The 57671-nt window shown below is 48.8% G+C and carries 46 protein-coding genes (1 of these 46 running past the window's edge); 37 read left to right on the top strand and 9 right to left on the bottom strand.

Translation table 11 applies throughout. The features are described 5' to 3' along the window. From GPL15_RS12595 to GPL15_RS12570, 6 genes are all read left to right on the top strand, one after another. Window positions 1–426, top strand: the 3' end of a protein-coding gene (locus tag GPL15_RS12595; protein WP_215699022.1) for an oligopeptide/dipeptide ABC transporter ATP-binding protein. Its footprint begins 525 nt before the window's first position; only the last 426 of its 951 coding nucleotides appear in the window; its start codon lies off the left edge, out of view; it ends in the stop codon at window positions 424–426. Window positions 427–615: 189 nt separating this feature from the next. Further along, window positions 616–1839, top strand: a complete 1224-nt coding sequence (locus GPL15_RS12590; protein WP_215699021.1) for an ROK family transcriptional regulator — start codon at window positions 616–618, stop codon at window positions 1837–1839. A 254-nt stretch (window positions 1840–2093) separates the two neighbouring features. Continuing rightward, window positions 2094–3005 carry a sugar phosphate isomerase/epimerase gene (locus tag GPL15_RS12585; protein ID WP_215699020.1) on the top strand — a complete coding sequence of 304 codons (912 nt, stop codon included), beginning with the start codon at window positions 2094–2096 and terminating at the stop codon, window positions 3003–3005. A gap of 162 nt (window positions 3006–3167) precedes the next feature. After that, window positions 3168–4262, top strand: a complete 1095-nt coding sequence (locus GPL15_RS12580) for a Gfo/Idh/MocA family oxidoreductase (RefSeq protein WP_215699019.1) — start codon at window positions 3168–3170, stop codon at window positions 4260–4262. Between the two features lie 12 nt (window positions 4263–4274). After that, the gene (locus GPL15_RS12575) at window positions 4275–5153 is read left to right on the top strand and encodes a sugar phosphate isomerase/epimerase (RefSeq protein ID WP_215699018.1); all 879 of its coding nucleotides are present in this window, start codon (window positions 4275–4277) and stop codon (window positions 5151–5153) included. Further along, window positions 5137–6210, top strand: a complete 1074-nt coding sequence (locus GPL15_RS12570; RefSeq protein ID WP_252198365.1) for a Gfo/Idh/MocA family oxidoreductase — start codon at window positions 5137–5139, stop codon at window positions 6208–6210. Before GPL15_RS12575 ends, GPL15_RS12570 begins: the two co-directional genes overlap by 17 nt. A gap of 36 nt (window positions 6211–6246) precedes the next feature. On the opposite strand, the gene GPL15_RS12565 is transcribed toward GPL15_RS12570, so the two are convergent. Beyond that, window positions 6247–6735, bottom strand: coding sequence for a hypothetical protein (locus tag GPL15_RS12565; protein ID WP_215699017.1), 489 nt, complete (start codon window positions 6733–6735; stop codon window positions 6247–6249). 36 nt (window positions 6736–6771) lie between these two features. Continuing rightward, the gene (locus GPL15_RS12560; protein ID WP_215699016.1) at window positions 6772–8001 is read right to left on the bottom strand and encodes an ROK family transcriptional regulator; all 1230 of its coding nucleotides are present in this window, start codon (window positions 7999–8001) and stop codon (window positions 6772–6774) included. Window positions 8002–8120: 119 nt separating this feature from the next. Between GPL15_RS12560 and GPL15_RS12555 the strand changes: the two genes are divergently transcribed. From GPL15_RS12555 to GPL15_RS27740, 10 genes are all read left to right on the top strand, one after another. Beyond that, a complete protein-coding gene (locus tag GPL15_RS12555) occupies window positions 8121–9386 on the top strand; it encodes a glucose-6-phosphate isomerase (protein ID WP_215699015.1) in 1266 nt (421 codons plus the stop codon). A 38-nt stretch (window positions 9387–9424) separates the two neighbouring features. Further along, the gene (locus tag GPL15_RS12550) at window positions 9425–11053 is read left to right on the top strand and encodes a sulfatase-like hydrolase/transferase (protein ID WP_215699014.1); all 1629 of its coding nucleotides are present in this window, start codon (window positions 9425–9427) and stop codon (window positions 11051–11053) included. Between the two features lie 11 nt (window positions 11054–11064). Further along, a complete protein-coding gene (locus tag GPL15_RS12545; protein WP_215699013.1) occupies window positions 11065–13509 on the top strand; it encodes a glycoside hydrolase family 3 N-terminal domain-containing protein in 2445 nt (814 codons plus the stop codon). Between the two features lie 110 nt (window positions 13510–13619). Further along, window positions 13620–15128, top strand: coding sequence for a sulfatase (locus tag GPL15_RS12540; RefSeq protein ID WP_215699012.1), 1509 nt, complete (start codon window positions 13620–13622; stop codon window positions 15126–15128). A gap of 18 nt (window positions 15129–15146) precedes the next feature. Beyond that, window positions 15147–16844: a glycoside hydrolase family 3 N-terminal domain-containing protein gene (locus tag GPL15_RS12535; protein WP_215699011.1), complete on the top strand. Its 1698-nt coding sequence runs from the start codon at window positions 15147–15149 to the stop codon at window positions 16842–16844. 16 nt (window positions 16845–16860) lie between these two features. After that, window positions 16861–17526 (top strand): beta-phosphoglucomutase, encoded by a 666-nt coding sequence (pgmB, locus tag GPL15_RS12530; RefSeq protein WP_215699010.1) that lies wholly within the window; start codon window positions 16861–16863, stop codon window positions 17524–17526. Window positions 17527–18010: 484 nt separating this feature from the next. Further along, on the top strand, window positions 18011–19321 hold the full coding sequence (locus GPL15_RS12525; protein WP_215699009.1) for an O-acetylhomoserine aminocarboxypropyltransferase/cysteine synthase family protein: 1311 nt from the start codon (window positions 18011–18013) through the stop codon (window positions 19319–19321). 106 nt (window positions 19322–19427) lie between these two features. Beyond that, complete coding sequence (locus tag GPL15_RS12520; RefSeq protein ID WP_252198363.1) at window positions 19428–21266, top strand: L,D-transpeptidase family protein; 1839 nt, start codon at window positions 19428–19430, stop codon at window positions 21264–21266. A 7-nt stretch (window positions 21267–21273) separates the two neighbouring features. Next, window positions 21274–22011: a DUF6577 family protein gene (locus GPL15_RS12515; RefSeq protein WP_215699008.1), complete on the top strand. Its 738-nt coding sequence runs from the start codon at window positions 21274–21276 to the stop codon at window positions 22009–22011. Between the two features lie 151 nt (window positions 22012–22162). Then, on the top strand, window positions 22163–22288 hold the full coding sequence (locus GPL15_RS27740) for a hypothetical protein (RefSeq protein ID WP_275950480.1): 126 nt from the start codon (window positions 22163–22165) through the stop codon (window positions 22286–22288). A 741-nt stretch (window positions 22289–23029) separates the two neighbouring features. Here GPL15_RS27740 and GPL15_RS12510 read toward each other — a convergent pair. The 6 genes from GPL15_RS12510 to GPL15_RS12485 form a co-directional block, all read right to left on the bottom strand. Further along, the gene (locus tag GPL15_RS12510) at window positions 23030–23230 is read right to left on the bottom strand and encodes a hypothetical protein (RefSeq protein ID WP_215699007.1); all 201 of its coding nucleotides are present in this window, start codon (window positions 23228–23230) and stop codon (window positions 23030–23032) included. A gap of 60 nt (window positions 23231–23290) precedes the next feature. Then, entirely contained in the window at window positions 23291–24355 is a 1065-nt protein-coding gene (locus GPL15_RS12505; RefSeq protein ID WP_215699006.1) for an aminopeptidase P family protein, read from the bottom strand. A gap of 358 nt (window positions 24356–24713) precedes the next feature. Beyond that, window positions 24714–25232, bottom strand: a complete 519-nt coding sequence (locus GPL15_RS12500; RefSeq protein ID WP_252198361.1) for a 4Fe-4S dicluster domain-containing protein — start codon at window positions 25230–25232, stop codon at window positions 24714–24716. Continuing rightward, on the bottom strand, window positions 25207–27366 hold the full coding sequence (locus GPL15_RS12495; protein ID WP_215699005.1) for a molybdopterin-dependent oxidoreductase: 2160 nt from the start codon (window positions 27364–27366) through the stop codon (window positions 25207–25209). The genes GPL15_RS12500 and GPL15_RS12495 overlap by 26 nt, the downstream gene beginning before the upstream one ends. Continuing rightward, window positions 27353–28633 (bottom strand): FAD-dependent oxidoreductase, encoded by a 1281-nt coding sequence (locus GPL15_RS12490; protein ID WP_215699004.1) that lies wholly within the window; start codon window positions 28631–28633, stop codon window positions 27353–27355. The genes GPL15_RS12495 and GPL15_RS12490 overlap by 14 nt, the downstream gene beginning before the upstream one ends. A gap of 46 nt (window positions 28634–28679) precedes the next feature. Further along, window positions 28680–29870 carry a MalY/PatB family protein gene (locus GPL15_RS12485; protein WP_215699003.1) on the bottom strand — a complete coding sequence of 397 codons (1191 nt, stop codon included), beginning with the start codon at window positions 29868–29870 and terminating at the stop codon, window positions 28680–28682. A 235-nt stretch (window positions 29871–30105) separates the two neighbouring features. Between GPL15_RS12485 and GPL15_RS12480 the strand changes: the two genes are divergently transcribed. The 10 genes from GPL15_RS12480 to glp all read left to right on the top strand — a co-directional run bounded on the left by GPL15_RS12480 (window position 30106) and on the right by glp (window position 43581). Next, complete coding sequence (locus GPL15_RS12480; RefSeq protein WP_215699002.1) at window positions 30106–31011, top strand: LysR family transcriptional regulator; 906 nt, start codon at window positions 30106–30108, stop codon at window positions 31009–31011. Between the two features lie 352 nt (window positions 31012–31363). After that, window positions 31364–32782 (top strand): ABC transporter permease subunit, encoded by a 1419-nt coding sequence (locus tag GPL15_RS12475; RefSeq protein WP_215699001.1) that lies wholly within the window; start codon window positions 31364–31366, stop codon window positions 32780–32782. Between the two features lie 14 nt (window positions 32783–32796). After that, entirely contained in the window at window positions 32797–34308 is a 1512-nt protein-coding gene (locus GPL15_RS27465; protein WP_252198360.1) for an ABC transporter permease, read from the top strand. A gap of 14 nt (window positions 34309–34322) precedes the next feature. Further along, complete coding sequence (locus tag GPL15_RS12465) at window positions 34323–35318, top strand: ABC transporter ATP-binding protein (protein ID WP_215699000.1); 996 nt, start codon at window positions 34323–34325, stop codon at window positions 35316–35318. Beyond that, window positions 35299–36300 carry an oligopeptide/dipeptide ABC transporter ATP-binding protein gene (locus GPL15_RS12460; RefSeq protein WP_275950479.1) on the top strand — a complete coding sequence of 334 codons (1002 nt, stop codon included), beginning with the start codon at window positions 35299–35301 and terminating at the stop codon, window positions 36298–36300. Before GPL15_RS12465 ends, GPL15_RS12460 begins: the two co-directional genes overlap by 20 nt. A gap of 42 nt (window positions 36301–36342) precedes the next feature. Next, a complete protein-coding gene (locus tag GPL15_RS12455) occupies window positions 36343–38193 on the top strand; it encodes an ABC transporter substrate-binding protein (protein ID WP_215698999.1) in 1851 nt (616 codons plus the stop codon). A gap of 14 nt (window positions 38194–38207) precedes the next feature. Then, window positions 38208–39668 (top strand): Sapep family Mn(2+)-dependent dipeptidase, encoded by a 1461-nt coding sequence (locus tag GPL15_RS12450; protein ID WP_215698998.1) that lies wholly within the window; start codon window positions 38208–38210, stop codon window positions 39666–39668. Then, window positions 39665–40996, top strand: a complete 1332-nt coding sequence (locus GPL15_RS12445; protein WP_252198358.1) for a C1 family peptidase — start codon at window positions 39665–39667, stop codon at window positions 40994–40996. The genes GPL15_RS12450 and GPL15_RS12445 overlap by 4 nt, the downstream gene beginning before the upstream one ends. Before the next feature lie 446 nt (window positions 40997–41442). Continuing rightward, window positions 41443–42342: an alpha/beta hydrolase gene (locus GPL15_RS12440; protein ID WP_215698997.1), complete on the top strand. Its 900-nt coding sequence runs from the start codon at window positions 41443–41445 to the stop codon at window positions 42340–42342. 36 nt (window positions 42343–42378) lie between these two features. Then, window positions 42379–43581 carry a gephyrin-like molybdotransferase Glp gene (gene glp, locus GPL15_RS12435; RefSeq protein ID WP_215698996.1) on the top strand — a complete coding sequence of 401 codons (1203 nt, stop codon included), beginning with the start codon at window positions 42379–42381 and terminating at the stop codon, window positions 43579–43581. Here glp and GPL15_RS12430 read toward each other — a convergent pair. Beyond that, window positions 43578–43925, bottom strand: a complete 348-nt coding sequence (locus GPL15_RS12430; protein ID WP_215698995.1) for a NusG domain II-containing protein — start codon at window positions 43923–43925, stop codon at window positions 43578–43580. The two genes, glp and GPL15_RS12430, sit on opposite strands and share 4 nt — an antisense overlap. Window positions 43926–44779: 854 nt before the next feature. Here GPL15_RS12430 and GPL15_RS12425 point away from each other — a divergent pair. The 11 genes from GPL15_RS12425 to GPL15_RS12375 all read left to right on the top strand — a co-directional run bounded on the left by GPL15_RS12425 (window position 44780) and on the right by GPL15_RS12375 (window position 57403). Continuing rightward, window positions 44780–45295, top strand: coding sequence for a Gx transporter family protein (locus GPL15_RS12425; RefSeq protein ID WP_346344958.1), 516 nt, complete (start codon window positions 44780–44782; stop codon window positions 45293–45295). A gap of 272 nt (window positions 45296–45567) precedes the next feature. Next, window positions 45568–47070, top strand: a complete 1503-nt coding sequence (gene galT / locus GPL15_RS12420; protein WP_215698994.1) for a UDP-glucose--hexose-1-phosphate uridylyltransferase — start codon at window positions 45568–45570, stop codon at window positions 47068–47070. A gap of 433 nt (window positions 47071–47503) precedes the next feature. Beyond that, the gene (locus GPL15_RS12415; RefSeq protein WP_215698993.1) at window positions 47504–48367 is read left to right on the top strand and encodes a YitT family protein; all 864 of its coding nucleotides are present in this window, start codon (window positions 47504–47506) and stop codon (window positions 48365–48367) included. A gap of 151 nt (window positions 48368–48518) precedes the next feature. Beyond that, window positions 48519–49448, top strand: coding sequence for a DMT family transporter (locus GPL15_RS12410; protein ID WP_215698992.1), 930 nt, complete (start codon window positions 48519–48521; stop codon window positions 49446–49448). 81 nt (window positions 49449–49529) lie between these two features. Further along, entirely contained in the window at window positions 49530–49937 is a 408-nt protein-coding gene (locus GPL15_RS12405; protein WP_215698991.1) for an AAA family ATPase, read from the top strand. Window positions 49938–50032: 95 nt separating this feature from the next. Continuing rightward, window positions 50033–51154, top strand: coding sequence for a sugar diacid recognition domain-containing protein (locus tag GPL15_RS12400; protein ID WP_215698990.1), 1122 nt, complete (start codon window positions 50033–50035; stop codon window positions 51152–51154). 293 nt (window positions 51155–51447) lie between these two features. Continuing rightward, window positions 51448–53181 (top strand): GH32 C-terminal domain-containing protein, encoded by a 1734-nt coding sequence (locus GPL15_RS12395; protein ID WP_215698989.1) that lies wholly within the window; start codon window positions 51448–51450, stop codon window positions 53179–53181. A gap of 2 nt (window positions 53182–53183) precedes the next feature. Then, window positions 53184–54614, top strand: coding sequence for an extracellular solute-binding protein (locus GPL15_RS12390; RefSeq protein ID WP_215698988.1), 1431 nt, complete (start codon window positions 53184–53186; stop codon window positions 54612–54614). Between the two features lie 26 nt (window positions 54615–54640). Next, window positions 54641–55540: a sugar ABC transporter permease gene (locus tag GPL15_RS12385; RefSeq protein ID WP_215698987.1), complete on the top strand. Its 900-nt coding sequence runs from the start codon at window positions 54641–54643 to the stop codon at window positions 55538–55540. 48 nt (window positions 55541–55588) lie between these two features. Then, complete coding sequence (locus GPL15_RS12380; protein ID WP_215698986.1) at window positions 55589–56431, top strand: carbohydrate ABC transporter permease; 843 nt, start codon at window positions 55589–55591, stop codon at window positions 56429–56431. A gap of 12 nt (window positions 56432–56443) precedes the next feature. Beyond that, window positions 56444–57403 (top strand): D-2-hydroxyacid dehydrogenase, encoded by a 960-nt coding sequence (locus GPL15_RS12375; protein WP_215698985.1) that lies wholly within the window; start codon window positions 56444–56446, stop codon window positions 57401–57403. The last annotated feature ends 268 nt before the right edge of the window (window positions 57404–57671 follow it).

Raw genomic sequence — 57671 nt, 5'->3', positions numbered from 1 at the left:
TCGGCTCTGGACGTTTCCATCCAGGCCCAGGTATTGAACCTGTTAAAGAAGCTGCAGATGGATCACGGCCTCACCTATATGTTTGTAACCCATGATATGTCGGTGGTGCGCCATATTTCCGACGATATCTGCGTGATGTATCTGGGACAGGTGGTGGAGAAATGTTCTTCGAAAGAGCTTTTCAAATCCCCTCTTCATCCATATACCAAAGCTCTGCTTTCTGCCATTCCGTCTGTGGATATCCATCACCCCACAAAACGGGAGATTTTAAAGGGAGAGATCACATCCCCCATTAATCCGAAACCGGGATGCCGGTTTGCGGCCCGCTGTCCTTTTGCGACAGAAGCATGTCATGAGCAGCAGAAGCAGGAAGAGGTATCAAAGGGACATTTTGTAACCTGCTGCAGGGTACATGAGGTAAACTGATCCAGAACCTATTTATATAGAAGGAACAAAGCCGGACGGCGCAGGAATCTGACGCGTTGTCCGGCCTTTTGGATTCATTCTGTTATGAACGGTCAGGAGCCAGTCAGGAACTAATATCATGTTAGGCTGGAAAAACCTAATAAATACGTTTATAATAGTTTTTAAATAAGTACAGTCGAGGAGGTAGACATGAACGTAAAATCGGGGCTGAATCAGACGAGAATGAAAGCAGATAATTACGCGGCCATTTTGGGGACGATTTATAAAGAGGGTCCAATTACCAGGACCGAAATTGCCAGACAGTTGGAAGTGGCGCTGCCAACGGTAACGACTACCATAAAGTCATTGCTGGATACAGGAATTTTAAAGGAGGTGCCGTTAAAGGAGCAGAACAATGCGCTGGGCAGAAGGGCGGCGGCCATTGATTTTGAAGAGACGGCAGGATATGCGCTGGGGATTGAATGGGGGCCGATCGGCATTATCTTATACATCTCCGATTTGAGAGGAAAGCAGATTGCCGTTAAAAAACACAAAATGAAGGTGATTGGCTGCAGTTATGATACTATGCTTTCGGAAACAAAACAGTGTGTGGATGAAATTCTGAGTGAAAATGAGATAAATGAAGAATCCATAATTGGAATCGGATGGGCAACGCCTGGAATGGTGGATTCCCAGAGCGGCATGCTGGTCTGCAGTTCCATGACGGGAACCGGCTGGGAGGATCTTCCGGTTAAAAAGGATTTGGAAGAACTGCTGAATTATCCGGTCATTGTGGAGAATCATGTGAGAGCCCGGGCCGTCGGCCAGGACATGTTTGAGCGTGAAAACAGGCCGGATGTCTATCTGTACTATTTTGCCCAGATGGGCATTTCCTGCTGTGTCATGTCGGATGGGGAGCCGTTTGGACGGGAACATTTTGGAACCGGGGATATCGGACATACGATCATGGATATTGACGGGCCTGTCTGCAACTGCGGTAAGCGGGGGTGCCTGCAGACTTTTATTGGCGAGAATGCAATCCGGGAGAGCGCGGCTCATCAGATCGAGTTAGGAAAGGCAAAGCAGCTGAAGGAAATCTGTGAAAATCCCCAATACCCTGAGATTGAAGAAATTGTCAATGCGGTGGATATGGGAGACGACCAGTTAAAGCAGGCCCTTCTTCCGGCGGTCAGGTATATGGGGATATCCATTGCAAACATTATAAACCTGTTAAATCCTCAGCTTGTGATTGTGGACTGCGCGCTGTTTAACGGGCGTGTTTTGAGAAAGTATCTTGACCAGGTGATTTATGAACATAACTATTTCCGGAGCCATTTGGATGTGGAAGTGCAGTATGTGGACGCAAACCGGTATACGGGGGCCCGGGGATGCTGCGCTCTGGTGGTTCAGGAACTGCTGGGCGGGCGGCTGTAGGCAATTTTTTTTTTAAAACTGAGTGTGAAGGCATTTTCAGAAATCCCTTGACGTTTTAAATTAAAACGTCAAGGGATTTTTGAAAATGCCTTCACGCTTTTATGCGAATCTCCATGTCAATTCTGAACTGTTACGAAGTCCTGAAATTAATGTACAAAAAATACAGTTATCTACTTGACTATACTGGATAAAAGTGCTAGCATATAATTAATTAAATAAATTAATAAAATGAATTGCAATGGAGGAGAATGGATATGGAACTTGGTTTTTTAACCAACAGCCTGGTGGAGGAAGCCAAGCGGCAGGGCAGCGGGGAATTTCAGAGCCTTGACCAGGTTGCGGCCTGGGCGGTGGAACATGGGTTTACGGATCTGGAATGCGGCCCGTCCCTGGCGCTGGATGAAAGAGGATATGAAAAGGTGCTCTCGGAAGGGAAGATACATATTACGGCATTGATTTACTGCCGCAACTATCTTAGCAGCGATGAAGATGAGGCGAAGGAGCACATCGCCCAGTTAAAAAAGAGGATTGCATTTGCCGGGAGAATGGGAATTGAAAAGGTGATCACATCCACAGGCATCAATAAAACAGTGGAAGAAGGGATTTATGACCGCGATCCGGCGGTGAAGGACCGTGGAAATATGATACGGAGAATCCCTGTAAGGAGTATGGAACAGTTTTTGGAAACTTTTAAGCCGGTTTTAGAACTGGCGGAGAAGAACCACGTGAAGATCTGTTTTGAGAACTGCCCGCTGATGGGAAATATCGCGGTCTCTCCGGTGATGTGGCGGCGGATATTTGAACAACTGGACAGTGAAATGGTGGGGCTGGCCTATGATCCCAGCCATCTGGTTTGGGAAATGATCGATCCGTATGAGCCGGTCCAGGAGTTCGGCAGCCGTATTTTCCATTTCCATGCAAAGGACACCGCGATTGACCGGGAGAGGCTGAAACAGACGGGAATCCTTACGGACTTCAGTTGGTGGACGTACAGGATTCCGGGGAGGGGCGAGATTGACTGGGGCAGGATGTTTGGAGAGCTGAAGAAAATTAATTATAAAGGAACCGTCAGCATTGAACATGAGGATAAGGACTATGAAGGAAGCCTTGAGGCGGTTTCAGAGGGGATTTTAAAGTCCAGAGAGTTCCTGAACCAATATCTGTAAAAATAAACGGCGGCAGCATGTTCTGCGCCGTCTGAAACAGAGAGAACAATAAAAACAGAGAGAACAATAAAAACAGAAAGAACAATTAAAACAGAAGGAACAATTAAAACAGAAGGAACAATAAAACCGGATAGCACAATCAAAAACAGAAGGAGAAAAAATATGATTCGTATAGGTATTATCGGAGTAGGAAACACCATTGGAATTGCAGGATTTCACATCAGGTCTTATAAGCTCTGTGAGGACGCGGTGATCACCGCCGTATATGATATTCTTCCCGAACGGGCCCGGAATTACATCGACAAGTTTGAATTAAAAGACGCCCAGGTCTGTAAAAATGAGCAGGAAGTCTTTGAAAAATGTGACGCGGTCAGTATCTGCACCCCCAACGGAACCCACGTGGAACTGGCGGTGGCAGCATTAAAAGCGGGCTGCCATGTGCTCTGCGAAAAGCCCTTTGCCCCCACTGCCGAAGACTGCAGGGAAGCGGTGAAATATGCGAAGCTGACGGATAAAGTGGCTATGATCGGCCTTTGTTACCGGGATATTCCCGGATTCGTTTACATGAAGCAGCTGATTGACGCAGGGAAAATCGGAAACGTATTTTTTGTACGGGAAGAGCAGGGCGGAGACCGCATTGCGAACCCGGATGTGAAGCTGGAATGGAGGATGCAGGAGGACTTGTCGGGCCCCGGGGCTTTGGCCGACTTCGGAAGCCATATGATGGATATCTGCGATTACCTGCTTAGGGATTCCTGCGGCAGGATCCGGGAAATCCAGTGTATGCAGGACATTCTGATCCGGGAGAGAGAGGTCATCGGCAAACCGGGAGTTATGGGAAAGGTGACCAACGATGATGTGGCATGCTGGACCTGCCGGACGGAAAAAGGGACGCTTTACAACTTCACGGCCAGCAGAATCGGCGCCACATTTATGCTGGAAATCGTGGGCGCAGGCGGAAAGATGATATTTAACGGGGCCAGGCCCTTTGAGCTGACTTTGCAGTTAAAAGATCAGGACGGCGGCTATCAGTCGGCTCCCCAGGTGGTTCCCGTACCGGAAGACTGCTTTGGGCCCGATGCCGCCGCGCCGAGAGAGCCGATGGCCATTAATTTCTATTATGAAATACGTCAGTTTTTGGATGCCATTCAGAAGAAGAGGGATACGGAACTCACCTTTGAGCGGGGCCGTTATATCCAGGAGCTGATCCAGGCCGCGCAGAAATCAGCGGATACAGGAGAAATCGTCAGAGTTTAGGAGGAAAGAGATATGAGATTTGGAGCGCATTGTGTTTTATATGGGGCTGAACTGGGTGATGATCCGCAGAAAGTGATTGGGACGCTGGCCGGAACCGGGGCAGAAGGCTGTGAGCTGGGCCAGAGGTTTTTTGGTTTGGAGCGCAGGGGAGAACTGGAAAAGATCCTTGCGGACAACCACATGGAGCTGGCGGGAATGCACTGCAACAATTTCCGGTTAATGGATCTTTTGGAAAATCCCCAGGCCGCCAGGGAGGCCCTGGAGGCGGTGGCGGAGTTTGTGGCTCCTTTAAAGAATAAAAATATCATTGCCACCGGCATGGTGCCCATGGAGGAGATCAGGGATCTGCCGATCCGCAGCGGCGCGCCGGCCCCTGAGCTTCATGATAAGGAAACGGTAAAGCAGATGGCCCTGACTTTAAATGACATCGTAAAAGGCATTAAGGAGGCTTACGGAGTACAGGTCCAGTACCACAACCACAGTTGGGAATTTGCGGATGACGGGCTGATCTGGTTTGCCCTGGCGGATTACGCCCCGGATTTGAAATTCGCTCTGGATACCGGATGGGCGGCCGCTTCGGGATTCCAGCCTTTGAATTTGATTAAAAAGTATCCGGGCAGGTTTGAGTACATCCATTTGAGGGATTACCGGACTGAGGGAGATCCCCTTGACTATTCTTTCAACCAGGTACATAAAAGCTTTATCGATTTGGGAACCGGCATGATGGGATATCCTGAACTGATCCGTCAGTTGAAAAAGGAATTAAAGGATGACGCATGGGCCATTGTGGAGTATGAGATCGGAAACTTCGATCAGAACAGCTATGTTGGAGCGGTCAATTATTTAAAGGGGCTTCAGGATATGGCGGATCTTTATGGAAAAGAGGAATAGACAGGTGAAAAAGCTGAGAGTTGCCGTAATCGGCTGCGGACGGATTTTCTCCGTGTATGAAGGGGCGTTTCTAAAGCTTGCGGATGAGATGGAGCTGGTGCTTGCCATGGATAAGGAGATATCCAGGGCTCAGGCCGCGGCTGCGGGCCGCCCGGGGTGTATTGCCTCGGACCGCGTTGGGATTTTGGAATTTAAGGATATTTTAAACCGGGTGAAGCCGGATTTGATTCATATTTTGCTGCCTCATTTTCTTCACGGAAGATACGGGATGGCAGCTATGGAGTGCGGAGTCCATGTTTTGACGGAAAAACCAGTTACCATCACCCTTTCGGAGGCGGATGAGCTGATTGCGGTACAGAAAAAGACGGGGATGCAGCTCGGAGTGATTTTCCAGAACCGTTACATAAATGGCGTGCAGAGGGTGCGCAGGCTGATAGAAAGCGGGGAGCTTGGAACGGTGAAAGGAGCTTTTTCCACGCTGAACTGGTTCCGCCCGCCCAGTTACTATGAATGTGACTGGAAAGGGAAATGGGAGACAGAGGGCGGAGGCGTGATCATTGACCAGGCCATTCATTCCATCGACCTGGTGCGCTATATGACCGGTTTAGAAGCGGTTAAGATCATGGGCCATACGGCGAGACGGGTCCTGACAGGGATCGAGGTGGAAGACGAAGCCGACGCGGCCATATGGCTGGACAACGGAGCGGTGTACTCCTTTTACGCCTGTAACTATTTTACCACGAACAGCCCCATCCGGGTGGAAATCAGCTGTGAAAACGGCGCCGCCGTGCTGACCCACGACCTTATGGAGATCAGTTGGAAAGACGGCAGGAGGGAAGAAATACTGCCGGATGCGGATGGAAGCGGCAGAGGGGAAAGCTATTGGGGAAGCTGTCATTATACCCAGATCAGCCAGTGCTATCATGCGCTGATGGAGGGAAGGCCCATGCCATGGGCTCCTGAGGACGCGAAGAAGACCTTAGCGATTGTACAGGGGATTTATGAATCCGCCAGAATACAGGGGGCTGTGGATCCACGGGGGACTGTGGAACTTTAAAGGCCCTCCCCGTAAGGGGAAGGCCTGTTTTATCAATCAGATCTTTAAGCTGCCTGTGTTGTATTTCTGAACTTTTTTGCCGTACATGGTCTGGATGAAGTCCATGCGGTATTTGTCATGTTCCAGATAGATTTTATCTTTTGGCGGCCATTTTAACATCATCTGAAAACGCTCTTCGTCGGTCATAGGCGTTTTTGAAAAGTAGATATAGAGGGTGCCGCTTTTTTCCTTATTTCCTTTATTGAAGATCCGCGAACCTGCCACGCCCACTTCACTGATTTCATCCCAGGTAAAGGAGATCGTGGTTTTTCCAAGGACGGAACGGGTGATTCTGTCGGGGTTAATGGTAATTTTGGCCCCGGTGGTGAAGGAAACTTTTAAAAACAGGAGAGCGATGAGGAAAAATACCAGGGCTGATACAGGCCGTCTGATATAGACCAGGCTGCAGGAGATGACAGCGGACACGATAACCGTGCACATGGCTGCGGTAAATTCTACGGGATTGACGAAATACTTTTTTTCCATGGTAAAAGGCTCCTTAACATATTGATGGGTGTTGAATTACTTGATATATTGTTCCAGGTTTGCGCGGATGGCTACGGCGGCAGCCCCTTTCGCGCCGCTGAAATCATCGTAATCGATGAATATGAGCTGAGTTTTCGTATCGGATAAACGGAACTGGTTTTCCCGTATCGTATTGAGGAAATGTTCCTTGTTTTTAGGATTTGAGAAGATCCTTCCTTCGATCAGCATGGAGTGGGGCCGGATCAGATTGTCCACGTTCGCAACCGCGATTCCCAGATAATAGGCGGCGCTGAGAAGAAGTTCGTCGCAGAAGGGATCTCCGTCTTTCTGGGCCTGCACAATCTGGGGAAATGTGGGGCGGACAATTCCGCCGCAGATGGTTTCAAGAACCGGGGCATTTCCCTCTTTCAGGGCCTCAAAACATTGGTCTGCGATGCTGCGCTCGCCGGCCAGGCTGTGTAAGGTTCCCATGCTTCCCAATTCATTTCTGGGTTTGCTGGGATCGATGATCATGTAGCCCACCTCGCCGGGGCCCACGGGATTGCTCAGCATCGTGGAGTTATTGAGGATCAGCGGACAGGCGATACCGCTGAAAATGTACATATAGGTAAATGACGGAATATCCCGGAGAAGGTCTTTCCGGAATAACTGTGCGCCATAGGCCCGGGCCAGGGTATTGTTTTCCACGCTGATTGGGCCTTTAAAACCGGTCAGCCGCTTCACATCGCTGAGGATGTCCTTATTATACCAGTTGTTCTGGCGGTGGGCGCCAAGGGTGCCGCTGACCGGATCGATGATACCGGGCAGACAAATGCCGATTCCGCACAATTTTTCCTCAGGTACCAGGTCTGAATGCAGGACCTTATGTATCATCCGGCAGGTGTGGTCCATGCATTCATTATAATCGGTATAATCCGTATTATCAACCTCAGAGTAGATCACCTCGCCACGGTAATTGGTAATGCAGAGATGGCGGAAGAGCCTGCGGAATTCGACGCCGATGAAATACCCGGCGTTGCTGACGATATTGACCGCATTGGCCCTGCGCCCCAGGCTCAGGGAGGAACCTTCTTTGGCTGGCAGCTCTTCCAGCAGCCCGGACGCAATCATGCTGCTGATATTGGTGGTGATGGTGGGAAGAGTGAGGGAAAGTTTTTCTGCGATTCCAGCCCTGGTGATGGGGCCGTATTCATAAATCATCCTTCGGATTGCCGCCTGGTTCGCCACTTTAACCCTGGGAAGATTATTGCCAGGTATATTTTCCATAAAAAACACCCCCCTATATTTCATGTATTTTATGCATTCTATATATTTTAAATTAATTTAATAAATTAATTATAGCAAATGAAAAATACAAAGTCAATACAGCAGAAAGGAAGGAACAAATGGAAGTTCAATTGAATCTGGACTATGCCGCATCCTGCCTGAATCCCTCTGAATTGGAGGAACAGCAGAAAGCCGCGGTTAACATATGTAAAAGTATATTTGAAAAAGAGGACAAAGATAGAGTGCTGGGGTGGAGGACCTTAGAGGAATCCGCCGTCATGCTGGATATCATGGAGCAGAAAGCAAAAAAGGTCAGGATGGATGCGGATATCTTTGTGATCGTCGGGGTGGGCGGCTCCAATCAGGCGGCCCGGGCGGTTATCGAAGCATTTCCGGACCGGAAAGGGCCTGAGATTGTCTATCTGGGAAATACGCTTTCTCCCCATTATATCAGCCAAATGCTGAAGAAGCTGGAAGGAAAGAGCGTCTATATCAATGTGATTGCAAAGAATTTTGAAACTCTGGGACCGGGCAGCCATTTCAGGATTCTGAGGCAGTGGATGAGAGAACGGTATACGAAAGAAGAGATGGCAGAAAGAATCATCCTGACCGGAACTGCCGGTTCCCGGCTTGATGAGATTGCAAAGGAAAACGGATATCTGTTTTTGCCGTTTCCGGAAGCGGTGGGAGGGCGGTATTCCGCATTCACACCGGTGGCATTGTTCCCGCTTCTGGTGTCCGGCCTTGATGTGGACGCCTATCTGCGGGGAGCTGAGGACGCTGTAACGCTGTGCCGGGAAAGGCCGGAGGAAAGCCCGTCCGTCCGCTATGCGGCAGCAAGGAGCCTTTTATATAAGAAGGGATATGACATTGAGATGCTGGTATCATTTGAACCCCAGTTCTATTATTTCGAAAAATGGTGGTGGCAGTTGTTTGGTGAGAGCGAAGGAAAGGATAAAAAAGGAATTTACCCGTCAATGGCCGTCTATTCGGAAGATCTGCACTCCATCGGCCAGTATGTGCAGGACGGACGCAGAAACCTGATTGAGACATTTCTTTCCGCAGAAGACCCCAAAGCGTCGGCCGTAATCCTGCCGGACCCTGAATTCGGCGACCGGTTTGATTATCTGGACAACATGGATTTTGATACCATAAATAAGATCGCTGAAAAAGCCACTATGGAAGCCCATGCAGACGGAGGTGTGCCCTGCGTTGGCATGAAGGTAAAAGAGATTTCGGAAGAGACCTTTGGCGGGTTATTCTATACGTTTATGATGGCCTGTGCCTGTTCCGGCATTCTGACGGGAGTGAACCCCTTTGACCAGGAGGGAGTAGAGGCATATAAGCGCAGCATGTTTCAGGCGCTTGGAAAACCACAGAAGTAACCAATAAATATTGGATGTTTGGAGATAAGGAGATTCAGATGGCAAAAAAACCTCATATTATTATATTTAACCCGGACGAAATGCGCTGGGACACCATGGGGCACATGGGAAATCCCGCGGCCCATACGCCGTTTCTCGATGAATTTGCAGAGAAGGAGGCGGTATCCTTCAGCCGTGCGTTCTGCCAGAACCCGGTCTGTGTTCCCAGCCGGTGCAGCTTTTTCACTGGACTGTATCCCCATGTCCATGGGCACCGTACTATGAGTTATCTGCTCCATCCGGGAGAAGAAAATCTGTTTTCGGAGTTAAAGGACGGGGGCTATTATGTCTGGATGAACGCCAGAAATGATCTGTTTGCCGGTCAGATTGAGGGCTGGAATGAGGCCAATGCGGATACGGTTTTTTATGGGGGAGACGTTCCCAAAGCCCCGGGGACAACGGATCAAGGGGTTTTAAATAAGGAAGAGAAGTATAAATATTCCCATTTTGAAGGAAAACTTGGCCTGGATGAGAACGGAAATAACTATAACGCGGATGACGAGGCGGTAGACGCTGCCGTGGACTTTGTGAAAAATTATGAAAATGACCAGCCGCTGTGCCTGTTTCTGGGGCTGTTATTCCCCCATGTGCCCTATGGGGTGGAGGAGCCTTATTACTCCATGATCGACAGAAAAAAACTGCCTGCCAGAATACGGCCTGAGGATTGTAAGGACAAATCAAAGATGCTGTCCCTGCTGAGAAATTACCAGAAAATGGATGATTATACAGAAGAGGACTGGGATGAGCTGCGGGCGGTCTATCTGGGAATGTGCGCCAAAATCGACGATCAGTTTAAACGCCTCTGCCAGGGCCTGAAAGAAGCGGGGATTTATGATGACTGCGCCATTTTCTTTTTCAGCGACCACGGCGATTTTGACGGAGATTACGGCATCACGGAAAAGGCCCAGTCCAGTTTTGAAGACTGTTTAACCAGAGTTCCTCTTCTGATCAAGCCGCCAAAAGGGGAGGGCCTGGACCCGGGGATAACCGATTCCATGGCGGAACTGGTGGATTTCTATGCGACGGCTGTGGATTATGCCGGGGTGACGCCGAAACGGACGCATTTTGGTAAGAGTTTAAAAGGGGTGGTCGGGAACCGGGCAGAAAAAAACAGGGATTATGTGTTCTGTGAAGGAGGCCGCCTTCCTGAGGAAAAACATTGTGACGAATACCACTCCGCAGGCCCGGACGGCCCGGCTGTCAATTTCGTTTACTGGCCCAAGATGATGGCTCAGACCGATCATGAAGCCCATGCCAAAGCTTCGATGATCAGAAGCCGGGATTATAAATATGTGAGCCGGATTACGGGAGAGGATGAGTTTTACGATTTGAAAAATGATCCCGGTGAGAACGTTAACCAGATTGATAATCCTGCATATAGTGCTGAAATCGCAGCTCTGCGAATCGAATTTATGCGCTGGATGCAGCGGACGGCCGACGTGGTGCCCTATACCTATGACAAACGTTTTACGGATGAAATGATGTGGGCCAAGGTCAAGAATATATGCCCTCCGGGGTACGAGGCGGATGTCAAGGAGAAAATCCGCGGCGGCATGAAGCAGGGGATGCTGTATATGTACCTTGCGAAACTGCGCGATGAAGCGGAAAAAGAGGAAGAAAAGAGATGAGGAGAAAGATTATGGAAATCTATAAAGACAGTACAAAACCGGTGATGGAACGGGTGGAAGACCTGCTTGGCAGAATGACTCTGGAAGAAAAGGCGGCCCAGCTCTGCGGCGACCTGCCCATGGAACTGGTGCAGGACGGAATGCCTTCTGTGGAACTGTTGAAGAAGAAATTCCCCTATGGACATGGGCGCATCACCCAGTACTCCACTATGGGTCTGGCGGATCCGATGAAGATCGCCCTGCTTTCCAATACGCTGCAGAAGTATTTTGTGGAAGAGACCAGGCTGGGGATTCCGGTGGCCCTTCAGACGGAGAACCTCTGCGGGTATCCGGCTATGGGCGGAACCATGTTTCCGGCACAGATCAACCTTTCCTGCACCTGGGAACCGGAGCTGGCGGAGGCCATGAGCAGCATTATTTCCGAAGAATCCAGGGCGGTGGGGATCAATTCTGCCATGAGTCCGGTCATCGATATCGTCCGTGACCACAGATGGGGCCGGGTGTATGAAACCTACGGAGAGGACCCTTACCTGACCAGCCAGATGGGAATTCACTATATTAAGGGGATGCAGAAAGATAAGAAAAACGGGGTGGCCTGTGTCGCCAAGCATTTTCTGGGATATTCCGATTCCCAGGGCGGGCTCAATACGGCGGTCTGCCGGATTCCGGACCGGGAGCTCTACGAAGTGTTTGCGACTCCGTTTGAAGCGGCCATGCGGGAAGCGGATGTCAGTTCGGTTATGGCCAACTACGGGGAAATCGACGGGATGTGCGTGGTGGCAAACAGAAAAATTGCCCACGGCCTGCTTCGGGATACCATGAAATTTGAAGGTATTTTGACATCTGACGGGGCCGGCATTTTAAAAACTTACAAGGATTTCAAAACTGCTGAAACATATGAAGAGGCCGGACTGCTGGCGAAGAAAGCCGGAACCGATACGGAGATACCGGTGGGCAATGCTTTCAGAAAGCTGCCGGATTATGTGAGAGCGGGAAAACTGGATGAAGCCATACTGGACCAGTCGGTGAGGCGTGTTTTGAAAGTGAAATTTGAATATGGGCTGTTTGAGAATCCTTATATCGTTCTGGATCAGGTAAAGGCATCTTTGACAAATGAGGAAAAAAGCGCCCTGTCCCGGGACATTGCCGCAAAATCCCTGGTTCTTCTTAAAAATGAAGGCGTACTGCCTCTGAAACCGGGGACCAAACTGGCCGTAGTGGGGCCCCACAGCGACAGCCTCAGGTACCCGGTCAGCGGATACACCTACCCGGCCTATGTGGAAATGCTGACGGCCGGAAGCGAAGGAGATGAGGTTTCCATCGGCGGCATGGCGGATGAGGCCCAGGGCAGCAGTAAAAAGTCCCAGGACAACCCCTTTGCGGCATTCACCAAAGGCCTGACAAAAGAAGAAAAGGAATCCATCGGGGATATGAACGGAGTGCTCCGATCCATGGGCGCAAGGACGCTGAAAGAAGAGTTATCGGACCGGTTTTTTGTTTCCTATGCCAAAGGCTGTGAGATCAACGATAATGACATTTCCGGTATTCCTGAGGCCGTGAAGGCGGCTGAGGACAGCGATGTGGTGATCATGGCCTGCGGAGGAAACTGCGGCTGGGTGAATGTTACGGGTGGAGAGGGAAAGGACCGGTGCAGCCTGGAACTTCCGGGAGTGCAGCAGCAGCTTCTGGAAGCGGTCTGCGCCGTGGGAAAGCCGGTTGTGCTCATTCTATACGGCCCGGGAATTTTCGCCCTTCCATGGGCTTGTGAACACACGGCAGCCATGATCCAGGCGTGGATGCCGGGACAGTATGCGGCAGAAGTTATGGCGGACGCGTTGGACGGAACCAACAATTTCAGCGGAAAGCTGACCACAACTGTGCCGAGAAGCGTAGGCCAGACGCCGGTTACTTATAACCACCGGATGGGAAGCGGGTATGCGTCCAATACGGATCCCATGGGCAGCCTGATCTTCACAGGCGGTTATGTGGATCAGCCCAGCCAGCCTTTATTCTGTTTTGGACACGGACTGAGCTACACCACATTTGCCCTGTCCGAATTTGCGGTGGAATCCAGGGAAATGGCGACGGACGGAACCATTGTGGTTTCCTGTGCTGTGGCCAATACGGGAGAGCGCCAGGGGGATGAAGTGGTGCAGCTTTATTACCACACCAAGAAAGCCCATGTGGTGCGTCCGGTGAAACAGCTTGCCGGTTTTAAGAAGGTGAGCCTGGAACCGGGAGAGAAGAAGAGGGTTACTTTCAGGCTGAAAACCAGCCAGTTAGGGTATTACAATGAAGAGATGGAATTTGTGGTGGAGCCTACGGTGATGGATATCATGATCGGAACCAGCGCCCACCAGATCGCGTATACCGGAGAAATAACCCTCACCGGTGAGAAGGTAAATGTGATGGGGAGACGGTCCTATACCTGTGAAGCGGATGTTTCAGCAATATAGACAAAAAAAAAATTACATTTAGACAATATGCCTGCTTGTAACCAAAAATACAGTATGTTATACTTTAATAAATTAATTTAATTAATTATATTGACAGGGAGGGTATTAAAATGAAGGCGATTATGGTTATGTACGATTCACTCCGCAGGGATTTAATGTCTGTAAACGGCGGCCCGGTTCCCACGCCGAACTTTGAACGGCTGGCGGCCCATTCCGTACAGTTTGACAAATGCTACGTGGGCAGCCTGCCGTGTATGCCGGCCAGAAGGGAACTGCACACAGGCAGATTAAATTTTCTTCACAGAAGCTGGGGGCCGGTGGAGCCGTTTGACGATTCCATGCCGGAAATCCTGAAAAAGAATGGGATCCATTCCCATCTTGCCACCGATCATTACCACTATATCCAGGACGGCGGGGCTACCTATCATGGACGCTATTCCACATGGGAGTGTTTCCGGGGGCAGGAGAGCGATGCATGGGTTGGCGATTTGACGCCTCATGGTGACAACTTCGCTCCCAATCAGTACAGCCCTGACAGCGCAAGCGGATTCATGAAGGCGAACCGGAGGAGAGTCGGCTGGCAGAATATGAGCAACCGTGAACGGATTCGTTCGGAAAATGACTATCCAATGCATAAAACATTTGACGACGGTCTGGATTTTATTGAGAGGAACAGCGGATATGACAACTGGTTTCTGCAGTTGGAAACCTTTGACCCCCATGAACCGTTTACTTCGCCGGAAAGTTTTATGGCCGGATTTTTAAGCCCTGATGACTATGACAGCCCGGACTGGCCGCAGTATGCCCCGGTCAATGAGAGCAGCAAAGAGATTGAAACGTTGAGAAATAAGTATTTCGCGCTGATGTCCTACTGTGATTACCAGTTAGGACGGGTGCTGGACAAGATGGATGAGCTGGATTTGTGGAAAGACACCCTGCTGGTAGTTAATACGGATCATGGATTTTTCCTGGGCGAACATGAATGGTGGGGAAAAGGTTCCATGCCGGATTATGAAGAGCTGGTACATACGCCCCTTTTCATCTGGGATCCCAGATACGGTGTGAAAGGGGAACGGAGAAATGCCTTGGTGCAGAGCATTGACTTGGCTCCCACCATTCTGGAATTTTTTGATTTAGACCGTCCGGCGGACATGCTGGGCAGACCTCTGGCCGATGTGATAAAAGAAGATGCGCCGGTGCGCAGCCACGTGATATTCGGATACCACGGCGGTCCTGTGGGAATTACGGACGGTTCCCATGTACTGCTGCGGGCGGCTGCGGACCAGTCTGTGAAATGCTATGAATATACGCTGATGCCAACTCATATGAACAGTATGTTCACTGTGGATGAGCTGAAAAATGCCAGCCTCAGCCCTGGCTTTTCCTTTACAAAGGAAACGCCTGTTTTGAAAATTGAAAGTCCGGCCGGCGGCCGGTTTGCGAAGAAGCAGGCGGAACATGCGGATCTGATGTTCGACCTGAATGCTGATCCCGGGGAACTGTCTCCAATCGATGATCCGGTGAAAAAAGAGGAGCTTTTAAAGGCCATGAAAGAGCTGTTTGATGAGAATGATGCGCCGGAAGAAGTTTATGAACGGTACGGAGCGGATAGAAATTAAGGAAGGGAAAGAGTTGTTATGATCGATTTAAAGGCAAACCCATTTTTTCTGGATGACGAGGCTGTGGAATGGGTGGAGAAAACCCGTTCTGCCATGACCGTGGAGGAAAAGGCAGGTCAATTGTTCTGCGTTCTTTTTAAAGAGGCAAAACAGGAAGAGTTTGATTACGTGTTCAATATATTGAAACCCGGCGGCTGCATGTACCGGGTAATCCCCACAAAGCGGGCAGTCGCGGCTACAAAGGAGCTGCAGGGCAGGAGCAGAGTGCCCCTTCTCATCGCTGCGAACCTGGAAAAAGGGGGAAATGGAATCGTAAGTGAAGGCACTTTGGTGGGTTCACCTATGGAAATTGCGGCTGTGGACGATGTGGAAATGGCCGCGAAGATGGCGGAAGCATGCGCCCGTGAGGCGGGCGCTGTAGGAGCTAACTGGGCGTTTGCGCCGATCATCGATATTGACAGCAACTTCAGAAATCCCATCACCAACACCAGAACCTTCGGTTCCGATCCTGAACGGGTGAAGAACATGGGCAGAGCCTATGTGGAGCGGGTACAGAGCCTGGGATTTGCGGCTTCTATTAAACATTTTCCGGGAGACGGGCAGGATGAAAGGGATCAGCATCTGGTGACTTCCATCAATGATATGGACTGCGGCACGTGGATGGATACCTATGGGGCCGCTTACCAGGCGTCTATTGACGCAGGTGCCCTTACGGTTATGGCGGGCCATATTATGCAGCCGGCCTGGACCAGAAAACTGAATCCTTCCATTAAAGATGATGAAATTATGCCGGCCACACTCAGTAAAGAACTGCTTCAGGGGCTTTTAAGGGATAAAATGGGATTCAATGGCCTGATCTGCACAGACGCCACAACCATGGCAGGCTATATGCTGGCTATGAGCCGCAGACAGGCGGTTCCTGAGAGCATTGCCAGAGGCTGTGATATGTTTTTGTTCGCCAGGAATCTGGAAGAAGACTATGGATTTATGCTGGAGGGAATTAAAAACGGCGTCATTACGCCGGAACGTCTGGATGAGGCCGTTACCAGAATCCTTGCCACGAAGGCAGCTTTGGGGCTTCATAAAGGCGTGCCGGAGATCAGCACAGAGGCCGCAGAGAAAATCGTAGGCTGCGAAACCCATAGAAACTGGGCAAAAGAGTGCGCCGACCGGGCTATTACCCTTGTGAAAGAACAGCCGGGAGTCCTTCCGGTTACGCCAGAGCGGTATAAACGGATCTTATTTTATACCATTGAGCCAGGGGAAGGCGGCGAAGGCAATTATAAGGTAAAACCTGCCTGCGCCAAGGTGAAGGAACTGCTGGAAGCAGAAGGGTTTGAGATAACCGACTTCGTGCCCCAGCCCTATGGAGAAGGGTTTACCACCAAATATGAAGAGATTGTAAAGAACTATGACCTGATTTTGTATGTGGCGAATCTCTCCACAAAGAGCAACCAGACGGTGGTGAGGATCGAGTGGAAACAGCCCATGGGAGCGGACTGCGGACATTATCTGAATGACGTTCCGACCGTATTTGTCTCTCTGGAAAACCCATATCATCTGCTGGATTTCCCGAGAGTAAAGACGTATATCAACTGTTACAGCAACAACGATTACTGTCTGGAAGCGCTGGTTGAGAAGCTGGCCGGACGAAGCGAATTTAAAGGCAAAAGTCCGGTGAATCCGTTCTGCGGCAAATGGGATGCCCGCTTGTGAGAGGAAAGGAGAGATCATGAGTACATATAAAGGGTTACTGTTCGATCTGGACGGCGTCATTGTGGATACGGCAAAATACCATTTTATGGCGTGGAAAAGTCTGGCCGATGAGCTGGGGATTTTGTTTACCCAGGAGGATAACGAGCGGCTGAAGGGTGTGAGCCGGATGGCCAGTTTTGAGATCATTTTGGAAATCGGAAAGAAAACCATGTCCCAGGAGGAGAAAGAAGCCTGCTGTGCCAAGAAAAATGAAATTTATGTGGATTACATTAAAAAACTGAGAGAAGACGAGATTCTTCCCGGAGTTCGGGAATTCTTGACGGATGCCAGAGATAAGGGGTATAAAACCGCTTTGGGATCCGCCAGCAAAAATTCCCCCATGATCCTGGAAGGGCTTGGAATCAGGGAACTGTTCGATGCCGTTATTGACGGAACGAAGACAAGCAGGGCGAAACCGGATCCGGAGGTATTTTTAAAGGGGGCCCAGGCGCTGGGGCTCTCAGGTTCTGAATGCATTGTTTTCGAAGACGCGGCCGCCGGTATTCTGGCTGCCCATAACGGCGGAATGAAGGCGGTTGGCATCGGCAGCCCCCAAGTACTCTGTGAGGCGGATCTGGTGATGGCCGGGTTTGAGGGAGTGAAAGTTGAAGACGTGATTGCAAAGCTGGAAACGCGAGCTTAAAACCATAGATGAGATTGGATGTGCGGGGCTATTAGTAAAATAAGATGTGAAAGGGGATTGAAAAACAGAGGTTTTTCGATCCTTTTTCACTATATAGAAATTTCGCCGGATTCTTATTTTGAGGGATGGTGAAGGGGTTTCTTCTATATATAAGGTCTTCTCTAAATAAAGATAAGAACCGCTGGGGCTGGAAAATCGCTGCAACAGTTCAGATAGGTTCAGATAGGTCTGCGCATTTACTGCGCGGAATGTACGAAAACATAGTGGCCGCAGGCATCCAGCCCTTCGCCGCAGGCGGCTTTAATGGGCTGGATGCATAAGTTCAGACCTGTCTGAACTGTTACACATCGCTGCAGGGAGCTGTTAATACTTTAAAAAAAACTTGACAACCGTGCCCATATGGAATATAATCCCATTTAATATTATTCCTATTAAAATAATATGAATTAAGAAGCCAAATAAAACAGGTTGAGGAGACATGAGTATGGGAGAAAAGATCAAGAGAGCGGACAGAAATTTGAGATTTGAAACATTACAGCTTCACGCAGGCCAGGAAATCCCTGATCCTGCCACCGGCGCCAGAGCGGTTCCGATCTATCAGACGGCATCTTATGTGTTTGACAACTGCCGTCATGCGGCCGGCCGGTTCGACCTGTCGGATGCGGGAAATATCTATGGAAGGCTGACAAACCCTACGGAAGACGTGTTTGAACAGAGAATGGCGGCTTTGGAGGGCGGTGTGGCGGCCCTTGCGGTGGCCTCCGGCGCGGCGGCCATCGCCTATACGTTTCAGAACCTGGCCCATGCAGGAGATCATATCGTGGCGGCCCGGAACATTTATGGCGGCACCTATAACTTTCTGGCCCATACGTTTAAGGAGTTCGGGGTGGAGACCACGTTTGTGGACCCTTTTGAGGAAGGGGCTATGGAACATGCGGTCCGGGAGAATACAAAAGCGATTTTCATCGAGACCCTGGGAAATCCCAATTCCGATATCACGGATATCGAACGTGCGGCGCAGACAGCCCATTCTCATGGCATTCCTCTGGTTATTGACAATACATTTGGAACGCCTTACCTGATCAGGCCCATCGAATATGGGGCGGATATCGTGGTTCATTCCGCCACAAAGTTCATCGGAGGACACGGCACCACATTAGGCGGCGTTATCGTGGACAGCGGCCGGTTCGACTGGGAGGCGTCAGGAAAATTCCCGTCCTTAACGGAACCGAATCCCAGCTATCATGGGGTGAGTTTTACGAAAGCGGTTGGAAAGGCAGCGTTTGTGACCAAGATACGGGCCGTGCTTTTGAGGGATACGGGAGCCACCTTGTCGCCGTTCCATGCATTTTTACTGCTTCAGGGCCTGGAGACGCTTTCCCTCAGAGTTGAACGCCATGTGGAAAATGCGCTGAAGGTGGTTCAGTATTTAAACCGTCATCCTATGGTGGAAAAGGTTCATCACCCGTCCGTGACGGAGGATGAGGGGCAGAAAGCCCTTTACCAGAAATATTTCCCTCATGGAGGCGGCTCCATCTTTACATTTGAGATCAAAGGGGATGGGGAGAAGGCGAAGAAATTTATAGATAATCTGGAATTATTTTCCCTGCTGGCCAATGTGGCGGACGTGAAATCCCTGGTGATCCATCCGGCTTCCACCACCCATTCCCAGTTGAATGAGCAGGAACTTTTGGAGCAGGGAATCAAGCCAAATACGATCCGGCTGTCCATTGGAACCGAAAATATTTCGGATATCTTACAAGATTTAGACGAAGCATTTAAGGCGGCAGAATAGCATTGTATATTTAACTGTTTTATGTTAAAATCCAAATGGCATCCGGATCAGGCCGTCACGGCGGATTTGAGCCTGGATGCCTGTTATATTTTCATGATATGTGACGATGATGCAAATGATTGATGATGAAAGGATTTTAAGCATGGAGCAGCAGCGTGAATTGCGCAGCAGAAGAAAAAAGGATTCAAAAGGAAGTGTCATAGCAGCGGCAGTTGTATTGGCTTTGATTATATTGCTGGCGCTGGCGGCTGTTGTGTATGTTCAGATGGGAAAGAAATACAATTCCTTATTTTTCCCCAATACGACGATAAACGGCATTGATGCTTCAGATAAAACTGTTGAAGAGGTGCAGCGTTTAATTTCCTCGGGAATCGACAATTATGTGTTAACCATAAAAGGGCGGGGAGATAAAACGGAAACCATTGGAAAAGACGACATTGGGCTATATTGTAAATTCGATGGAACGCTGGAAGAGATCGTAGCGGGACAGAATACCAATGAATGGCTGAAACATAAAAAGAACACCACAGAGTATGTGATTGATACGATGATCGCATTTGACCCGGAGGCATTTGATAAAGCGGTGGGAGCTTTGGAATGTCTGGATGAAGAGAAGATGATAAAACCGGAAGACGCCCATTTATCTGATTATATTCCGGGACAGGGCTACACTATAATCCCTGAGACAAAGGGAACCCAGGCGGACCCGGCAGTCGTGAAGGAAAAGATCGCAGAAGCGGTTGAAAGCCTCCGGGATCAGTTGGTTCTGGAAGACATCGGATGCTACGCCCAGGCGGCTGTTACCAGTGAGGATGAGGCGCTTAATACAGCGGTTCAAAACCTGAATAAGTATGTGAATATGAAGGTGACTTATAAGTTTGGCGATAAACAGGAAGTGCTGGACGGCGATACGGTCCATCAGTGGATTTCTGTCAACGCGGATTCCACCGTCGCATTGGACACCGCTCAGGTAAAGGAGTTTGTAAAGCAGCTTGCCAAGAAATATGATACGGCATATCAGCCCAAAACCCTGAAAACCAATTCGGGGAAAACGGTCAGGATCGTGGGAGGAAATTATGGCTGGAGAATAAACCAGACCGCGGAAACAGAAGCGTTAACAGCGGCGCTCCGGTCAGGGGAAAGCCAGACCAGAGAGCCTGAATATCTGCAGAAGGCCGCCAGCCATGGGGAAAATGACTACGGCAGTACATATGTGGAAGTGAACCTGACCGCACAGCACTTGTGGTTTTATAAAGACGGAAAGATGATTGCGGAAGCTGATTTTGTATCGGGCAATGAATCAAGGGGATGGGCTACGCCTGCAGGCGCTTATCCGTTGACCTATAAACAGAGAAATGCGACACTAAAAGGCGAAAACTATGCGACGCCGGTGGATTACTGGATGCCGTTTAACGGAGGGATCGGCCTTCATGACGCGGACTGGCGGAATAAATTTGGCGGAACCATTTATAAGACCAACGGTTCCCACGGCTGTGTGAACCTGCCGCCGCCTGTCGCAAAGACGATTTATGAGAATATTGCAGCAGGGGATCCTGTCCTCTGTTATCATTTGGAAGGCAGTGAGTCAAAGGGGACATCGACGACAACGCCTCCTGCTACGACACCGGCGGCCACCCAGCCGCAGACGACACCTGCCGTACCCGAGACACCGGCAGTTCCGGAAACATCGCCTGTGCCGGGGACATTGCCTGTGCCGGAGACATCACCCATACCGGAAACATCACCTGTACAGACAAAACCGACGCCGGAAACTGCCCCTACCCAGCCGCAGACCAGCGATGGGGGAGTGGGAGTTGTGACGGCTGCCGATACCACGGCGGCTCCGCAGCAAACCCAGGCCCCGTCAGGTGGTTCCGGCCCTAAGGGACCGGGAGAGCCGGGAGCGACAGCGCCGTCGAAACAGGAGAAAGGGCCGGGGGTATAGGGAAAAAATGGGAGAATTGGAACACAGCCATAACCGGTCGGTGATCAGCAGGGAAGATCTGTGGGATCTGATGAAACAGCTTCATCCCGAATTGTCTAAAGAATCCATGGACTGGTTTGTCTATAATTGTCAGGAACAGAATATTTTCAAGCGCATCGGGCGCAATATGTATACACTGGCGGGAAGTGAACTGGATAAGGAACGGTATGAACCGGATTATTCCTCCTTATCGTCCAGAGCCCTGGAGGTGCTGGAGATGAAAAAGGCCAGGTTTAATTATCAGGTTTGGGACAGCAGGATGCTGGAAGAGTTCGCACCGGACAGAGGCGGATGTCCCCATATCGCATTTGTGGAGGTATCAAAAGAGCAGATGGAGACGGCATTTGAACATCTGCGCAGGTATCTGGAATGCAGTGTCTGGCTGAAACCGGCGCATCAATATTTTAAAAAGTATCTGGAAGGGGAGACGGTAGTCGTGCTCCCCCTTTCCTCCGAGTCCCCGCGGCACAGGAATGATCCCCATAAAGTGAGGCTGGAAAAGATATTGGTGGATTTATTTGCGAATAAACTGCTGCTGGATTTATTGGATACAGAAGAACGAAAAGCGGTTTATGAAAATGCATTTGAGAGATATCTGATCGACGAAAGCACGCTTTTCAGGTATGCACGGCGGCGGAATAAGGAAACGGTAATCCGGGGGTTCATCAAAGAATATACAGGTGTCTGTTTGCTGGGGGAGGAATAAATTAAATTGGGGTTTAATTAGGGAAAGTTACGCAGAAAAGCGGGAGGAGGGGGCGGACAGACGGCCGGAATTTTGGAAGAGGCCTGGCGGAGGGGCATCCGGCGGAGATGAAAACCAGCTTCCAACCGTAAGTGAAACTAAGGCTCCAGGGATGGAAAAAGACGGTCCGATGCCCATTCACGGTAAACTCTTTAAGGGACTTTACCGTTCAGTGGGCATCTCAGAAACTGATTCGGTTTTCAGTTTCTGCCCGTCTTTTTCCACCCCTGGAGCCTAAGTTTCACTAACGGTTTCCAGATGGCTTTCATCACCGCCGGATGCCCCTCCGCCAGGCCCCTTCCAAAATTCCGGCCGTCTGTCCGCCCCCTCCTCCCGCTTTTCTGCTGGTTTTCTCTGGCTCAAATAATAAAAGCAAATTTAAAATAAAGGGTGAAGGTATTTTCGAAAATGCCTTGGCCTTTTACTGTTAATTCCCATGTCAGTTACTTCAAATGTCTATACGATAATCTGCACTAAATACCAAACATCGTCTTAGTCAAATACGTCTCTGCTTTCTCTGCTTCGTTACTTCAAATATATTTGGGTGATTGGCCAAAGTTACGCCTGTAATAAGGGGAATCCGGGGCAAAGGAGTAGAAAGAGCAAAGAAGCGTTTCAGTGAGAAGGTATTTGGTAATTCGTGTAGGTTATGGCGAATATGACATGGAGATTTGATGTAAATGGTGTGGGGATTTACATCAAATCTCCATGTCATTTTTGAAAATGCCTTGAGGGCTGATGTTTAGACAGTTAATGTAACTGACGTGGGAATTAACAGTAAAACATCAAGGCTTTTTTGTAAATGCCTTCACGCTTGACGTTAAATTTTCTTATAATTCTAAAATTGTTTTTAATTACTTGTGTCAGAGAAAACCAGCAGGAAAGCGGGATGAGGGGATGGAGGGCGAAGCGGCTGTTTGGACTCGGGCAGAGGGGAATCCATGGGTGCTGAAAGCCATCTGGAAACCGTTAGTGAAACTTAGACTCCAGGAATGGAAAAAGACGGGCAGAAACTGAAAACCAAATCAGTTTCTGAGATGCCCACTGAACGGTAAAGTCCCATAAAGAGTTTACCGTGAATGGGCATCGGACCGTCTTTTTCCATCCCTGGAGTCTTAGTTTCACTTACGGTTGGAAGCTGGTTTTCAGCACCCATGGATTCCCCTCTGCCCGAGTCCAAACAGCCGCTTCGCCCTCCATCCCCTCATCCCGTTTTCCTGCGTACCCCCCACTAATTAAATCACAATATAGTCAATTCTTTAGGAAATTCCGTCAGATTTTTCTTTCCTTCCGGCGAAAGCCAGATCATATCCTCAATTCGCGCTCCGAACCTGCCGGGGAGGTAGATGCCGGGTTCCATGGTGATTACGTTTCCGACGGCAAGGATATCTTTGCTTCCCTGGGATGCCCGGAGGCCGTCGTGGCAGATCAGGCCTACGGAGTGGCCCAGGCCGTGTCCGAACGTGCCTTTGTAGGGGGTGGAATCTATGACGGCCCGGGCGGCATTGTCTACCTCATCTCCGGTCTTTCCGGGGGCCAGCGCTTCGATGCCGGCCAATTGGGCTTTTAAGACCAGGTCGTAAACTTCTTTCATCTCGTCTGTTGCATATTCTAAGGCAAAGGTTCTGGTCATATCGGAACAGTATCCGCCGATTTTTACTCCGAAGTCCAGGGTGACAAAATCGCCGGGCTGCAGGGTCCTCGTTCCCGGAAAGCCGTGGGGGAGGGAGGAATTGGCGCCGCTGAGGATGATGACAGGGAAGGCCAGCCCTTCCGCTTTATTTTTGTACAGCCGGTATACCATTTCTGCTACCAGATCCTGCTCCGTGACGCCGGGGCGTATCATGGGGAGGAGTTCTTTTAGTGACTGTTCTGCAATCCGTTGGGCGCGGATCATGCATTCAATCTCTTCCGGCAGCTTTTGATGGCGGAGATTTTCTAAAAGGCTGTTGAGAAAAATGGCGGTGCAGGGCAGCATTTCCGTATACCGTCTGAACTGATTGACTGTCAGTGTGTTGTTTTCAAGGGCCAGGGAACTGAGGTTTAAATCCTCTGCCAGCCGACAGACAATGGGGAGAAAATCCCCATCGGCCTGTTCTAAATGAATGCCGGATTCGGAAAAATGCTTTTGTGCCCCTTCAATGGTGCGGAAATCGGTAAAATACCAGCTTTCACAGGGGGTGACTAATAACACGGCGCTGGCAAAAAAGTCTGTCAGGTAAAAGAGATTGGTGGAGGAGGTGACCAGCGCGGCTTCAATCCCCTCTTTCTTCAGTGCTTCCTGGAAAAGTTTTAGTTTCTTCATAATATAATGATTCCTTTCTTGCATCCAAGATACAGTTCCTGAATCTGCATGTCAGTTCCCGAATCTGCATGTCAGTTCCCGAATCTGCATGTCAGTTCCCGAATCTGCATGTTAGTTCCCGAATCTGCATGTCAGTTCCCGAATCTGCATGGTAGTTCCTGAATCTGCATGTCAGTTCCCGAATCTGCTTGGTAGTTCCCGAATCTGCTTGGTAGTTCCCGAATCTGCTTGGTAGTTCCCGAATCTGCTTGATAGTTCCTGAATCTGCATGTCAGTTCCCGAATCTGTCGGACAGTCTCAGAATCTGTCGGACAGTCTCAGAATCTGCCAGACAGATTCTGAGACTGTCAAGCCATTCCTAAATCTGCCGTCCCGCGATCTCACGTGCCGTTTCCGTAATAGAACCGGAACCATGGGAGGCCTCATACTCTTCCTCGGTCACCATGCGCAGGGCGCCGGTGGGGCAGACGCGGACGCAGGCGGGCTCCATGCCATGCTGGAGGCGGAGATAGCAGCCGTTGCATTTTTCCATCTTTCCCTGGGCGTTGAAGGAGGGAGCTCCGAATGGGCAGGCCATGGAGCAGCTATGGCATCCGATGCAGTCGGTGGTGTCGAATATGGTCAGATCGGTTTCCGGGTCCTTTTTCAGACAGCCTACGGGGCAGGCAGTGATGCAGGGAGCCGGTGAGCAGTGCATACAGGCCACGGAATAATGGGTGAATACCGGCTTTTCATCTTTGTGCTGCATTTCAAATATGGTGCGGAAAGGGGCAGTTCCCGTTTTGGGATCATAGTCGTTCTGATCCATGCATGCCACCGCACAGGCTCCGCAGGAACAGCAGAGTTCAGCATCAAAGTCCAGAATCATTTTTTTCATGGAAATCTCCTTTCTTTGTGACACGGCACCGGTTGGAACGGACGGCCGGGAAACCGGAATAGGGATCTAAGCGGTCACAGTTCATCAGGCTGTTGAAGTTAGCTTCCCGGTAATCGTGATAGAGGCTGATTAACCCGGCAGGATTGTGGTAGGATAAGTTGGCGCATACGGTCACACTTCCCACCGGCGTGCTGATCTCAATCACGTCATCCTGGGCAATTCCCATTTCCCTGGCATCATCGGGATTTATATCGGCCATGGCTTTTGGCCTCAGGCTGCGGAGCCAGCTTACATCGTGAAGCCTGGAATGGAGGGCGTTGGGTAAACGTCCGCCAGACGTGAGGGTGAATGGATACTGCTCCTTATCTATGGAATCCAGAGGCTCTTTATAGGTAGGAAGAGGGTCCAGCCCCCATTCGGGATGGGCCGCGATCAGCTCGGATTTCAGTTCGAATTTTCCTGTGGGCGTTTTCAGGCCCCGTTTCAGGGTGGCCATTTCCTGATGCGGTTTGAATTCCGGCACTTTCAGGGGCACGTTGGCTTCCTGAAGCTGGTCCACCGTATAGGAAATGGGGCTGAGTATGTATTCCAGACAGGCCCGGTAGCCCTTTCTCAGCAGAGGATCATCCAGATCCATATAATTTGCCAGATCACACATGATTGTGGTATCCGGTTTGGATTCATAAAGCGGTTCGATTACAGGCGTGGTATAAAATGCGTATCCGCCGGGATAGGATTTGAATTCTTCCCGTTCAAAAGAACTGCAGGCCGGGAGCACGATATCCGCATATTGGCAGGTATCCGTCATGAAAAGGTCAGTATCCACGAAGAAATCGATCTGCTCTAAAGCCCGTTTCATCTTTTCACTGTCGGGGAACATCCTGAAATTCATTCCAAAGGCCACAATAGCCTTCAGTGGATAAGGGTCTCCCGTTAAAATTTGTCTGGAAATGTCCATGGACTGGGTTTCGTGTTCCAGCAGATTCCAGAGAGGGAACCGTCTTGCCCCCACAGGATCGGCCATAGGAGCTTTCCTCGCTTCGGCCACAAATTCATGTTCCAGGGTGTGGTAGCCGGATGCCTGATGGATATAGGTGAATTCTACAGGCATCTGCCCGCCTTTTTTATCGTAACTTCCGGTGATGGCGGTTAAGGCCATGATGGCCCGGTAGTTCTGCATTCCATTGACGTGATGGGCCAGGGGGGCGGAACTTTCACGGACGCTGATGGGCCCGTTTTCATGAATCATTTTGGCTGCGGCCAGCACTTTTTCATAAGGGACGCCGGTCATTTCTTCCACGTTGGATTCGTTGAAACTGCGGCAGTATTCGGCGTATTCTTCAAAACCGTGTACGTACCGGTCGATATAATCCCGGTCGATCCAACCGTTTTGGATCAGGGCGTTGGCAATTGCCAGGGCCAGGGCTCCGTCTGTGCCGGGCCTTGGCTGTAAAAACAGGTCCGCGATTTTTTCGGCAGTCTGGGTATACATGGTGTCCACGATGATGAATTTACAGCCTGCTTTTTTCAAACGTTCCGTGCTTTTAGCGCCTAAATAGCCTGAAAAATAGGGGTTGTGGGCCCATCCCAGAAATAATTTGGAATTTTTCATATCAGGCCGGGCGGGAGAAGCGGTTGCGGTCTGCCATGCCATCAGCCCGGATGTGAAGCAGGAACTGGATTCCGTACCATAGTTGGGCGAGCCGAAGGAATAGGCCAGGCGCTGCAGGATGGGGCGGTACCATTTGCTGTAGCCGGAGAAAAACTGCACGGACTGGGCTCCGTATTCCGCTTTTGCTTTCAGCAGTTTGGACGCGATGGTCTGGTATGCCTCTTCCCAGGTAATGGGCTCAAAGGAACCGCTCCCTTTTGGTCCGGTCCGTTTTAACGGGGTTTTGATCCGGTCTTCCCGGTAGATATACTGGCGGTTGGCCGCCCCTTTGGTGCACAGAAGGCCTCTGTTTAAGGGGTGATCCTTGGTTCCTTCCACCTTTATGACCACGCCGTCTTTCACATAGGCGTCCACGCCGCAGTGAGAGGAGGGGGAACAGATGTCACACATGGTATGACGGACTTCAATTCCTGTTTCAGGACAGGGAATTTTCGCTTTTAACAGTTCTTCAATTCTTGTCATGAGAGCCTCCTTCCAACTGGTGAATCAGTTCTTCGCTCAGCCCTTCCCTGAGCAGAACGCCTCTCTGCATATCGGAAATGACCTGATGATGGTTCTGCACAATGCTCAGCAGATGGTTCTTCAGGATACCGCTGATCCGGCTGCCGCCCAGGATATTGATTCCAGCCAGCACACCGTCTTTTTTAACCGCTTCAATCCATAAGTCTTTTTCTTTATTTTCAAATGTTATCGTAGTTCCCTGGATCCGGTTGTCTCCGAATCCGATGAAATCCATATCGAAGAAATGGGTGATGTTATGTAAAATGTTGCCTTTAAACTCTTTTTTACTGCCTGCCATATTAGCTCCCGCCGTGTATCCCTGATAGGCGGCGTTGGCCCACAGTCCGATGATCTGGGTGGTTTGGCTCTGAAGGTTATTGCCTTCACAGCAGTCCCCGGCCGCGTAGATTCCCGGACAGGAGGTCTGCATATCCTGATCCACCACGATTCCCCGGCTGACCAGGATGCCGGAAGAGGAAGCCAGAGAAGTGTTGGCTCTGGTTCCGATACAGAGGGCGGCCACATCGGCCGGAATCCGGGATTGGTCGGAACACTCCACCGAAAGGGCCGTTTCACTGCCTTTGCGGATTGCGGAAAGGCCGGAGGAAAATTTCAGCTTGACGCCTTTTTCCATAAGCCGCTTTTCAATCCGTTTTGCCGTTTCCGGGTATGCGGCCAGAGGGAAGATATGGGGGGCCATATCCACTAAGGTTGTGTCCATGCCATTGTTGTAAAGGACTTCCAGCACTTTGATTCCCGCCATGGATGCTCCTGCCACAACGGCTGAAGACAGGTTCTCCGTTTCCAGCAGCTTCTTTAAATTCCTGGAATCGTCCAGGGTTCTCATATAGATGGTCCGTTCCGGACAGTCGTTGGGCAGAGGGGGGATCAGGGAGCGGGCCCCAGTGGCGATGAGGATTTTGTCATACCGGCGGACGGTTCCGTCTTCTGAAACCACCTCTTTCAGCTCTGCGTTTAAAGCGGTTACTTCTGTATTGGAGAAGATATTGGCCTTATAGGCCAGGGCGATGTCCTCCAGCTCACCGAATGGAAACATGCCTTCGTAGCGGAGCCTGTTTGACGCGTAATAGGTGGTGAGCATGGGATTATAAGGGGCGTCCGGGTGGTCGGAATAGATATCCACAGTTGCTGTGGAATCCGCATCGCGGATTGCGGTCAGCGCATAATAGCCGGCGCATCCGAAGCCGATAATTGCATAAGATGCCATAGTTAACTCCTTTCTAAAGAGGGAAAATGACAGCAGTTCAGACCTGTCAGAACTGTTGTGGAAAATGAACTTCATGCATCTGAATCAGACGGTCCAGAGCCTGGGAAAGCAGTTCCCTGGAACAGCCGATGTTCATCCGCATGAATCCGTTCCCTCCTGTTCCGTAGTGATTTCCGTCATTCAGCCCCAGATGCCAGGTGTGGATCAGTTCCTGGTGAAGGCTGTCGTCAGCCATATGAAACGAATGGAAGTCCAGCCACATGAGGAATGTTCCTTCCAGGACGGCGGGTTTTATGTTGGGCGCCGAAGCGGCCAGACGTTCATAAACCAGTCTGGCATTGCCTTCTATGTAAGCCAGTTGGGCGTCCAGCCAGCTTCCGCCATTGGCATAAGCGGCGGCCGACGCTTCCATGGACAGGACAGACGGGTTTAAAAGCCATGCGCTCCTGAGCTTTGAGAAAATTTTCTGATGAATTTCCTGGTTGGGGATCAGCATGCTGGAAACGCCCAGACCGGATATATTAAATGTTTTTCCGGGAGCGATGCAGCTCACCGCAACCGGATGGCTTTCCGGGAAAGAGAGGACGGAGGTATAACGGCTGCCAAACAGCTCGATGTCACAGTGGATTTCATCGGAAACCAGGTATACCTGATAGCGGCGGCACAGGGACACGATCCGGGAGATTTCCTCCGGTGTCCAGACCCTGCCCACGGGATTGTGGGGATTACAGAATACCATAAGGCGTACCCCGCCTTTTAATTCCTCTTCCAGCCCTTCAAAGTCGATCTCATAGGTATTTCCGGCGTAAATCAGGGGATTTTCCACCATCCTTCTTCCGGTGGATTCGATCACCGCCTGGAACGGATCGTAAACCGGCGTCTGGATCAGCACCTTGTCGCCCGGCTTTGTCAACGCCTGTATGCTGTAGCTGATGGAAGTTACGACCCCGCAGCAGGCCCTTATCCAGTCCTTCTGGAGCGTGAGGCTGTGGCGGCTTTCAAACCAGTTGATGATGCTGGTATAGTAATCCTCCGAAGGGAAACTGTAGCCGAATATGGGGTGGGCGCACCTGGTTTGGATGGCTTCAGTCACTTCGTTGGGACAGCAGAAATCGGTGTCGGCGATCCAAAGGGGCAGCAGGTCCTCTTCCTGGAATTTCCCCCTGCTCCGGTCCCATTTGATGCAGTTGGTCCCCTTTCTGCATACTGGTTTATCAAAATCATACTCAGGATTCATAAGCGCAAAACTCCTTTACCCTTTTCTTCTAATGGTACTATCAGAAGGTGGGAAAGTCCAATATATGCTTTTTATTAGTTGATATACAAATCCATATTAATAAATTAAATATCAGATTAATTAAAATCCAAAATGATAAAAAATGAAAATTCGATCTTGCAGTCTGGTGATAAGGTTGATATAATTTAGCCAGATTGTTGAGATGGAATGTGGAATTCAATGAATGGAGGCAGACATGGATATCGTCCAACTGGAATATTTTAAGGCTGTTGCGGAATCGGGACATTTGACGAATGCGGCCAAGAAGCTGAATGTGGCCCAGCCGGCTCTCAGCGTGAGCATTGCCAGGCTGGAAAGCGAGGTGGGGGTCCCTCTTTTTGACCGTATTGGAAGGGGGATTTATCTGAATAAATGCGGGGAAATCTATCTGGAACATGTGGAGCAGGCTCTGGATATCCTGAGCAAGGCTCAGAGGGAAGTGGATACCTACTGCAAGAAGCTGGAGAATGTGCTGAATCTGGGCATTGTCAGCAAGCCGTTTTCCCAGATGATGCTGGTTCATTTTAAAGAGCAGTTTCCAAACAGCAGGATCAGGCAGATTAACATCACTCCGGACAGTATTGAAGAGGAACTGCAGAAGAATGAAGTGGATTACGTGATATCCAGCCGTCTCAGTTCAGCTCCCGGCATTGTGGGAGAGATGATCCGGGAAGAGAAGATGATGCTGGCCGTTTCCTCCTCCCATCCACTGGCTGAAAGAAAGACCATCCGTCTTTGCGATTTGAAGGGGGAGGAATTTATCAATCTGCCCAAAGAGTACGAATACAGGATGATCACCGACGAGATGTGCCAAAATTCAGGTTTTACGGCCAATGTGACCACCGAATGTTTCCACTGCCATATGGCGGAGATGGTGGCCGCCGGGGAAGGCATTGCGCTGATGACCGAAGAGCGGGCCAGGAAGAATGCCGGAAACAGCCAGCTGGCCTTTATCCCCATTGTGGATCCGGAATATACCAGAAAACATTATATAGTTTGGAAGGCCGGGCATCATTTTAACGGGATGGCCAAAGAATTCAGAAAATATGTGATCAGCTATTTCGAATCGGAAGGGGAAGGGGATTGTTCAGGCTGCGGCTGACGCTGCATCGGAATATGGAATCTGCCGCTTTGGGATGAATGGAACCACAGGTTTGCCCGGAACGTTGAACAAAGGAGAACCGATGTCAATACTTTGACTAAAAAGTGTTGGCTCCGGTTCTTTTTATTTGTAATCATTTCCTGATGGTTTCTGACATTTGTCAGATTATATTTGCCATTCATAATAAAAATCAATTATCATTCATACGCATTTTGATATAAATAGATAAAAATCGTATATTGGACGGTTGATTTGATGATGTGATACTATGGGTTTAACAAATAATTAACGGTAAAACGCGGTAATTATGAAAAAATCACCGAGGGTGAGGAATGTCTGGAGGGACTGTTAGATGAAAGACAAACTTGACAAGCTTATGAATCGAGCATTTAGAAAACCGCTGTACCGGATAGCTGTGATCGTGTTTGGTCTTCCCACTTTTATAGTGGCTTTCCTGGGTTTTATGATTAACAGGAAAAAGGAAGAGGCAGAATACGGCAGATACCGGGAGGCAGCGAAGAGCGATGCAGAAGGGGATGGAACGCTTGAACGGATACGGGACAGCGCCAGGTATTATCTGTCAAATAAATACCGGTATTTTGGAAAACAGGAAAATGGAGCTGAATTCCAAAAGGAACTGGAACGGCAGATTAAGGCGGATACGGAAGAAGAAATTTCCGCCAGGGTGAAGGCAGCTTACCAGAAAGACGGGAAAAGCGGACAGAAAACTTTTTTACAGTATTTATGCGGATGTCTGGAGAACAAGACATGGCTGGCGCTTTCAGTGATTACATCTTTCCCGATGTATATTCTGCTTTTGATCTTTTCCAACGCATACAGCCGGTACATATTTGAACGATTGATTATGATGATTTTTGTGGCCTTCGGCGTGGTGTTCGTGGTATTCACAATTCTTCATTTCGCGTCTTCAAGCCCTGCGTTAAACGTGCTTGGAGAGACTGCTACACAACAGCAGATCGATGATTTTAACCGTGTATACGGACTGGATAAACCTTATATCATCCAGTTATTCCATAACTTCAAAAATCTTGCCACCTTTAACATGGGCAATTCCTATTCCGGCAATGAAGACGTTATGGCGGCTATTTTAAGAAAGTTCCCGGTAACTTTGGAAATGAGCGTTTACGCCTTCCTGATTGCGGTTGTCATATCGATTCCGATCGGTATTCTGACAGCGGTGAAACCCAATACGGCATATGATTATATTTTCATGTTCATCGCCCTGGTTGGCCTGTCGCTGCCCGCATTCTGGTTTGGTATGATTATGATTTTAAACTTCTCCATCAACACCCATCTGCTGCCTGCCTCCTATGTGGCGGACAACAAACTGTCGCTTTTGATGCCGGCCATTGTGCTGGGGACCCATCTGGCGGCCAGCCTGGCCCGTAATACCCGTTCCGCCCTTTTGGAGGTGCTGGGACAGGATTACATCGTTACGGCTAAGGCGAAAGGCCTCAGCAATATCAGGGTGATCGTCAAACATGCCCTTGGAAACGCGATGATCCCCATCGTAACCGTAGCCGGGCTTCAGTTCGGCGGTATGCTGGGCGGTTCGGCCATAATCGAAAAAGTGTTTAATGTAAAGGGAATCGGAAGTTATGTTGTGGATAAACAGTTCCTTCCTGATATTCCGGCAATTCTGGCAGGCGTGGTATATGTATCCATTATTATCAGCCTTATGAACCTGGCAGTTGACCTGATTTATGTATATCTTGATCCCCGTATCAAGTCCAGGCTGAAGAGCCAATAGGGAGGGTGAGGAATATGAAAACTGAAAATTACTTTATAAAGAAAGCGAATATACGAAAGTTAAACCGCTTTCAGGAACAGAAAATACTGGCCTTCGGATGCGGCGGTTCCGCTCTGCTGGCGTTCATTTCGGCGGCCCTGTCATTTGACATTAAGACGAAATCCTTTGGGACCGCGCCGCTTTTAATCGGCGGGATTTTCCTGGCGGAAGCGGCTGTGGCATTTCTGATCTGGCAGGCGGTAAAAAGCCAGATATTAAAGACAAACGGGATCAGCAGAGGGGTGAGGCTGACAGGAATCCTTCTGGCGGCGACAATAATAAACGGAAATATTTTCTGCGCCCTTGCGGGGCTGATGCTGATTAAAAAGGAAAAGAACCTGGAATACCTCATTGGATGCTACATGGTGCTGGTTGAGATTCTGATCATGATCGTGTCCTATATGAATGTTTTTAAACCCTATGTCTGCGATACATTTTTCCTGGGAATGGGAGTTTTGGCGGTTGTGATCCTGATCCATGCGGTCAGCCTTCCCCTTGTGGTAACCCATGTAAACGGCAATAAAGCGGATAAAATGATGGCTGTTCTGGGCGTGATCCTGATCGCCACCACGCTGACCGGCAATCTGTTTTCCCTTCTTTTGGGAGCGGTGCTGTTAAGAAAGAGCTGGACCAAAGACGATAACGTATCCATCGGCTGGATCGATGTGGTGAAACGTCTGTTCAGAAGCCAGATGGCGGTTATGGGGGCATTTATCATCGTATTCCTGCTCACCCTTTCCATCTGTGCGAATCTGACTTTTGATTATGGAATTGCCATTGACAATGATTATTCACTGATTTTAAATGCGCCGAGCCTGGCCTACCCATTCGGAACCGATGATTACGGCCGCTGTGTGTTCACAAGAGTTGTGTTCGGAGCCAGAATTTCCTTAACTGTAGGCATTGTATCCACCGCGTTGTCGATTATAGCCGGCATCCTTTTAGGCGCGGTTGCGGGATTTTATTCAGGCAGCACGGATAACATCATCATGAGAATCCTGGATGTGTTTATGGCAATCCCCGGACTTCTGCTTCCAATCGCCATCATCGCGGCATTTGGAACCAGCACGGTCAACATCGTGATCGCCCTGGGAATCGGAGCCATTCCCAGCTACGCCAGAACCATCAGGGCTTCGGTCCTCACCCTGTCCGACGCAGAATTCGTGGAAGCGGCCAGGGCCTGCGGAGCAAAGGATAAGGTGATTATATTTAAACATATTCTGCCCAATTCCATGGCGCCTTTAATCATCAGGGCCACATTGGGAATCGGCGCGGGCGTTACGGCAGTCAGCTCCCTCAGCTATCTGGGCCTTGGAATCCCGCCTCAGATACCGGAATGGGGCAACATCCTGAAAGCGGGAAGTTCTTACCTGGAAACAAACGCTTATATGGCTATATTCCCCGGGTTTGCAATTGTGCTTCTGGTGCTGGCGTTTAACTTTTTGGGAGACGGCCTGAGGGATGCGCTTGATCCAAAACTGAAGTAGAAGGGAGACGGACGATGGAACAGCAGGAGAAAAAATGTATTCTGCAGGTGAAAAACCTGCATGTGCACTATATCACCGACGAAGAAGAAGTATATGCGGTCAATGGGATCAGTTTTGACTTAAATGAGGGCGACAGCATCGGCCTGGTAGGGGAAACCGGCGCGGGAAAGACCACCACGGCCATGGCGATTATGCAGCTGGTGCCCGATCCGCCGGGAGTGATCACCGAAGGCGAAATCTATTTTAAGGGGAAAAACCTGATTACCAATTCAGATAAAGAGAATGAAAAGATCAGGGGAAATGGAATCTCCATGATTTTCCAGGACCCCATGACGGCGCTGAACCCTACCATGACGGTAGGGGACCAGCTGATCGAAGTTTTGAGAAGACATAATAAAATGAGCAAAGAAGAGGCGAAGAAACGCTGTATCGAGATGCTGGAATTGGTAGGTGTGAAATCAGAACGTTTTAACGATTATCCCCACCAGTTTTCAGGCGGCATGAAACAGAGGGTGGTGATCACCATGGCCCTTCTGTGCAACCCGGATCTGCTGATCGCGGATGAGCCCACCACGGCTCTGGACGTTACCATCCAGGCCCAGGTGCTGGATATCATGATGAACCTGAAGGAAAAGTTCCAGATGGGCTTAGTGATGATCACCCACGATTTAGGCGTGGTGGCAGAAACCTGTGACAAGGTGGCGGTTGTCTATGCCGGTGAAATCGTGGAGACGGGCACGGTAGAAGAGGTTTATTTAAACCCCAGACACCCCTATACCTGCGGCCTGTTCGATTCCATACCAAAACTGGATGAAGACAGCACCAAGCTGGTTCCCATTGAAGGAATGACCCCGAATATGGCGGAGCCGCCTACAGGCTGTTATTTCCATCCAAGATGCAAATACTGTCAGGAAATCTGTAAAACGAAGTCCCCGGAGATGACGGAGGGAAGCCACAGATACAAATGCTTCTTCCCATTAGGAAACGGTGATGACGAGAAAGGGGCGTGAAGCCATGAATACAATGCTGGAAGTAATCGGACTTAAAAAATATTTTCAGGTAGCCAATGGCGGACAGCTTCATGCGGTGGACAATGTAAGCTTTAAAATTGAAAAGGGGGAGACCCTGGGCATCGTAGGGGAATCCGGATGCGGAAAAAGCACCCTGGGACGCTCCATTTTAAGGCTCCATGAGCCTACTGCCGGAAAAGTGATTTTCAACGACATGGATATCGTGTCTTTTAATAAGGAAGAGATGCGGCAGATGAGAAAAGAGATGCAGATCATTTTCCAGGACCCTTATGCGTCTTTAAACCCCAGATACACCATATCACAGATCATTGAGGAACCTTTAAAACTGCACAACCTCTATGGAAATGCGGCCAAACGGCGGGAACGGGTGGAAGAGCTGATGGAACTGACCGGGCTGTCCAAGCGGATGTACAACATGTATCCTCATGAGTTTGACGGCGGAAGGCGCCAAAGGGTGGTTATCGCCAGAGCCCTTTCCGTAAATCCCAAATTCATTGTCTGCGACGAACCGGTGAGCGCGCTTGACGTATCCGTACAGGCGCAGATCATCAACCTGATGATGGAACTTCAGGAGAGGCTGGGACTGACTTATATATTCATTTCCCATGATATGTCGGTTATCAAACACATTTCCACCAATATCGGCGTTATGTATCTGGGACAGATGATTGAAAAAGCGCCGAAAAATGAAGTGTTTAAAAACCCGCTTCATCCCTATACCATCGCCCTTCTTTCCGCCATACCGTCGGTAAATGTGAAGGTGAAGAAGGAGAAAATCATATTAAAAGGGGAGATCGGATCGCCGGTAAATCCAAAACCGGGCTGCCGGTTCGCACCCAGATGTCCGTTTGCGACGGAACGCTGTTTAGTTGAAAACCCGGCGTTTGAAGAGGTGAAGCCGGATCATTTTGTGGCCTGCCACAGAACCAGGGAAATGATGGAAGGCAAATTAAGGTTTTAATCGGTAATGCCGATAAAATAAATCCAAGGAGGAATTTAATCTATGAAAAAAAGAAAACTGGTGTCCTTATTATTATGCGGAACCATGGCAGCGTCTATGACAGCCTGTAACGTACAGACCAAAAGCGATACCACAAAAGCGGCTGCGGAAAGCCAGACAGCGGCAAACACGGAAGCAGACCCCAATGCAGGCGTGGAGATCGGAGAGGTGAAATTAAGGCTTCTCTACCAGTCCAGCAATGAAAATGTGGCCAACGTCATCCGTGACGAACTGACAAAAGCGGGTATGACGGTGGAAATGAACGCCGCATCCGATGGAGCGACCTTTAAGGAGCAGGAGAAAAACGGAAACTTTGATATCGCCCTTACCGGCTGGGCCAACCCAATCGGAACTCCGGATTACGGCTGCCGCGGTATCTGGCTGAGCACAGGCGACAGCAATGTGACCGGCATCAATGATCCTGCTTTAGACGAACTGGTTATTCAGGCATCAGGCGAGACAGAGGACAAATACATAGAAACTTACGGAAAAGCGGAAAAACTGGCAATTGAAGAGCAGTGCTACATGACTCCTTTATACCAGAACTTAAACGCCCGCGCTTTCAGCAATGTTCTGAATCCGGACAGCATTGTAAATAACCAGAGATGGGAAGATATCGATTACGCCGATACCACCCAGCGCGATACCAGAACCCTTGTGATCACCCAGACCGGTTCCAGCATCACCACATGGGATCCGATCAGAGCGGACGACCAGAGTTCCGGTTATACCCTGGATGAGATGTATATTCATCTGGTAACCCTGGCTCCTGACTGGAGTGTTACGACAGAAAGCTCTTTATCCTACAATTACGCAATTTCAGACGATAATATGAACTATTATTTCATTCTGAGAGACGACTGTGGATTTGCCAGAATCGATAAAGACGGCAATGTATATGATTCAGGGGTTAAAGTAGCAGGTGAAGACGTAGTTTATTCTTTAAACAGAGCAAAAGACAAAAACTCCATTCCAATGCACCAGACATTCAGCATGTATGAAAATCTGGATACCGTTGAACTGGTTACTGATTTAAGCGAGCTGGAAAGCGTAAAAACCGCTGACGGAAAGACCGTGAAGGAAGTTCTGGAAAATGGCATCACACCGATCGGCAGCGCAGTGGCCGGAAGAGACGAAGTGGACAATGAAGCAGGAAATTACCAGATCGTTCGCTGCAAGACCTCCGTACCGTTCCCGCAGATCTTAAACTGCTTAACCTTCCATGGCGCAGGTATTGTGGACAGCGAATGGGTGGAAAACATGAATAAGGATGTGGATTTCGCAAATTATGACGCGACCAAAGACCGTCTGTACGGCGATTCCATCACCACAGTAGAAGGCGCAAGCTATGACAACCAGTTATCTGTAAGCGGAAACTATGTGCTCACATCCATGAACGACTACCAGATGAACTTTGTTGCAAACCCGGCAATCCGCACAAAAGATCCGGAGTGCACATTAATTAAAACACTGACCAACAAATTTATCGCAGACCAGGAGACCGCCCTTTCCGCACTGAGAAGCGGGGATGTGGACTACTGCTACAGCATTCCTCAGACAAAATACGATGTTGCAGAATCTGACCCGAATTTAAGCCTGAAGAAATTCTCCGGTATCCGCGTGTTCATGTTAGCATTCAACATGCATGGAAATTCCATCGTATCTGATTCTGCGGATTTAAGAAAAGCAGTTGCGTCTGTTATCAATTTTGAAGACATTAAAGCTGTATTAGGCGGCAATGCCCTTGAATGCTACAGCCCGCTTGCAACCTGTCTGGATCCGGGCAACAAACTGCCTTATCAGCCGGGCGATACGGAAAAATATTTAAGAGCTTATTTTGCAAATAAAAAATAAAAGGTAAGGGAATCATGGATAAACAGGAACTGATGAAACAGGTAGAGCAATACATAGACCGGAACAGGGATGCGATTGTTGAAGATTTAAAGACGCTGGTGCGGATTCCCAGCATCAGCGTCGAGGGAGATGAAGAAAAGCCTTTTGGAGAGGAATGCGCCAGGGCGCTGGATCAGGCTCTTTCCATGGCAAAAGAGCGGGGCTTTTACGTCAACAATCACGATTACTGGTATGGTACGGCCCTTTACGGATGTGAGAAAAGTGATAATGGCCTGATCGGCATTTTCTCTCATCTGGACGTGGTTGAGGTCGGGGATAACTGGATTTATGAGCCCTTTGAGCCCATAGAGAAAGAGGGTTTCCTGATCGGCCGCGGAGCCGGGGATAATAAAAGCGGCGCAGTCGTGGGAATGTATGCTATGCAGGCAGTAAAAGAACTGAATATTCCGCTTAGGAGCAATCTGATGCTGTACTTCGGATGCAATGAAGAAAAAGGGATGAAGGATATCGAGCGGTTCGCAAAAGAACATCTGATGCCTGATTATTCCATGGTTCCGGATCTGTTTTTCCCGGTGTGCTGCGGAGAAAAAGGCAATCTGAAACTGTCTCTGCAGGCTAAAAAGGGATTTGTACAGATTATGGAGTTTTCCGGCGGCAAAGCGGAGAATATGATACCTGAAAAGGCGGAAGCGAAGATCTGTCCTTGTCCCGGATTATATGAACAGGCGGCTTCGGCAGCAGGTTCAAGAGAAGATATCAGGGTCCGGGAATCCGATGGAATGATCATTGTGACAGCGTTTGGAACCGGAGGCCACAGCTCCATGCCGGAGGGAACCATCGACGCCATATGGGTGCTGGCGGACTTTTTAAAAGGTCTTGAGGCCCTGGATCCGTCTGACCGGGAGATATGCGGCAGCATGGCGGAATTTACAGGTGATTATGAGGGAAAAACGCTGGGGATCAACTGGAGTGACGAACCTTCCGGGAAATTAGTCTGTGCTGCGGTAAAGGCCAGGATGGACGGAACGCTGCCGGAAATTTTATTCAACATCCGCTATCCTGTCACCGATTACCGCGAGAGGATTGAGACGGAGCTCCTGAAGGTGATTACAGGAAAAGGATTTGTGGTTAAGGATATTACCAATAACGGCCCTCTGTATTTATCAAAAGAGGATCCCTATGTGCAGACTTTGATGAACGTATACCATGAAGTGACCGGGCTTGAACGGGAACCCTATGTGATTGACGGCGGAACCTATGCCAGAAAATTAAAACATGCGGTGGGATACGGAGGAGGAAACGGCGCTCATGCCGATTTCCTTCCTCCGGGCCACGGCAGAGTGCATCAGCCGGACGAGGCCAGAAACATTCAGGGGATTTTAGAAGCTATAAAGATTTATGTGATGTCCATACTGGCCATTGACGAAATGATCCAGAAGGAACGGGAAGAGAAAACAGGAGAACAGATCAGATGATGAAACAGGTAAAACCCATAACAAAAGAGCTGCTGAAACGGTGTGCCGCTGAATATGAGAGCAATCCCCATTACCGGACGCTGGCTTGTGCGGCTTCCAAATCAGAACTGGCGGACATTTCATTTAACGGTGAGGCGGCGCGGAAACTGGATATGACATTTTCCATCGATCTGTGTGATTCAAAGGTTACCTGGCAGAAGGCCAGCGGCCGGTGCTGGATCTTCGCGGCCCTGAATATACTGAGGGAAGTGGCTGCTAAAAACTGTAATATGGACCGGATTGAGCTGTCGGAAAATTATATCGCTTTCTGGGATAAATTTGAGAAGATCAATTATTTCCTGGAATCGGTCATCGACAGCGCCTGCCTTCCCAAAGGGGACCGGACGCTGGACTGGATTCTTCAGGGAATCAGCGACGGCGGCCAATGGGATATGATCGTATCCGTCATTAAAAAGTACGGCGTGGTTCCGATTTCGGCCATGCCGGAGACTCACCAGTCCTCCAACACCAGGGTGATGAGCCGGATGATCAACAGGAAACTGAGGGAATACGCCATCGAACTGCGTTCCCTGGTATCCCGCGGCCTGGAACCCTGGGAGCGGAAGGAAGAAATGCTGTCCGAAATGTACCGGGCCCTCTGCATCTGCTTTGGAAAACCGGCAAAAACCTTTGACTTTGAATACAGGGATAAGGATAAAAACTATTTCGTGGACAGAAATCTGACGCCGGAAACATTTTACGAGAAGTATATCGGTATGGATTTAAGTGAGTATGTCAGCATCATCAATTCTCCCACATCGGATAAACCTTACGGAAAAGCTTATACGGTCAAGTACTTAGGCAATGTGGTGGAAGACAGGGTCCGCCATATCAATGTCCCGATGGACGATTTGAAAGAGATGGTAGTGAAACAGTTAAAGGACGGGGAGCCGGTATGGTTTGGCAGCGACTGTTCCAAATTCGGCGACCGGAACCTGGGAATCTGGGATCAGGATTCCTTCCTCTACGGCGAAATGCTGGGAGGCCTGACCTTTGGCCTGAGCAAGGAAGAGAGCCTGGATTACAGGGACAGCGCCATGAATCACGCTATGGTCATCGCTGGCGTGAACTTCGATGAAAAGGGACTTCCGGACCGGTGGAAAATCGAGAACAGCTGGGGCGAGGAAGCCGGACAAAAAGGTTATTTTATCATGAGCGCCAAATGGTTTGATGAATTCACTTACCAGGCGGTGGTCCGCAAAAAATATCTTCCTGAGGAGCTTTTAACGGCGCTTGCAGAGGAACCCCAGGAGCTGGAGCCATGGGATCCTATGGGGTCTTTGGCGTGAGTTACGCCTGTAAGAAGGGGAACCTGGGGCGCAGGACAAGGCCGGGCGGCGGCAGGGGAGGACCAAAGGCGATGGGGATCTGATTCCGACCGTTAAGTGGAACTAAAGTTTTCAGGATGAAAAAAGGCGGTGCGATGCCCATTCACGGTAAACTCTTTATGGACTTTACCGTTCAGGGGCATCTCAGAAACTGATCCGGTTATCAGTTTCTGCCCGCCTTTTTTCGTCCTGAAAACCTAAGTTCCACTAAACGGTCTCCACAGGATCCCCATCGCCTTTGGTCCTCCCCTGCCGCCGCCCGGCCTTGTCCTGCGCCCCAGGTTCCCCTTCTTACAGGCTGGGAATTGGCTGCGCTGGGAAAGATAAAAATTGGGGAAGAGTTTGCATTACTTTCACCAATTAACTGGAATGTTTGAAAAAATAAGTGTAAAATGGAGGGAAAAGGAATGAAGATACAGCTGCATCCGCATTATAAAGTATTTGAAGAAGCGAATATGACGAAGGCCCAGGAACTGTTGAGGGTTTTTCATAAGCCGGAAGGGCTTTCGATTGAGGAAAGGACGGTTCCGGGGATCAATGGGGCTCCGGATATTGAGATACGTATATTCAGGCCGGATCACATGGCTGAGGGATCGCCGATGATTATGGATATTCATGGGGGCGGTTTTACCAGCGGGGACTATAATCTGGACAGCAACCGGATCGCCTATCTGGCGATGAATATTCCTGCTGTGGTGGTGGCGCTGAATTACAGGCTGGCTCCTGAGCACATCTTCCCGGCGGCGCTGGAGGACTGCCGGGCGGTATGGCAGTGGATGTATGACAATGCGGAGGAACTGGGGGGCGACAAGGACCGAATGGGGCTTTTCGGAACCAGTGCAGGCGGTAATCTGTGCGCTGGACTGGCCTTTTATATCCGGGATCATGGAGGCCCTAAGATCACATTTAACGCCATGAATGTGCCGGCCATAGGAGTGGGGCCATCGTTATCGGCGGAACAGATGAGATATGGGGCGCCGGTGCTCTGCGGGGACAATCTGTCCTCCGCTTTTGTGGAATATGTGGGCGGGTTTAATGGGCAGATCCCCTCTTATTATGCCATTCCCAACATGGCCATTGATTATTCCAACCTGCCGCCGTCGATGATCATTGTGGCTGAATATGATCCGCTTAGGGATGAAGGGCTGAAATACGCCCGCAGCCTGATGAGGGATGCGGTGCCGGTGGAACTGTATATGATGCCCAGAGTGGGACATGGATTTGACGCGGTAAATGACGCGCCCATGACCCGGTGGATCAGGGACGGACTGGTTCTGTCATTTCAAAGAGAATTCGGCATGTTGTAAGGAATGCCGGTAAAGTTAAAAAGGAGCAGAGGGAAAATGGAAAGAGCGACGATTGAAGAAGTGATGCAGATGATGCTGAAGGAAATTCCACATGGAATTGCAGAGGAACTTTCTTTATTAGACGCCCTTGGCTGTGAACTGGCAGAGGACCTGCTGTCGCCTGTGGATCAGCCGCCTTTTCCGCGTTCTCCCTTAGATGGTTATGCGGTCAGAGCGGAGGATTTAAAAGGGGCTTCTGAGGAATGTCCGGCTGTTTTGACGGTGATAGATGAAGTGATGGCAGGCGGATATTCGAATGCCGTTTTAAAGGAAAAAACAGCGGTGAGAATTATGACGGGAGCTCCGGTTCCGGCCGGTGCGGACTGTATTGTCCGTCAGGAAGACACGGATTATGGAGAGGATGAGGTCAGCATTTATGTGGAACACCGCGCCTTTGAAAATTACTGTTTTCAGGGTGAGGATTTTAAAAAAGGGGACTGCCTGGTGGAAAAGGGAACCCCTTTGGATTCCATTGCAATTGGAATTGCGGCCAGCATGGGAAGGGATAAGGTTTTGGCCTACAGGAAGCCCAAAGTAGCGGTATTTGCTACAGGAGACGAACTGGTGGAGCCGGGACAGCCGCTTCTTCCGGGAAAAATCTACAATTCCAACCTCTATGTGCTGGTCTCCAGGCTGATGGAACTGGGAATCAGGCCGGTAATGATGCAGGCGGTGGAGGATAACGAAACCGTGATGGGGGAAAAGATAAAAACTGCAGCGTCCAAGGCGGATCTGATCATCACCACCGGAGGCGTATCGGTGGGCAAAAAGGACATCATGCATGGAGCGCTGGAGGGCATTGGCGCCCGCCGTCTGTTCTGGGGAATCAGGATGAAACCGGGAATGCCCACCCTGTGTTCCGTTTATGAAAATACCCTGGTGATCAGCCTTTCGGGAAATCCCTTCGGTGCGGTGGCCAACATGGAAGTGCTGGTAAGGCCGGTTCTGGCCCGATTGAGCCATCAGGACGCCTTGATACCTAAGGTGGAAGAGGGGATTATGGAAGATGCATTTTTGAAGGAGAGCAGGGTGAGAAGGATGGTCCGGGGAGTGATTGCCGACGGAAAAGTGACCCTGCCAAAAGGGCTCCATTCCTCAGGCGTTTTAGGATCCATGATGGGCTGCAACTGCCTGATCGATGTTCCGGCAGGAACGAAGAAATTGGAACCCGGGGACCGGGTATCGGTGATTCTCTGCTAATTACCCACAATTCTCACGCTGAAACGGTTTGGCAGGCAGACGATCATCTCTGTGCTGTTATGGATTTTCCCCTGATGAATGCAGACTTTATCAGGACAGGAGGCTTCTGTTACGTAAGCCTCCTTATTTTTTATGACCAGATGGTTGGTTCCTCCGTTATAGCCTTCCACGGTCAGTTCTCTGTCTTCGTTTAAATCCAGGGTCTCCACCACTTTGCCGTCCACGCTGACTTCCGCGTAAACCGCTGGTTTTTGTTTGTAAAAATAACTTCCCGCGCCGGTTACTGCGGCAATTGCCAGTATTATGCCGACCAGGATGAGATCTCTTTTTTTCTTTTTATCCATTTTATTCCTTCCATTTCGAAGATTTATGCGTAAAATATTAGGCGGCATAAATATTACGCTGCTTCGAAGATTTATGCGTAAAATATTAGGCGGCATAAATATTACGCTGCATAAGTATTATGCTGCATAAATATTACTCTGCATAAGTAATAGGCTGCATAAGTATTACGTTGCATAAGTATATACTGCGAAAATACTGTATTGCGTAACGATTGCGCTGCGAGGGCACGCGCTGAGTATTTCAAAATCTCAACTGCGGTTCAAATTCGTGTTTCCATCATAGGTTTAGGTGTGAAAATGAGCCATCGGGATTATCTTTTACAATATTGCCTTTTTCTATGAATCGTTCAATATGGTGTTTTACGGAATAATAAAGATATCCCGAAATGGCAGACCCATTTGGGAAACGGCCTTTTCAGCTATTCATGTATTATAACATAAAGAAAAATGTTCACCAAGGAGATGGATGAAAATATTTGCAGGAAAAGCCGGATATTTGTAACCGTTCAGGCAGGTCTAAACGGTTACGTATATTTTTTGTAATCCTTTTTTGCAAGTTATTTTCTGTGATTCAAAATGTGATTAAGCAGTGTGATGGAACCAGGTTATTCTGTGCAAAATATTGGGTTAATGATATACTGGACATCAAAATATGTGTTATGGCCGGAAGGAGTACATCTATGAAGATTTTAATTGCGGAAGACGAACCGGATATGCGGAAAATTATCCGCATGTACCTTCAGCGGAGCAGATGATTATATAAGGAAGCCATTGAAAGCCGTTTGATTGTGTGTTAGAATTTCACTACGGAAGTATCCTTTGGCAATTTCAATTTCAGATCGGGAGGAAATAAGGTGAATTCAAGATATAAAGCGGCCGGGGTGGCGAGATACGGGCTTCTGATCGCGTTAGCCATGGTGCTCAGCTATGTGGAGGCCATGATTCCGCTTCCGCTTTTGGTGCCGGGAATGAAGCTGGGGCTGGCCAATTTAGTCACCATAGTGGGACTGTACACGGTCAGCGTGCCGGGAACGGCGGCGGTGGCGCTTCTCAGAATCGTTCTGGTGGGCCTTACATTCGGCAACTCATTCAGCATGCTGTACGGGCTGGCCGGAGGGCTTTTGAGCCTGGCCGTCATGGTGGTTTTAAAAAAGACGGGCTGGTTCAGCCAGGTGGGGGTCAGCGTGGCCGGAGGAATCGGCCACAACATCGGCCAGTTATGCGTTGCGGTCTGGGTGACAAAGCAGCCTGGGGTTCTGGTTTATCTGCCGGCCCTGCTTGCAGCCGGAACGGCGGCCGGCGCTGTGATCGGCGTTGTGGGCGGCATGGTGGCAGAACGGGTAGGATCAATCACGCAACAGTTCAGATAGGTCTGCGCATTTACTGTGGGGACCGTACGAAAACACAGCGTGTGCAGGCGTCCAGCCCTTCGCCGCAGGCGGCTTTAATGGGCTGGATAATCACAAAATTTTATAAATAATGTGTTGGATATTATATTGTTTTTACGGACATACACAGATATAATGATAATTGATATAATTTTCACTATTTAACAAGGCGCGCATGATCTGTATGCGGACATATGCCGTCTGATAAATGGAGGAAAATGAAATAAGTGTCTCATGACGCGAGGAGGAACGATATGGTAGATCAAGCAGTAAAGGAATTGGTACAATACGGACTGGAAAAAGGGCTGATACAAAAAGAGGATCAGATTTATGCAAGAAATCAGATCCTGGATGTATTAAAGATGGATGAATACGAAGATCAGGAGCTTACTGAGGCCAGGGATTTGGAAGAAATCCTGAAAGAATTGCTGGATTATGCATGTGAACAGGGACTGATTGAGGACAGTATTGTTTACAGGGATTTATTTGATACCAGGCTTATGAACTGTCTGATGCCGCGTCCAAGCGAAGTGACAAAACATTTTTGGAAAGAATATGAGAGTTCACCGGAAACTGCAACCGATTATTTTTACCGGTTGAGCCAGGATTCCGATTATATCCGGCGATACCGTGTATGCAGGGATATGAAATGGGTAACTTCAACCAAGTATGGAGATCTGGATATAACCATCAATTTATCCAAGCCGGAAAAGGATCCCAAGGCGATAGCGGCCGCTAAACTGGCCAAACAGAGCGGATATCCCAAATGCCTTCTGTGCATGGATAACGTGGGCTATGCGGGAAGAACCAACCATCCGGCGCGAAACAACCACAGAATCATACCGATTACGGTCAATGACAGCCAGTGGGGATTTCAATATTCCCCTTATGTTTATTATAACGAACACTGCATCGTGTTCAACGGCCAGCATGTTCCCATGAAGATTGAAAAGCAGACATTTATCAAGCTGTTTGATTTTGTCAAGCTGTTTCCTCATTATTTCCTGGGATCCAATGCGGATCTTCCGATTGTGGGCGGCTCCATTTTGACCCACGATCATTTCCAGGGTGGACATTATACGTTTGCTATGGCAAAAGCGCCCATAGAAGCCTGTTTTAAGGTTCCGGGCTTTGAAGATGTGGAAGCGGGAATTGTGAAATGGCCCATGTCGGTCATCCGGCTTCGTGCCGCTGATTCAGACCGTCTGATCGAGCTGGGAGCCAGGGTGCTGGATGCATGGAGAGGTTATACGGACGAAGATGCGTTTGTTTTTGCGGAAACGGACGGGGAACCCCATAATACCATCACACCGATCGCCAGGAAAAAGGATGGGCTGTTTGAACTGGATCTGGTGCTGCGGAACAACATCACCACAGAGGAATTTCCTCTTGGCGTCTATCACCCTCATCAGGAACTTCACCACATTAAGAAGGAAAATATCGGCTTAATCGAAGTGATGGGACTGGCCGTCCTGCCTTCCAGGCTGAAAGATGAGCTGGCCCTTTTAGGGGAATACATAGTGGAGAAAAAAGATATCCGCTCCAATGAGATGCTGGAGAAACATGGAGACTGGGTGGAAGAATTCCTTCCGAAATATGATTCCATTACCGCTGACAATGTGAACCGGATTCTTCAGGAAGAAGTGGGGCTGGTGTTTGAGAGAGTGCTTGAGGACGCAGGCGTTTATAAATGTACGCCGGCTGGAAGGGAAGCGTTTGTGCGGTTCCTGGAAAAAGCAGGATTTGAGAAGTCTTGAGAGGGGTTGAGCCCCTTTGAGCAGAATTTAAAAGGCTGGAACAGCCATGACAGGGGCTTGGAAAGGCGGATAAATAAAGGAATTAGGAAGACATAAGGAATTTTATGAAAAAGCCATGGTTATTTCACAATGAAATAGCTGTGGCTTTTCCAGGTATATTGGTGTTTGAAATTGTTATAGGAAGGAGTTATATTCTATAGGAATTGAGGCGGATTTTTGAATTGGACGCAGCCGTTCCGGACGTCGGGAAAACCGGCGAAGAAGAACATTTGTACTGAAACGCTGCAATGGAACATATAAAAAAGCAAAATTACGCTGAATAAAAAATTGAGTGACGAAGGGGTCACGCGCAGTCAAATAAAAGCAGGCAGGCGGTCCGGCATTTATTTGAAGCGTTTGCTGCGCCCTTTCGCAGGGGAAAAGGGCACATATTATGAAAGAAATTAAAAATCCGACTGCAAGAGTTGCTGCGGAATACGGAGTCATAACAGTCAGTATCTGGGTTATGGTATTGGGAATCTATTTCTTTAAATTCCCGAATAATTTTGCATTTGGCGGCGTTACCGGTTTTTCAACGGTTATCAGCAGACTGACCCATTGGTCGGCCAGTGATTTCACCTTTATTGTCAACACGTCCCTGCTTGTGGCCGGGTTCATTTTCCTTGGAAAGAGTGTGGGAATTAAGACGGTGTACGCCAGTATGCTGATGTCTTTCAGCCTTTCGGCTCTGGAGCGGATATACCCCATGGGCGCTCCTCTGACGCCGGAGCCTCTTTTGGAGCTGATGTTTGCGATCTTTCTGCCGGCAGTGGGTTCTGCCGTGTTGTTCAACATCGGCGCATCCAGCGGCGGTACGGATATTATTGCTATGATCCTTAAAAAATATACCAGCATGAACATCGGAACCGCACTGCTGGTGGTGGACATCGCATCCGTTGTCATGTCATTTTTCGTGTTCGGGCCGACCACGGGGCTGTTCTCAAGCCTTGGGCTCATGGCCAAATCATTGGTGATTGACGGTGTGATCGAGAATATTAACCTGTGCAAATGTTTTAATATCGTATGTGACGATCCGGAACCGATCTGCGAATATATCATCCATAAACTGAACAGAAGCGCTACGGTATATGAAGCCCAGGGCGCCTTTACCCATCACAAGAAAACGGTGATTATGACCACCATGAAACGGAGCCAGGCGGTGAAGCTCCGTAATTATATCAGAAGGATTGAACCCACCGCGTTTATATTGATATCCAATTCCAGCGAGATCATTGGAAAAGGATTCCTTACAAATTAGAGCAGCAGACTGGAGCAGCATCGAACGCTTGTAAGTCTCCCATAACTGTGATAAAATGTACCTTGATTTGCCTGAAATTCAGGCGGATAGCGGTGATGCTGATTCACCGCGGCAGAGGAATTTTATTACAGAGATGGGAGATTTTTTACATATGAAGGCTAAAAGGCTTAGAAGCAGTTTGCTGCTGGCGCTGACCTCATTGATCTGGGGCGCGGCATTTGTGGCACAAAGTGTGGGAATGGACTATGTCGGACCATTTACGTTCAATGCGGCCAGGTTCATTGTGGGCGGAATCGTGCTGATTCCCTGCATTTTTTTCCTTCGCAGAGTGAATGGCAGGGAAAATGGGCAGATGGATCAGGAGATGAAACAAAAGAGGACGAAAATGGGAGTGATCGGCGGCGTCTGCTGCGGTATTTTTTTATGCTTTGCCGCCATGCTTCAGCAGATCGGCGTTTCCTATACCTCGGTCGGAAAGGCTGGTTTCATCACTTCTTTGTATATTATCATCGTTCCTATATTCGGCATTTTTATAAAAAAGAAGGTTCCGTTCAACGTATGGATCAGTGTGGCCATTGCGGTTATGGGAATGTATCTGCTCTGTATGACGGAGGGGCTTTCCATTGGAAAAGGGGATTTTTTCGTGTTTCTGTGCGCAATTGGCTTCTCCTTCCATATTCTGGTGATCGATTATTTCTCTCCTAAGGCGGACGGTGTTTTGATCTCCTGCGTCCAGTTCTTTACGGCCGGGATTATCTCGGGAATTTTCACGCTGGTTTTTGAAAGACCGGAATGGTCCGATATTTTCAGGGCCTGGGCGCCGGTCCTCTATGCGGGCGTGATGTCCTGCGGCGTGGGGTATACCCTGCAGGTTGTGGCACAGAAGGACATTGAGCCAGCCATCGCATCATTGATTATGAGTTTGGAGTCCGTGTTTTCACTGATCGCGGGCTGGATTATCTTGGGAGAGGTGCTTTTGCCGAAAGAACAGTTTGGATGTGTGCTGGTGTTTGCGGCGATTGTGTTGGCTCAGATTCCGGTTCCTAAGTGGATGGTGAGGGGGAAGAAGGTACTTAATTAATGCCAGCAGCTTGATAATTCTCATATTTTCGGCTAAAATATGATTTAGACATGAAATGGCCGGAGGGAGGAGATAAGATATATGAAATATATTCAACGGAATATGGAACGTATATTTCTAAAACTGAATGAGCAATATTCTGCTATATTAATTACAGGCCCCCGGCAAGTTGGAAAAACGACTATGCTTCAGAAGCTAATGGAATTGGAAGGACGCAATCGGGAATATGTGTCCCTGGATGATTTAAGGGAGCGTTCATTGGCAAAAACTGATCCGGCCATGTTTTTCCAAATCCATAAACCGCCAATTTTTATTGATGAAGTGCAGTACGCTCCTGAACTGTTTACTTACATCAAAATGAATATAGATAAGAACCAAACTGCCGGAGATTTCTGGCTTACGGGTTCCCAGCTATTTAAGCTGATGAAAGGCGTGCAGGAATCCCTTGCAGGCCGGGTTGCGCTGCTTCATCTCTCGTCACTTCTGTGACATCGATCAGGTGACGGCTAAGAATTGGCTTCGTTCCTATTGGGCTCATTTAACAATAATTCAATTTCTAATAATGATTTGGAGGCGGTTGTTCTATGTTAGAAGTTGCCCTTGCCCAGAAATTTATAGAGAAGTTATCTGATCTGGTGGAATATAACGTCAATATTATGAATGAAAAGGGGATTATCATTGCCGGTAAAGACAGTTCCCGGATCGGGACCTTTCATGAAGGGGCCTATAAGGTGATTAAAAGCGGAAAAGAATGGTATGAAAGCGCTGAAAGCGGTTCTTACGAAGACGGTTCGGAAGGCATCTGCCTCCCCTTGTCGTATAACGGCAGAAGGGTTGGCGTCGTGGGGATTAACGGCAATCCAAAAGAGATCAAGTCCATCGCGTCGGTGATCCAAATGGGATTGGAAGCCACGATCAGTTACGAGATGCAGAAGGAGAAGGTATTTAAACACAGGACCAACAAAGAGGCGTTTATCAACCAGCTGCTGTTCGAAGAAAAGCTGGACGTTGACCGCCTGTTTTTCCTGGCGAACCAGCTCCAGTATAAGACCAACCTGATCCGCATTCCGATCCTGATCCATATCATGGACAATTACGATCTGGAAGAGGTTTTTAAGCTGATCCGCAGACATCCCCTTCATACCAGGCAGGATATATCATACAGAACCGACGATTACCATGTGATCATATTTAAAAATGTGACGGAAAACAGGAATATCCTGGCGGACTATAAATATATCATCGGCGATTATTTAAACCCCATTTTCATGCTGCTGAAAGAGAATAATATCAATTACAGAAGTTATGTGGGTTCGTTCCAGAATGACCTGCTGAACTACCGGACCGCGTACATGCACTGTAAATGGATGGAAGCCAACCTTGTGGGAGACAGCGGATTTTTCTTTTACGACCACGTGGGCAAATACTTTAAGAGCATGATTCCCTTTGGCGAACTCCAGTCTGTATTCAATGTATTTGATGAGATTTTGGATGACGGGGTGAAAGAGAATTATAAGGAAATTATCGGGGGACTGGAAGAAAGCAATTACAGTATGGTACAGGCCGGTAAAAAACTGTTCATACATAAGAATACGGTGGCTTACCGGGTGGATAAGATCAGGGAAATATTTAATGTCAATCCATTTGCGAGCAAGATCGATAAGGAATATTTGAGTTATCTTTATGAATATCTGAACAATAAATAGATGATCCGATGTACCCAGACCGGCTTTTTGAGGCAAATGGATGACCTGTTTGAATTTTAACGAATCAGGTGATTTTACGGGAAGAACATGCGTTTTGTGGCTATGACACAAAAAAGCATGTTCTTTTTGTTTTTTTGAAGATGGTAAGATGTCTTAATCGATAATATAATTTTAATTGAAAGTATAAATGAGTAAATAATAAAAATTGTTTAGAAAGGTATGAAATGTACTCGTTAAAGACTGATAAATACTCGGAATTAGTCTGGATTATTAGCCAAAAATCCGGAGATGGTTTGGTAGAAATCTATCAGGATTCCAATCTGGTATTCATCAAGCGCTATACCTCCAGCCTGCCCTGGTATGATAAGATCCTGCTTCAGAAAAATTCTGTATATAAGATTTTCTGCAATTCTGTTGAAATCCATTTTGCCTATCTGTGCGGCAATCAGGATGTGCTGGATAAGGGAGTGTGCTTTCTGGAATTTGGGGAGGATGGCGTCACTAAATTCGATGATGGGAATATGGATCAGGCTTATGAACAGAAATACCGGAACGCCTTTCATTTCTGCACATTTAAAAACTGGATGAACGATCCCAACGGCCTGTGCTTTTACAACGGTCGGTATCACCTGTTCTATCAGATGAATCCGGCCGGGCTGAATTGGGGAAATGTGTACTGGGGACATGCCTGCAGCAAGGACCTGGTGCAGTGGATCCATCTTCCCATCGCATTGTATCCGCAGAGGGAATTATACGGACTGAATAATTATAAGGGCGGCGCGTACAGCGGGTCGGCATGGCCGGAAAAGCAGGGGATATCCCTCTATTTCACCAGACATTTTTCACCGTGGAAAAAGGGAATTGAGACAAAGGAAGTGCAGGTTCAGGCATTTTGTGAAGATGAAGTGACGGTAAAAGAAGAAAAGGTGATTATAGAAGAAAAGCCGGGAGGCAGCAGAGATTATAATTTCAGGGACCCGTCTGTGGTGATGATCGGACAGAAAAAATACCTGCTGATCGGAACCACGGTGGGCGGAAGGTGTACGGTGGAAAAATATGGGGAAGATCAGGGGATTTGGACCGATTTGGGAGTATTTTTCCAGGATGATATCGAATGTGAAACCATAGAATGCGTTAATTTCATACAGGGGGAAAATGGGCAGTGCGCCCTGCTCTGTTCCCTGCAAAATGCGGCCGACCCTGCGGGGAGAAAAAGGCTGATGAAATATTATACGGGCGTTTTAGAGGATGGCAAGTTTCTTCCGAAGACGGAGGGGATTTATGATTTTGGAACGGAATGTTACGCGGCGCAGGCATTCGGAGCGGGGGACAGGGTTTTATCCTTTGGGTGGATCTTGAGCGCATACGGGGAATTTCCGGCTGACGAGAGACGATTAAGCGGGGGAGCGTTAAATGGGCAGTCTGCAAGTGAATGCCCAACAGATGGATATATATCGGACAGCCGTTCTTCGAATGTGGGAATATGCAGTGGATGCATGGCAAGTGAATGCCCATCTAACGGCTGCATGACTATTCCAAGAGAATTGACAGTAGATGGCGGATACCTGTTAACCAAGCCCGCACGGGAAATTAAATCGCTTTTATATGATAGAAAAACCATAATTGAAAATGGCAGGAAAATAAACAGTATTCCTGATATTTCTAATGTCTATCATCTTTTTTTGAAACTAAAAAGCAAAACCGATTTCAGAATCATACTGGCTCAAAATGAATCCCGTCAGATCGGGGTGGAGTATGAAAACAGCCGTTTAACCCTGATTTACGGAAATAAGGATCAGCATCCCTATCCAACCCTTTATGAAACCGTGGATACAGTGAGGCGGCTTGAGATTTTCGTGGATAAAAGTTCCATCGAACTATTTGTAAACGACGGCAGACAAGTGGGAACCAAAACCTACTTTTTTAAGCCATATGATAAAAGCATGGAATACCGTTTTGAACATGGGGAGGAGGTAGAAGAGCTAACGGTTTCCAGGATAAAAAATATTTGGAAAAAATGGAGGTAAATATGAGAAGAAGATTCTATGCAGTGGCAGCAATTTTAACAGCCGGATTACTGGCCGCATGCGGCAGTTCAAACCAGCCCGAGGCGGGAACGAATACGCAGAATACCGAGGCAGCAGGACAAGAGGCACAAAAAAGCGGGGCGGCCGCAGGCCAGCAGACGCAGAAGAACGGGGCAGCAGGCCAGGAAACGCAGAACAATGAGGCAGCAGGCCAGGGAGCGCAGAACAATGAGGCGGCAGGCGGTAAGGCTGAGAAAATAACAATCTGGCGTCCCCAGAACACCCAGGAGATCGAAGCCTGGTGGACGGAAATGCTGGATTCCTTTAATAAAGAATACCAGGGAAGATACGAAGCCATTCAGGAAACATTTCCAAAAAGCGGTTCCGACAGCTATTCGGAAAAGATCAACACCGCCGTAATCGCGGACAACCTGCCGGATTTAATGCTGGTGGACGGCCCCAATGTATCCAGCTATGCTCAGAATGAAATTTTAGTTCCCCTGGATGAATTTGTGACGGAAGAGGATAAAAAGGATATGCTGGATTCCTGCTTGAAACAGGGCACTGTGGACGGAAAACTTTATGCGGTGGCGCTGTGGGAATCTTCCGTGGGCATTTACTATAACAAAGAAATGCTGGAAGAGGCGGGGATTGAGGTTCCGGAAACTCAGGATCAGGCATGGACCTGGGATGAATTGTACGAGACAGCTAAACAGTTGAAAAAAGAGAAACAATTTGGGATCACACTGAATACGAACCAAAGCCAGATTACCTATTATTACTCACCTCTGCTGGAGCAGCTGGGTTCCTGTCTGGCTAACCCGGAGGGGACGAAGACAGACGGGTACTTAAACAGTAAGGAATCCGTGGAAGTGGCAGAATTTATCAAACGTTTCTATGATGACGGGATTGCTAATATTGAACCCACCAGCACCGAGTTTGCAGACGGCGGATCAGCCCTTTGGCTGGCCACATCCTATCAGATATCCATGCTTCAAAACCAGTATCCCGATCTGAAATGGGGCGTGACTTATTATCCGGTATCCAATGACCGGAAAGAAGCGACGCCTACCGGAAGCTGGACCATAGGCATGACAAAGAGCGCCGGGAACAGGGAAGGGGCATACGCGCTGTTAAATTATATGACCAATAAAGAGGCCAATCTTTCAGGAAGTCCGGCTTCCGGCTATCTTCCGGCCAGATATTCTTCCACAAAAGAACTGACACAGTACCGGGAAGAACCCTACCGTGTATTCATGGAACAACTGGAGAACAACGGGGCTCCGAGGCCCAGAACGGCAGTTTGGACAACCTTAAATTCCACATATAACAGCGCCATTTCCGATATCATTCTCGGCTCCGATCCCCAGAAAAAGCTGGATGAGGCGGCCAAAGCGGTGGATCAGGAATATGAGATGAATTTTGCAGAATAACAGGCGGCGGACAGAGGAGGAACCGGATGAAGGGAAAGAAGCTGTTTCACAGCAGAAAATTTGTTAACGCAGTCACGCCATACTTATTCGTAGGCCCTGCGGTCCTGATCATTTTAACATTTTTGGTCGTTCCCGCATTGATGGCGCTGGGGTATAGCTTTACCTATTTTAACATGTTAAAGCCTCAGAAAATCAGATTTGTGGGACTGGAAAATTACGCTGGACTGTTCTCCGCCGATCTGTTCGCCACAGCTATGGTCAATACGGTCAAATATGCGGTGGTCCTGGTTCCGGTTGTGTGCGTGGTCTCTTTCCTGCTGGCCCTGCTGGTAAACCAGAATCTCAGGGGAAGTACGTTGTTCCGCACCGCATTTTTCAGTCCGGTGCTGCTTTCCATGACGGTTGTATCGATTCTGTGGACGGTTATCCTGAATCCCACGCCGGGCTACGGCCTGATCAATACGATTCTGGATAAAATGGGACTGCCGGGCTGCATGTTTTTAAGAAGCGCGGAAACAGCCTTAAATTCCATTCTGGGAATGTCCGTGTGGCAGCTGAGCGGATATTATATGATGATATTTCTGGCCGGATTACAGGGCGTTCCGGGTGATTTATACGAAGCGGCGTCCATCGATGGGGCAAATGCGCTCGATAAAATCATACACATTACGATTCCGTCCATCCGGAATGTCAGCGTATTCGTCATTCTGATGACAACCATTTCGGCCATGAAAATGTTCACCCAGTCCTATGTGATGACAAACGGCGGGCCGGATAATTCTACGACCACCATGGTATTTTATATCTACCAGCAGGGGATCAAATACCATAACATTGGGTTTGCCAGCGCCGCATCGGTGGTGTTCTTTTTCATCGTGGTTTCCATTTCATTTATTGTGAAGAGGTTTGTAGACAATGAAAATTGATAATAAAAAATGGAACCGGCTGATAAAAGGGCAGAAGGAGGAGAAAAGATGAGCAGAAAGAACTGGAGATTTCTCACTAAAATCATACTGTACTGCATCAGTATGGGGCTGTCTGTGCTGTTTTTACTGCCCCTGATCTGGATGATCGTCACTGCCTTCAAGCCGGAAAACAGGATTTTTCAGGATTTAACCAGCATCAAAGCATTTCTTCCCATGGATTTCACCCTTGAGAATTTCAAAAATGCCTTGAATAACGTCCATATGTTTAAATACATCGTGAACAGCGCCATTTACATATCGGTGATCATGCTGGTGAGCCTGCCCATCAATTCGATGTGCGGTTACGCGCTGGCAAAGTTCGAATTTAAGGGTAAAAAGCTGATTCTTGCCCTGATTTTATCCCTGATGGTATTTCCGTTTGAAAGCATTGTGATCCCGCTGTTCGTGCTGGTGAATAAAATGAAACTGTTAAACAGCATGGCAGGGTTAATCATTCCGTTTTCCGCCCGCTGTTTCAGCATCTACATGTTCCGGCAGTTTTTCCTCAGCGTGCCGGATGAGATCATAGAAGCGGCGGAAATTGACGGAGCGACGAAATTCAGGACATTTTACAGCGTGGTGGTTCCCATATCCGGGCCCGTGTTTGCAACCGTATTTATCCTGGATGTGGTTCTCAGATGGTCGGATTTCATGTGGCCTTTAATCATTACGATCAGCGAAGATATCCGGACGGTGCAGGTGGGGGTGCAGTCTTTATTTAATGACACGGTTATTTATTACGGCACGGTGATGGCGGCTCTCACGCTGGCGGTTTTGCCCATGCTGGTGCTGTTTGTATTTTTCCAAAAATATTATGTACAGGGGATAGCCACTTCAGGCATGAAGGGGTGATGGAGGTAATCAATGATTAACGTTGCAGTGATCTATACTGCCGGGTTCGAATTTAACAAAGGCCAGGAACAGAAACTGGTACAGGACTTTCCCGGCTGCAGATTTACATTTAAAAGGGACAGTGAGATTTCCAAGTCCGAAGTCGGAGAGGCTGAGGTGATAACCGGTTTTCCCAGCCAGGATTGCATAAAAGCGGCTTCTTCTTTAAAATGGCTTCATTTGAGCAGTATCGGCGTGGATAAACACATAAACAGGGAACTATACTGCAATCAGGACGCGGTTCTCACAAACAGCGCCGGAACATACGGAAAGCCCATTTCGGATCACGTTCTGGGCCTGATGCTGATGCTGTCCAGGAATCTCCACTATTACAGGGACCAGCAGAGCCGGAATGAGTGGAAGAAAATGGATTCCACAAAGGATTTGTTCCGCTCCACCCTCTGTATCGTGGGCCTGGGAGATGTGGGAAGAACTTTGGCGGTAAAGGCCAGAAACCTGGGCATGAAAGTGATTGGCATTAAGCGCACCATGATAGAAAAACCGGAATACCTGGATGAACTATACACCACAGATTCCTTAAACGACGTCATCCCCAGATCGGATTTCGTCGTCCTAAGCCTTGCCGCCACAAAAGAAACGTTCCACATTATGAACGAAGAGCGTCTGGCCCTTCTGAGAAAGGACGCCTATCTGATCAATATCGGAAGAGGAACCCTGATCGACCAGGATGCCTTATACCGCTTCTTATCAGAGAAACGCTTTGCCGGAGCTGCCCTTGATGTGACAACGCCTGAGCCCCTGCCGGAGGACAGCCCATTATGGGGACTTAAAAACCTGATCATCACGCCCCACGTATCAGGAAAATCCCCATCCACCAATGAGCGGCAGTTTGCGGTTTTCTATGAGAACCTGTGCCGGTATGTTAAAAATTCAGAGCTGAAAAATGTAATTGATTTTGAGCGGATGTATTAAAAAATTGGGATTTAAGTGAGAAAGATACGCAGAAAAGCGGGAGGAGGCGGCGGACAGACGGCCGGATTTTTGGAAGGGGCCAGGCCGAGGGGCATCCGTCGGGGATGAAAACCAGCTTCCAACCGTAAGTGAAACTAAGACTCCAGGGATGAAAAAAGACGGTCCGATGCCCATTCACGGTAAACTCTTTAGTAAGCGATACAAAACAAACCGTAGTGCAAAATAATAGCTGTCATGGTATACTCTCCATGGCAGCTTATCTTCTTTT

Origin of the sequence: Clostridium sp. MCC353, assembly GCF_018785315.1 — a bacterium.
Lineage (GTDB): Bacteria > Bacillota > Clostridia > Lachnospirales > Lachnospiraceae > CHH4-2.
Note: the sequence above shows the minus strand (reverse complement) of the source record. Positions and strands in the feature narration are given on the sequence as shown.

Excerpts from the sequence above, each read along its gene's own strand:
- GPL15_RS12450 (WP_215698998.1), top strand. The coding sequence starts at position 38,208 with ATGGATAAACAGGAACTGATGAAACAGGTAGAGCAATACATAGACCGG.
- GPL15_RS12560 (WP_215699016.1), bottom strand. The coding sequence starts at position 8,001 with ATGGAAAATATACCTGGCAATAATCTTCCCAGGGTTAAAGTGGCGAAC.
- GPL15_RS12490 (WP_215699004.1), bottom strand. The coding sequence starts at position 28,633 with ATGGCATCTTATGCAATTATCGGCTTCGGATGCGCCGGCTATTATGCG.
- GPL15_RS12505 (WP_215699006.1), bottom strand. The coding sequence starts at position 24,355 with ATGAAGAAACTAAAACTTTTCCAGGAAGCACTGAAGAAAGAGGGGATT.
- GPL15_RS12410 (WP_215698992.1), top strand. The coding sequence starts at position 48,519 with ATGAAGGCTAAAAGGCTTAGAAGCAGTTTGCTGCTGGCGCTGACCTCA.
- GPL15_RS12580 (WP_215699019.1), top strand. The coding sequence starts at position 3,168 with ATGATTCGTATAGGTATTATCGGAGTAGGAAACACCATTGGAATTGCA.
- GPL15_RS12535 (WP_215699011.1), top strand. The coding sequence starts at position 15,147 with ATGATCGATTTAAAGGCAAACCCATTTTTTCTGGATGACGAGGCTGTG.
- GPL15_RS12485 (WP_215699003.1), bottom strand. The coding sequence starts at position 29,870 with ATGAATCCTGAGTATGATTTTGATAAACCAGTATGCAGAAAGGGGACC.
- GPL15_RS12565 (WP_215699017.1), bottom strand. The coding sequence starts at position 6,735 with ATGGAAAAAAAGTATTTCGTCAATCCCGTAGAATTTACCGCAGCCATG.
- GPL15_RS12405 (WP_215698991.1), top strand. The coding sequence starts at position 49,530 with ATGAAATATATTCAACGGAATATGGAACGTATATTTCTAAAACTGAAT.
- GPL15_RS12585 (WP_215699020.1), top strand. The coding sequence starts at position 2,094 with ATGGAACTTGGTTTTTTAACCAACAGCCTGGTGGAGGAAGCCAAGCGG.
- GPL15_RS12570 (WP_252198365.1), top strand. The coding sequence starts at position 5,137 with ATGGAAAAGAGGAATAGACAGGTGAAAAAGCTGAGAGTTGCCGTAATC.
- GPL15_RS12380 (WP_215698986.1), top strand. The coding sequence starts at position 55,589 with ATGAGCAGAAAGAACTGGAGATTTCTCACTAAAATCATACTGTACTGC.
- GPL15_RS12445 (WP_252198358.1), top strand. The coding sequence starts at position 39,665 with ATGATGAAACAGGTAAAACCCATAACAAAAGAGCTGCTGAAACGGTGT.
- GPL15_RS12400 (WP_215698990.1), top strand. The coding sequence starts at position 50,033 with ATGTTAGAAGTTGCCCTTGCCCAGAAATTTATAGAGAAGTTATCTGAT.
- GPL15_RS12390 (WP_215698988.1), top strand. The coding sequence starts at position 53,184 with ATGAGAAGAAGATTCTATGCAGTGGCAGCAATTTTAACAGCCGGATTA.
- GPL15_RS12460 (WP_275950479.1), top strand. The coding sequence starts at position 35,299 with ATGACGAGAAAGGGGCGTGAAGCCATGAATACAATGCTGGAAGTAATC.
- GPL15_RS12515 (WP_215699008.1), top strand. The coding sequence starts at position 21,274 with ATGGGAGAATTGGAACACAGCCATAACCGGTCGGTGATCAGCAGGGAA.
- GPL15_RS12500 (WP_252198361.1), bottom strand. The coding sequence starts at position 25,232 with ATGAAAAAAATGATTCTGGACTTTGATGCTGAACTCTGCTGTTCCTGC.
- GPL15_RS12545 (WP_215699013.1), top strand. The coding sequence starts at position 11,065 with ATGGAAATCTATAAAGACAGTACAAAACCGGTGATGGAACGGGTGGAA.
- GPL15_RS27465 (WP_252198360.1), top strand. The coding sequence starts at position 32,797 with ATGAAAACTGAAAATTACTTTATAAAGAAAGCGAATATACGAAAGTTA.
- galT (WP_215698994.1), top strand. The coding sequence starts at position 45,568 with ATGGTAGATCAAGCAGTAAAGGAATTGGTACAATACGGACTGGAAAAA.
- GPL15_RS12465 (WP_215699000.1), top strand. The coding sequence starts at position 34,323 with ATGGAACAGCAGGAGAAAAAATGTATTCTGCAGGTGAAAAACCTGCAT.
- GPL15_RS12495 (WP_215699005.1), bottom strand. The coding sequence starts at position 27,366 with ATGACAAGAATTGAAGAACTGTTAAAAGCGAAAATTCCCTGTCCTGAA.
- glp (WP_215698996.1), top strand. The coding sequence starts at position 42,379 with ATGGAAAGAGCGACGATTGAAGAAGTGATGCAGATGATGCTGAAGGAA.
- GPL15_RS12550 (WP_215699014.1), top strand. The coding sequence starts at position 9,425 with ATGGCAAAAAAACCTCATATTATTATATTTAACCCGGACGAAATGCGC.
- GPL15_RS27740 (WP_275950480.1), top strand. The coding sequence starts at position 22,163 with ATGGAAAAAGACGGTCCGATGCCCATTCACGGTAAACTCTTTAAGGGA.
- GPL15_RS12525 (WP_215699009.1), top strand. The coding sequence starts at position 18,011 with ATGGGAGAAAAGATCAAGAGAGCGGACAGAAATTTGAGATTTGAAACA.
- GPL15_RS12375 (WP_215698985.1), top strand. The coding sequence starts at position 56,444 with ATGATTAACGTTGCAGTGATCTATACTGCCGGGTTCGAATTTAACAAA.
- GPL15_RS12555 (WP_215699015.1), top strand. The coding sequence starts at position 8,121 with ATGGAAGTTCAATTGAATCTGGACTATGCCGCATCCTGCCTGAATCCC.
- GPL15_RS12440 (WP_215698997.1), top strand. The coding sequence starts at position 41,443 with ATGAAGATACAGCTGCATCCGCATTATAAAGTATTTGAAGAAGCGAAT.
- GPL15_RS12590 (WP_215699021.1), top strand. The coding sequence starts at position 616 with ATGAACGTAAAATCGGGGCTGAATCAGACGAGAATGAAAGCAGATAAT.
- GPL15_RS12455 (WP_215698999.1), top strand. The coding sequence starts at position 36,343 with ATGAAAAAAAGAAAACTGGTGTCCTTATTATTATGCGGAACCATGGCA.
- pgmB (WP_215699010.1), top strand. The coding sequence starts at position 16,861 with ATGAGTACATATAAAGGGTTACTGTTCGATCTGGACGGCGTCATTGTG.
- GPL15_RS12430 (WP_215698995.1), bottom strand. The coding sequence starts at position 43,925 with ATGGATAAAAAGAAAAAAAGAGATCTCATCCTGGTCGGCATAATACTG.
- GPL15_RS12520 (WP_252198363.1), top strand. The coding sequence starts at position 19,428 with ATGATGCAAATGATTGATGATGAAAGGATTTTAAGCATGGAGCAGCAG.
- GPL15_RS12385 (WP_215698987.1), top strand. The coding sequence starts at position 54,641 with ATGAAGGGAAAGAAGCTGTTTCACAGCAGAAAATTTGTTAACGCAGTC.
- GPL15_RS12575 (WP_215699018.1), top strand. The coding sequence starts at position 4,275 with ATGAGATTTGGAGCGCATTGTGTTTTATATGGGGCTGAACTGGGTGAT.
- GPL15_RS12480 (WP_215699002.1), top strand. The coding sequence starts at position 30,106 with ATGGATATCGTCCAACTGGAATATTTTAAGGCTGTTGCGGAATCGGGA.
- GPL15_RS12475 (WP_215699001.1), top strand. The coding sequence starts at position 31,364 with ATGAAAGACAAACTTGACAAGCTTATGAATCGAGCATTTAGAAAACCG.
- GPL15_RS12415 (WP_215698993.1), top strand. The coding sequence starts at position 47,504 with ATGAAAGAAATTAAAAATCCGACTGCAAGAGTTGCTGCGGAATACGGA.
- GPL15_RS12540 (WP_215699012.1), top strand. The coding sequence starts at position 13,620 with ATGAAGGCGATTATGGTTATGTACGATTCACTCCGCAGGGATTTAATG.